This window comes from Aliikangiella sp. G2MR2-5 (genome assembly GCF_015687155.1).
In the GTDB taxonomy this organism is placed as follows: Bacteria; Pseudomonadota; Gammaproteobacteria; order Enterobacterales; family Kangiellaceae; genus Aliikangiella.
Genome location: NZ_JADPQF010000001.1, coordinates 1 through 57,671, shown reverse-complemented (window position 1 = coordinate 57,671; position 57,671 = coordinate 1). Strand labels below are relative to the sequence as shown.

Genomic DNA, 57,671 nt, shown 5'->3' with positions numbered 1-57,671 from the left:
AATGATGCATCACTTTCATCCGCTTCAGCGATAAAATAGCGGCTTTTTCCTAATCTTGCATTTGCACCCAGTCGATTTAGTAATCCGCCAATTACAAAAGTTGGATCTAACCCGGCATCAGCAAACATTGTGGCAAGCAAGCTAGTAGTCGTTGTTTTTCCGTGCGTTCCAGCCACAGCTACACCGTGACGAAAACGCATCAATTCGGCTAACATTTCAGCCCTTGGTACAATCGGAATACGCCTATCTTTTGCCGCCTCAATTTCTGGATTGTCATGTGGTATTGCAGTACTAACAACAATTACATCTGCGCCTAATATATTATTTGCGTTGTGGCTATGAAAAATTTCTGCGCCTAATGATTCAAGTCGGCGAGTAACCTGATTATTTGCAGGATCAGACCCAGAAATTGAATATCCCTGATTTATAAGAACCTCCGCGATACCGCACATTCCAGCCCCACCAATACCAATGAAGTGGATATTACGAATACGGCGCATTTCAGGAATATCCATAACCAGATTGTTAGGAATAGTTTTGTCAAATTTCATCATGCCGCTTTTTTCCTAAATTTTTCACAATAATCTGCAATATTTTCCGCCGCATCGAGCTTAGCTTTTCTAGCCGCACACTGAGCTATCTGATTCATTTCATGTCGAGAATCTATTAGCCGTTTTAAACGTTCAATAATTACTTCTCCTTTTAGTGCACTTTCATCAAAGCAAATTGCAGCATTATCCTTTTCAAGCCATTGAGCATTCTTTGTTTGGTGATCATCTACTGCATACGGGTATGGAATAAAAATAGCGCATTTTCCTGCAGCAGCGATTTCCGCAACTGTCGATGCTCCTGCCCGACATATAACAATATCTGCTCGAGCAAATGAAGACGCCATATCGTCGATAAACTCAGTTAACTTCAGCTTACTATTTTGTAACTCAAAGAACTGAGCTTTCTCGTAAAACTGTTGCGTTTCTTCCAATCTACCTTTTCCGGTTTGATGTTCAATATTCAGCGCTTTACTTTTTGACAATTCAGCGAAAATACCAGGTAAATATTTATTCAAAGCCAGGGCTCCACGACTTCCCCCTATAACCAGAACATTAGTAGCACCTTGACTATTTGATTCTTTTTCAGAAATAGGATGTGCACTTAAAGTTAATATTTCCTGTCGAATAGGATTGCCTACAAAGCTCACTTTATCTGTATTTTTAAAAGTACCCGAAAATCCTTCAAATATTCTCTCAGCAAATATTCCTAAAACCCTATTTGTCATTCCCGCAATCGCATTTTGCTCATGTATCACTAGCGGTGTTGATAACAGTTGAGTAGCGAGACCTCCCGGACCAGCAACAAAGCCTCCAAACCCTAGGACAACATTGGGTTGACGTTTTTTAATAATTTGGCGAGCTTCTAATACTGCTTTTGCCAATGAAAAAGGAAACTTGATCCAGTCCAAAATTCCCTTTCCTCTAACCCCCTTTACACCGATCAAATCAATCGGAATCTGAGTATTAGATACAAGCAGCTCTTCCATTCCCCCAACAGAACCAATCCAGCTTACTTGCCAACCATTTTTTTGAAGAGCCTTAGCGACTGCAATACCAGGAAAAATATGACCACCAGTTCCACCGGCCATTATTACAGCTCTACTCTGAATGGCAGGAGTAGTCACTTCATTCATGACTTAACTCCTTCTTCAATTTCAGCTTCGCTTAACTCCATCATTCCCTTTTCAATCAGCCTTGTTTCATAATCGATCCGCAAAACAATTGCCACAGCAACTCCGCAGATAATCAAGCTATTGTTGCCATAACTAATAAAAGGTAATGTCAGTCCTTTAGTCGGTAACGCTCCACTTGTTACTCCCATATTGATCAAAGCTTGAAACGTAATCCAAAAACCTACTCCGTATGCCAAATAACCCGCAAACGGACGTTGTTGCATAAGGGCAGCTCGACCAATTTTCATAGTGCGGGAGAAAAACACAAAGAAAAGTCCCATCACACAAAAAACGCCGATTAAACCAAACTCTTCTGCAAGAACTGCGAAAATAAAATCAGTATGCGCTTCCGGCAAGTAAGATAGCTTTTGTAATCCATTTCCAAGGCCTTCACCTGTGATACTTCCTCGCCCAAAGGCAATCAGAGATTGAGTCAATTGATAACCGCTACCAAATGGATCTGACCAAGGATCAAGGAAAGCTGTAAGTCGCTTAATTCTGTATGGCTGACTAAACGCTATTATTCCCAGTATCCCCGCGACCGCGCCAGTTAATCCAATAAACTGCCAAAGTCTAGCGCCGCCTAAAAACAGCATTGCAAGAGAGGTTGCAAGTATGACAACAGATGCGCCAAAGTCAGGTTCTAATAGCAGCAACCCTGTAATCAATGCGAGTACAATTAAAGGCTTAATAAATCCTTTGATCTGCGTTTGGAGTTCATCTGTTCTCCTCACTAGATATCCTGCAATATATACAACAACGAAAAGCTTTATGGCTTCAGAAACCTGAAAAGTGAATGGGCCAAGAGCCAACCACCTTTTACTTCCATTTACGGTTCGTCCCACAAAGAGAACCATCACCAACAATAGAATTCCCAATACCAGCAGGTAAGGTCCATATTTTTGCCAGCGAATAATCGGCTGACTCATAACCAACATCACTGCAACTAGCGTTACGCTCAGAAAAATCATATGCCGAATAACAAAAAAATCTGTTCTTCCATTCAGACTATTTTGCGCATGGTAGAGCGAACTAGAAGTAACCATTATCATACCGACAGCAATTAACAGCAGAATGGCGGCGACCAAAATTTTGTCATACCATTCATCATACTCTTGCGGCAGGTTTAGCGTCTGACTCATTGACTCGCCTCCACCGCATTTACAAATTCTTCACCGCGGGCTTCGAAATTCGGATACATATCCAAACTTGCACATGCTGGAGACAAAAGAACTAGCCCCTTTTTATCATCACCGCAGTTGGCTGAAATATAACCTTGAGCTTTTTCTACAGCTAGCCTCATAGAGTCAACAAAAGTGACAATATCCGCAGAAACCAGATCGGCTATTAGTTCCCTGTCTTTTCCAAGTGCCAATACATGGTCGACCTTCATCTTCAAAGGCTTTCTAAGAGGAGAAAGATCAGCACCTTTGGCGACTCCACCGGCAATAAGAACAACGCACTGATAAAAATCTCTATCAATACTGTTAAGAGCAGCCTCTGTTGAACCGACATTTGTCGCTTTAGAATCATTAATCCAGTCCACTTTGGGCGTACGCTTGATCAATTCAAAGCGATGCTTTAATCCTCGGTAAGATTTGAGAGCAGTAATGATTTCTGGCGTAATCGCGATATTTAGTTCATTCAATATCGCCAGGCTAGCCAACGCATTCGCCCAGTTATGTCGACCAGTTACATTCAACTCATTCACATTAATGATCTTCGTGTTTTCACAAACGAGAAAGTCATTTTTATCTAAATGATATTTACATTCTTGATTTTCCAGACTAAAACCAACGAAGTCTTTTTCACTCTTAGGTATCGTTAATGGATCGTCCAGATTTACCAATTTACTTCTGGCACCTTCATAGATTGATAATTTGGAACTAGCGTATTCATCGAAGTTGCCATACCGATCCATATGATCTTCCGTAATATTGAGAATGGTTGCTACCTCAGCATTAAGAGAAGAAGTGGAATCAAGTTGAAAACTAGATAATTCAAGTACGTAAATTTCCGCCTCATCCTGAGGCAAATAATCAAGAACTGGTTTTCCAAAGTTACCACCTATTGCAGCCTCTTTTCCTGCAGCTTTAAGTAGTTGAAACGTTAAATCTGTTACCGTACTTTTTCCATTTGACCCCGTAATGGCAATGATTTTTGCACTAGAACTTCTCGCGAAGAGTTCAATATCGCCGACAATTTCCACACCGGCTTCAACCGCATTTTTTATCCATGATATTCTTGGATCAACTCCAGGACTCAAGATAATTTTTTCAGCAATGTTGAGCGTATCTTGCTCGATATCTCCCAAATAAACTTGTTTACAACAATCCATTGCTAAAAGCTCGTCAGTACCATCAGGTGCTTGACGCGTATCTACAACAAAGAATGGTTGTCCTATTCGCTGCAAATAACGAGCAGCAGAGAGTCCGGTCTTACCAAGACCGAATACACAAATAATTTTCTCTTGCTGCATAATCATTTAACAATAAATCCTGCTAATAATATTTTCTTTACTCTTTCCAACAACCTAATTTTGGGAATAGCTTCTTATTTTCAATCATCGTATTTTTAATGTCGCCAAACCAACTAACACTAATACAACTGAAATAATCCAAAATCGAACAATGACTCTCGGCTCTGGCCATCCTTTTAGTTCATAGTGATGATGAAGCGGCGCCATATTAAATATTCTTCTCCCGGTCAATTTAAAGCTTGCTACTTGCAGAATCACAGATATCGTTTCCATTACGAAAATTCCCCCCATGATAAATAGAACTAGCTCCTGCCGGACTATCACTGCGACTGTACCGAGCGCGGCTCCCAGCCCTAAAGAACCTACATCTCCCATAAATACCTGCGCGGGATATGTGTTAAACCATAGAAAACCTAATCCGGCCCCACATAAGGCGCCGCAAAATATGATTAACTCACCACTTCCGGGTATGTAAGGAATAGACAAGTAATTGGAAAAATTTATATTCCCAGTAACATAAGCAAAAATGCCTAACGCGCCAGCTACCAGAACACTCGGCAATATCGCCAATCCATCTAAACCATCTGTTAAATTGACAGCGTTGCTGGTTCCAACAATGACAAAATAAGCAAGCAAGATATACATCGCTCCCAAATTAATTGCCACATTTTTGAAGAATGGAATAATAAGTATTGTTTCCGCTTCCAATTGCGCACTTTGGTACAAATAAATCGCCGCAACTATTCCGACTACTGATTGCCAGAAATATTTCCAACGAGATGCAAGACCTTTAGGATCCTTGTAGACTAACTTTCGATAATCATCGATAAACCCTACCAGGCCAAACCCTAGAGTTGTTAACAGGACAACCCAAACATAGCGATTTTCAAGATCTCCCCACAATAATGTTGAAACTGAAATTGCTATCAATATTAAGGCTCCCCCCATTGTGGGTGTCCCAGCTTTACTCAAATGAGTTTGAGGACCATCATCTCGAACGGTTTGACCAATTTGTTTTCCACTTAACTTTCGGATCATAAATGGTCCTAGCAAAAGAGAAATCATGAGCGCGGTTAGCACGCCTAAAATACCTCTTAATGTCAGATAACCAAAAAGATTAAATCCCGAATAGTACTGCTGCAAATACTCTGAAAGCCAAAGCAACATTTTATTGTTCCCCCTGTGAGGAAGCGATCACGCCAGTCTGTTTATCAGAGTCATCCATTAAGGCAGATATCACATTCTCCATATGCGCGCTACGTGACCCTTTTACCAGAATGGTCACATTTTCTTTCGCTTCTTTTTTTAGTTCTTCTATTAATTTTATCTGGTGCGAAAAGTGTTGACCTTCCCCACTAAATGCAGATTGTGAAAATCGAGTGAGTACTCCACAGCTATATAAAACATCTATACCTTGTTCTTTTGCAAACAGTCCAATTTCTTCATGATAGTCTCTACCAAGCTCACCAAGTTCGGCCATATCACCGATAACCAATACACGGCGACCTTTAAATGCGGACAAAAACTTAATTGCTGCCTTCATTGAGTCAAGATTTGCATTGTAAGTGTCATCGATGATACGGCAGCCATTTTCCAAATACTCAGTCATCAAACGACCGGAAACCACCGGAGATTGCGCAAGTCCAATAGCAATATCTTTGAGTGAGCCACCCAACGCCAGTACACAACTTGCTGCAGCCAATGCATTAAGAACATTATGCTCGCCAGCGAGAGACAAGGTGACTTGTTGAGTTTCACCTCGATATCCCAATTCAAACTGCGCACATTGCTCTTCATTCATGACTATGTTGCTAGCCGTAACATCAGCCTCTTTTTCTCGCGAGTATGTAATGACATTGGAATAAATATTTTTTAACCAGTATTCGGCAAAATCGTCATCAAGGTTAACTACAGCAAAACCTTCTGGAGATAATTCACCGTAGATTTCTCCCTTGGCCCTGGCAACACCATAAAGGTCACCAAATCCCTCCAGATGCGCGGCAGCAACATTATTTATCATCGCTACATGTGGTTGCGCTATTGATGCGGTATAGGCAATTTCACCCGCATGATTTGCACCTAATTCAATAACCCCGAAATCATGAGTCTCATCCATCTCGAGCAAAGTAATAGGCGCGCCAATTTCATTATTAAAGTTTCCTCTTGTCGCCAGAACCTTACCCTTTTTTTGTAGGATAGAAGCGATCATTTCCTTTACTGTTGTTTTACCACTGCTTCCGGTAACGGAAATTATTTTTGCGCCAAGTTTCTCTCGATTGAATTTGGCAATTGCTCCCAAGGCTCGCCTGCTGTCTTTCACTATTATCTGTGGAATATCCAGCATCGATTCTTGCTCAACGACAATGCCTTCGACTCCCTGCTCAACAACCTGAGGCAGAAAGTTATGTGCGTCAAAGTGCGGTCCTTTTAGCGCGACAAACAATCCGCCATCACAAGAAGCTCGGCTATCGGTTACTACTCGCTCTACCATTGCGTCACCTTTGATCAAAGAGCCGCCAATAGCGTTAGATATTTCAGAAAGAGAAGACCGGATCATGAACGCATCTCCTCAATTGCTTTCGTAGCAATGTCCAGATCACTTAAATGAAATTTTTCTTTACCAATAATTTGGTAATCTTCATGACCTTTTCCGGCAATGAGCACGGCATCACCAACCTGAGCTTTTGCCAGTGTTTCTCTTATTGCGGTTTCTCTGTCCGCAATAAAAACAGCTTTCTCGGGCTTTCTAAAACCAGTAAAAATATCGTTCTTAATTTGCTCAACACTTTCTGTACGAGGATTGTCATTAGTAACAACAACACGATTAGCAAGCTTTTCAGCAATACGTGCCATTAGAGGTCTTTTACCGGAATCTCTATCGCCACCGCACCCAAATACACACCAAATTAATCCTACACAATGCTCTCTAATTGCCAATAGTGTTTGTTCCAGTGCATCTGGCGTATGCGCATAATCGACTATTGCTAACGGCGTATCTTCACCGCCAATTTTGTCCATTCTTCCAGGTGCAGATCTGACTCTCTTCAGCGCACTTAGAACAGGATACACATCCTTTAAAATACTTCCCAAAGTCGCAATCACCATGAGTAAGTTAGATAAATTGAATGCACCAATCAGAGGTGATTCCAACTCTCCACTTCCCCATGGGGTATATATTTTGGCCTGAATTCCAGCTAGCGAAAAGTCGACATTTTCCGCCCAGATCCAACGGTTAAGATTTGACCCCGAAGTGGGCAACTTAGTTGTTGTTAACCACTTTGTTGCAACGATACTTTCGTCTTTAGCCAACTTACGTCCAAATTTATCATCCATATTTATTACAGCATTTTCCAAATCTGGCAGGAGAAAAAGTTTTCGTTTGGCTTCACCATAACTTTCCATTGTTCCATGATAATCCAGGTGATCTCGAGTCAGGTTAGTAAATACAGCTGTTCTTAACTTAACAGCTTGAGCTCTTCCTTGATCAATTCCATGCGACGAAATTTCCATTGATGCAAACTGGGCTCCAGCATCTAGCGCTTCAGCTAATACTCTCTGCATCGTAATCGGATCCGTGGTCGTTGTTTCTGTCGACTGTAGTTGATTGGTCTGTCCAACCCCCAAGGTTCCAAGTAAATAACACTCAAAATGCAGTTGTTGGAGGGTTTTGGCAATAAGATAGCTACAACTGGTTTTTCCGTTAGTACCGGTCACCCCGATTACTTTGAGTGAATATGACGGGTTATGATAGTAATTTGCAGCCAGTTTGCTTAATTGTCCTTTCAGATTATTTATCCAGACTATTTTTTCTAAATAGTCTTCACTGGCTAACGCCAGTTTTTCGCAAAACTCCAAATTATCCTGGCTTTCAGCAATGACTAGAGTCGCCCCCTGCTGGAATGCCTTCTCAATGAACTGTCGCCCGTCAGTTGCAAATCCTTTAACAGCAATAAAAGTATCACCGTTGGTAATCTTTCTACTATCAAGTTTCATTTCGCCAACAGGTTGTGAAAGATATTCCTCGTTGAAATCAGTATCAACCAGATCCACAAGTATGTCTTTTAAGATTGGATTAACCATTGGCCTTCTCCAATCGAACTTGCTTCTTTACTTCGCGGTTAGCAATAACTTCCGTTCGGTCTGGCTTCACGTTAAGAAGTCTTAAAGACTCTGCAGCAACTCTTGCAAAAACAGGTGCAGCTACCTGGCCACCGTAGTAATCCTCACTTTGAGGTTCATCAACGAAAATTACCATTGCAATTTTGGGATCGCTAACTGGAGCGATTCCTGCAAAAAATACAGTATATTGATCCCCGTAACCGCCATTCTCTGCCTTACGGGCAGTGCCTGTTTTACCGGCAATTCGATAGCCGTCGACCTGGGCTCGTTTACCACTCCCTTCTTCACTGACCACTGTTTCCATCATATTTATAACTTGTTGACTGACTCTGCTAGAGAGCACTTTCTCACCCTGTGGAGTTGAATTCTGTTTCACAAGCGTCAGCGGACGCTTTATTCCTTTAGCACCCAAAACGGCGTATGCCTGAGCAAGTTGCACAGGGGTTACTCTGAATCCATATCCATAAGCCAGTACAGCTTTTTCAACATCACTCCAATTGTCGCGAATGTTAAACAGCCCTGAACTTTCTCCTGGAAAGCCACTTCCAGTATCTGTACCAAAACCAACCTGATGAAAGCTGTATAAAAATTCCTCGTCACTCATCATATGGGCTAACTTTGCAACGCCCACATTACTCGACTTTTGTAAGATTCCAGTTACATCCAGAGAACGGTGGTAAGCAATATCTTTCACCCAGTGTCCATTATATTTAATTCTTCTGGTATCAATTACCGTGTCCGGTTTAACAACCCCCGCTTCCAGAGCACTCGCCACGGTAAATGGTTTTGCTGTAGAACCTGGTTCGAAGCTATCAACAAAGGCCGAATTTCTGGTGACGTTAGGCTTACGCGAATCAAACCTGTTCGGGTTGTACGCTGGTTGACTGATCAAAGCCAGGACCTCACCAGTGTTAACATCAAGCATGACCAATGAGCCCGACTTGGCACGATGTTTCAATACTGCTGTTTTAAGTGCTTTGTATGCGAGAGCCTGAATTCGACTATCAATACTGAGTTGCAGATCCTCTCCTTTTTCTGCCTCTTCAATCACTTCCTGTTTTTCAATGACGCGCCTTTGCAAATCCAACCTGACTTTCTCTTTCCCGTTCTTCCCGCTTAAGTAGTCATCATAGGCTCGCTCCAATCCTTCTCTGCCTTTGTCATCGATATCGGTAAAACCAACCAGATGCGCAGTAATCTCGGCAGAAGGGTAATATCTGCGAAATTCATCTCGCAGATAAACGCCAGGCAAGTCCAGAGTTTTGACAACAGCAGAAGTACTTGGATCCAGATGTCGGGCTACCCAGACAAATTGTCTTCCTTTTCTTTTTACAATCCACTGTTTAAACTCTTTAGCTGACTTCTTAGCTATCAGAGCCAACTTGTTCCAGTCATTTTCAGCCAGAGTTGGCGATCTTTTCATTACCTCGGTAACATCCATCCATACCGACTTCACCGGAACACTCACCGCTAATTCCACACCATTTCTATCGAGAATTCGCCCGCGATGAGTAACAATACTTTTGTCGCGAACACTGCGAGAATCAGACTTACCAATGAGTACTTCTGCTTTATCTACCTGCAAATAGGCCGCACGCACAAAGACAGCGATGAATCCCAGAGAAAGCAATGACATCAAGACAAAAAACCGTCCTGTACCGGTTGGCACACGATTTGGTTTTCTGGCCTGATTTGATTGCCGAGCTTTACTCATAATGAAATCACCTTTTCATCCTGTATTGTGACTTCCTTCATCCCCAATGTTGTTTTTGCTTTAGTTGAAATTCGGGCCGCTTCAGATAGCGCAGTAAGCTCAAGACGCAAGGAGTCCCACTGAATTTGAAGATCTCTTTGCTCCTGCTTCTCTGCTTGTAACATTGCGGTAAGCCGCCTGGAGTCATGACTGGTATGTGCTAATTGCATACCGGAAGCAACCACCAAAATAGCTAGCAAAGTCACGTAAAAATGACGGACAAAAATATCCTGCACCAACGCCTTCAATAATGAAGGTGCCTGGCTTCCGGATTTTTTATCTTTCTTTGCTGTCATTATTTGTTTACTTCCTTTTCATTTTTTCTAGACAAGAGAAAATCAAATTCTTCAAATTTTTTCGGCTATTCTTAAAACCGCACTTCTCGACCTTGGATTGAGCTCAACTTCTGTCTTGCTAGCTTTAATCGCTTTTCCAATACTCTTTAATTCTCGGTTAAGCTCACTATCCATTACCGGCAACCCTTTTGGGAAAGCGTCACCTTTGGATTTCTGTCTGATAAATCGCTTCACTCTTCTATCTTCAAGTGAGTGAAAACTTATTATCGAGAGCCTTCCTCCTTTGGCTAAGACTCTCGGCGCGACCTCTAATGTTCTATCCAGCTCGCCAAGTTCATCATTGATGTATATTCGAATCGCTTGAAAGCTCCTTGTCGCCGGATGCTTAAATTTATCCTTTACAGGGCAAGCATCATCAATAATTTTTGCTAGCTGCAAAGTTGAAGTAATTACTTCTTCTTGGCGCTTTTCTACGATTGCTCTGGCGATCCGGGTAGCAAACTTCTCTTCACCAAACTCTTTCAATACTCGACGGATGTCCTCTACTTCGGCCACTGCTAACCAATCTGCAGCAGATTGTCCTTTTGAAGTATCCATCCTCATATCTAGCGGTCCTTCCTTAATAAAACTAAACCCTCTTTCCGCTTGATCCAGTTGGGGCGAAGAAACTCCTAAGTCAAGTAGTATCCCATCGACCAAACCTATCAAACCTTTCTGTGCTAAGAGCGGTTCAATTGTGGCAAAGTTCTGGTGAAAAAATTCAAACCTTTCATCACCTGCCAATTCGTCCTTTAGCTGCTTTGCAGACTCTGCAGCCTGGGGATCTCTATCGATAGCAATTAATCGCCCATCTTTCCCCAGCTTTTCCAATATCAGTCGACTGTGGCCTCCGCGGCCAAAAGTCCCGTCGACATAGACTCCATCCGGCTTAATATTTAAGCCATCCACTGCCTCGTGGAGTAAGACAGTAATATGTTCTTTTTGTGTTTGCATAGCCTAGTAGTAGAGATCAGGTAGTTCGTCAGAATCCAGTTCGTCGCTCGAAAGCACTTCCAGATCCTCTTCAGTCAATCGATTCCATTCTGCTTCATTCCAGAGCTGAAACGTTTTACCCTGGCCTATAAGCATGACTTCTTTATTTAAATTGGCTCTTTCCCTTAGTACACCTGGGATAAGCAGGCGACCACTGGCATCCATATCAACTTCCGTTGCATGAGCCAACATAATACGCTTTAAGCGTCTGTGGAGAGGTTTTGAGTTGGAGAGAGATTGTAGATCGGCTTCAGTTGATTCCCAGTGTTCCAATGTAAAAATCAACAGACAGTTATCGTAAGGGTCGCAAGTGATTATCATGTGCGATTCACAAGACTCAACGATGCCGCCGCGATACTTTGCTGGTATCGCTATACGACCTTTTGAGTCTAGATTGATTGAATTGGCTCCACGAAACACTTTATATTTATCCTGCAATGACGATCTGATGATCAGTCAGATCGGGTTGTGTGCTTACCAAGTATCCACAAATTACCTCTGTTGGACTTGATAGACCACAAGATTGCACAAAACTACACTTTTCTCCACTTCTATGCACTATAGGTAGTGAAACCTGCTTTTGTCAAGGAAAATTAAGTGCGAAAAAGCAGAAATAATGCTTATTTCACAAAGACTTAGAGTAGTTTAAAAGCACCTGGTTTTAGTCGCTATTTGAATAAGTCATTATTTCAGGAAGTTATATACCAAACTTAAAGTAATACTTTAAGTTGTGTCGAATTGTGGTAACTCCAAACCCATTTTTGAGCGAAATCGAGTGCTGAAGCACAAAATAGGCCTCCTGCGCTCGAACAAGCAGGGATTCTGGACCCGGAATTTGAAGAACTTGTACAAGAAATATTTAAATACGAGGCTTCATGAAGGAATAGAGTGCAAAACAACGATATATAAAAATCTCTGGAAAAGATTACAAGCGAGCCTCTCCTCTAACAGGGAGCAAACTTTATCTAACCTCATAGTTGGCTAAACAACAACCAGCTTACTGTCTGAGTATAGCTTGCGCACTATCGGGAAAAGAGAGAATGAAGCAGGCACCTTTATTTTCTCCTTTGCTTTCCATTTGCAGGTTTCCGCCCATTTCGGTCATAAAATTTGCGCTACTATGCAGACCAAAACCATGCCCATCTTTCTTGGTTGTGTAGCCATAACTGAATATTTTCTTCTGCTCTTCCGCCTTCACTCCACACCCGGAGTCTTTAACACTCAGGATAATACAGCCATCCTGAGTATCGTGCCAAAGCCTAATAGTTAATGTTCTGGGCATTTCAGGTGGATTGCTTTTCATCGCGTAGATAGCATTGGTAATCAGGTTAACGAGAACTTGCATGACCTTATTTTTATCAAGCATCAACACGCCTTCATATTCGAGCTGTTTACTCACCTGTATTTTGTGTTTGGCAATTCCACCGGCATTTATAGCCAACACATCATCAATCACTTTTCCAAGCTCAATTTCTGCTCTATGCCCAATAGAAGCACTTGCATAACTTTGCTGTGCGGCTATGGCATTAGCAATCACATCCAGCTTTTCCTGCATCCTTACAAGATGCTGAATGACAAACTCCCTTTCTTCAATCAGCGAATCCCCGAGTTGAATAAAGTACTCCAATAGCATTGGCCCTTTAGGATTATTAAGGATAAAGTCTTCCAGGTTGGCAAGATGTTGTTTTAACAGATCGTTAGCGTCATTTAACTTTGTAAGACTCATAGACGAAACGCCCTGACTAACCATTGTCGCAGATGTAACTACGCTATTCAGAACATTCCCAACATTATGCAGGGTTCCAGTCGCCATCTCGGCCATCCCTGCTTGATGTGCATTGTCGAGTGCTTCTTTCTGGGCAGCTTCTAGCATTGCAGTTCTTTCTCTAACTTTGTTCTCGAGTTCGTCGGTATATTCCTTTATCACTTTACGCATTGACTCAAAATTTTCGGCCAGCAAACCTATTTCATCACTCGAAGAAATTTCAATTTTAGTTTGATAGTTTCCTCCGGCAATTATTTTTGCTGCATTAGTTAGTTCCTCTAACGGGGACGTGATACTCAATGCCTGAGCCATGCTCTTTCTCATGCCTACAAACAAAACACCTAATCCCACCATTAGAAGAGCGATGAATCCCGTATAAATGCGATAGAGAAATTTATTGCGTTCATTATCAATTTCAGAAAGCGTGCTTTTAGAGTCAAACCCAAACCGAATAGTACCAAGTCGACCAAACTCATTTTTAACCGGTGACGCAAATTCTACAAGTTGAAGTCCTGCCACATCAAATAGATGGTACTCTGCTTTAGTTTGTTTTACGGACCACTTTCGCAATTCAATTTTTTTAAGCTCAAGAGCATAGGTATCGATACTGCCTTCGTGCTTCTCAACAAAATCAACCCAGACATCACCATCTACACTGATAAACTCTCCATAAATAATTTCGGAATCTTGCATTACGGTGCTAGTCACAAGTTCACTGACGGCTGTAAACGCATTGTCCTCTGCCATCCCTTTGGTCGCAATCGCGTTATTGCGAATGAGAGTCATGCCTTTTCGTAGTTGGTTTTGCTCTATTCGAAGTTGAATTTTCTCGAAAGCTTTTTCGATGCTCAGATAAAAGAGAACGGCTGTGCTTAATAGTAAAACAAAGACAATTCCTGCGATCAACTTCGTATTTAGTGAAACCAGCTTATCCTTGATACTAATAAATTTTTCTTGTTTTTTCTCTACCATTACAACTCCTTGCAACCTTTGGCTACTCAAATAGTTGCAAAAGAATATTGATTACATGTTCACGCTTAAATGGTTTCGAAATAAAGGCATTCATACCGGAATCCAGGCATCGTTGACGGTTTTCATTGAATGCATCAGCGGTGATAGCAATGATAGGAACATCTTCCTTTAGCTCGCTTCTAATATATCGGGTTGCTTCAAACCCATCCATATTGGGCATATGACAATCCATAAATACAACGTCGAATGACCTTTGCCCAAGCATATCGACAGCTTCTCTGCCATCTTCAACGCAGACAACATTCATATCAAGTTTTGATAAAATAGCTGACAATATTTTTTGATTAACCAGGTTGTCTTCGGCAACAAGAACATTTAGTTTTTTACCAGCCAGAAAAGAAACAGCATTATCTTCTTCTGTTACTACCGCATCCTGTGGCAATTGAGTTTCACCATCATAATCCAATAGCGAAATTAATGCGTTATGAAGCCGCCTTCTCTTAACCGGTGTTTTAATGGTCGTCACATATCCTAAACTAACAAACTCATCATGATGAACAGATTCAAGAATAGAAACCAAGGCAACATCAAACTGACTGCTAATTCCTAACCGTTGCTTAAGTAGTTCTACTTTCAGGTTTAAAGCACTTTGACGTCCACGATCATTATCGATCATGAGAATATCGTAGTGAGGTAAAGAAGGCTTGGTATTTGCAATAGCGTCTTCATTATTCAAGTCAAAATGATAAAAGTCGATCTTCTTACAGGGTTGTAGATACTCTTCGAGCACCAGTCGATTAATCGGACTACTATTGACCACCAGTACGCAAGCATTGGCAAGCTTTTCTTTGATATCCGAATCATTGACTAACTCGGTATTCTCAACTTTTAAGGGTAATTGCAAGGTAAAACTGGTGCCTCTTCCTTCGGAGCTGGTCACACCTAAATCCCCTCCCATTAATACAGCCAGTTCTTTGGAAATAGATAAACCTAATCCAGTCCCTCCATAGCGACGAGAAGTAGACGCTTCACTTTGCGAAAAAGGAGTAAAGAGTGTTTTCAGGTAGCTTTCATTTATACCGATACCTGTATCTTCAACGGTAATAGATAGAGATTTTTTTTGCTCGTCAAACTCCACAGTCTCACAGCGTACAATAACGGTTACTTCTCCATGCTCAGTAAACTTTACTGCGTTGCTCAATAAATTTAGAATAATTTGTCTAAGACGTTCAGGGTCAGCTTTAATAAACTCTGGCACCCCTTCTTTGATTAGAGAGGCGATTCCTATTCCTTTATTTTGTGCCGAAAAAGCAAGTAACTCTACGGCATCTTCAACGCTCTTAAATAAATTAAAACGCAAATCCTCCAACTCTATCTTTCCCGCTTCAATTTTTGAATAGTCAAGCACATCATTGATGATACCAATCAGGGACTCACTAGAATTAATTATGGTTTTAGCCATATCTTGCTGGCTACTATCTAAAGTCGTTTCCAACAGCAACTCTGCCATTCCCATTATTCCATTTAATGGAGTTCTAATTTCATGGCTCATTGTGGATAAAAATCGAGCCTTCGCTTCAGTTGATGCTTCTGCTTTAGCTTTCAGAAACTCGAGTCGCTTTACAACTTTTCGAAGTTCACGGGTCCTCTGCAAAACCAAAGACTCAAGATTAGCAGTATGCTCTTTATTACTAACTGCCAACTTCCATTTTTTAGTTAATGTCAAAGCCATTTGTTTTATTTCAGTCAAGTCAAAAGGCTTTTTTAGAAAAAGTAAGTTGTCTGCGTCTCCAAGTTCACGCTGAATATCTTCCCAGTTATAGTCAGAAAAAGCGGTACAGATTACAACTTCCACTTCAGGGTTTTGCTTCCAGATTTCCTTAATGGTCTGAATACCATCCATCCCCGGCGGCATTCGCACATCCATAAAAATCATGGCATAAGGATTCCCTTCTTTTTGGGCATTTACAACCTGTTGAATTGCTTCTTCGCCCTGATAGGCATCATCGATTTGATAGGTGGGCTGGGAATGAGTTGTCTGAGTTAAATCATCTCCAAAAAGTTGTCTTTCCAAAGATGAGCTAACCTTTGACTCTGGAACTCCTTTTAACAGACTGCGAATATCCTCATGAATCGCTGAATTGTCGTCAGCAATTAAAATGCGAGGAGTATCTTGCTGATTTGAAGTCACATATCTCACCGTGTTGAATTAACTATAAGAAATTATAGTCAATTCACTATAATTCCCCTAAATATTCTTGGATACTTAAAACTAAAAACCAATTGCACAATTGCTCCTGTCAAAACTTCGATTACCTCACATTTAATAGTACGCATTTAAAAAATCAAATTAAGGTAAAGTAAATTGTTCCTCAAGATGTGTTTTTAGCTTTCTTTTTTGACGAATCAACTTCCGTAGAAAGACAAACAAAGTAAGACAATTTTACTCCTGTTCCGATACAACGCAGACATAAAAAGCTAAACATGGTAATACCTAAAGCTTATTAAAACGTCGATTTATAGCTCTCAAACTATTAATTCCTTTGCTTTCCTAAACGGATATCAGCACGATTTTTTTACAACTTGCACCAGAACTTTTGCCAATCAGCAACCAGCGGTATTTGAAACGTTGATTATTCCGGCAAATAGTCTATTAGTTACATAGGTAAAAAGTTAAGGAAGAGTCATGTTTAAAATGAATAGAGAAAATTACTTACGCCTATCCAAAACTAATTGGAGCAAAACTTTGGCCGGCATAACGCTTTTAACAACATGCTATGCAGTCAGTGCTGAAGAAGACGACATGGGTAGCATTTCGTTAGAAGATCTTCTTAATCTGGAGGTTGTCACCGCATCAAAATCAGCCGAAAAACTATCTGATGCTCCGGCGACAATTTACGCATTTAGTAAAGCTCAGATTGAAAAGCGCGGATATCGCAGTCTGGATCAGCTCCTAGAAGATGTACCGGAAATCGAAATACAAAGACGAGCAGTCGCGGAATATAATAACTATTATTCTCTTCGTGGAATTGCAGGTAACGACAAGCTGGTAATTTTGCTAGACGGTTATCGCATTAACAGTCCGACAGGATCGCCACATGCTATCGCGAGTAACTACAGTTTGATAGATGCAGAAAGAGTAGAGGTCATTCTGGGCCCTGCATCTGCACTCTATGGCGCAGACGCACTTGCAGGAATAATTAATATTATTACCAGAAACCCCAACGCAGAAAAGCAAACAAACCTGTTCGTATCATCTGGAAGCTTTAATACCACTGAAGTATCGGTAAAGAGCCGTTACGTCAGTGAGAATTTAAATCTGCTTTTCTCAGCTCAAATGTACGAAAGCGATGAGGATGACATGCCGAAGGCATACCCTGAAGACTTCGCCTGGTACAACGAACAGTATTTAGTTAATGGAATAGTTCAGGCTTCACCATTTGCTCCCCCAGAGGTTACAGTCGATGTTCCAATCGAGCCTTACAGCACTCCAACTAAATCACACTTTATTCATTTTGCCGGCTCAATTGGAGAAGTCGATTTCGGTTTTGCAGAAATTATGGAGTCTCATAGTTCTTCTATCGGAATGAGACCTGAATTTAACCTGTATATAGAAGATGCAATATTTAAAACCCGAATTGAAAATATGTTTGTAGAACACAACTATACTTCAAAGGATGAAAAGCATAGCTATAAAACATCAATGTCTCACTCCACCTATGAGCTTACTCCTGAATCGGTCTTTCGCAATACTTTTACCGGCTATTCGGAAGGATACAAATATGCAAAAGGCTCAACCACGAAATTTGAAGAACAGATTACCTATACCATGGATGAAAGCAATCAATTTATAGGTGGTATTTCAGTAGAAAATATAACAGCACTCCCCAAGACAGGAGATCTACCTTTTGCCTTTAATCCCGATGTACCTGCTGCCTCTCAGGGATTTTACTACATAGGCACTGATATTACTGATGTGAACGGAAATGACCTCACTATTTCTCAGGCATTTTTTGACATAAGTTATCAGAACTATGCCGGATATTTTCAATGGCAGAAACGCTTCAATGAGTCGCTTTCGCTAACAGCAGGTATTCGATATGACTCCAATACCCGATACGGCTCTACGACAAATCCAAGAGCGGGCCTGGTCTACAAAGCGACCGACGACTTAACAATTAAGTTTCTATATAACTCAGGATTCCTTGCGCCTTCGCCTTATGTTACCTTTCAGCACTACGGAGCTTTCATACCTACCACAAATACCGGAGGCGATGTAACTGGTTTATTTGGTCCTTTCTGGCATCTTCCGAATCCACAGTTAAAACCCGAGGAACTAGAGTCAAAGGAAATCAATATGACTTGGAATATCAGCGACTCATTAAGGTTATCATTTGATTATTATGATAACTCTCTGGATCAACAGATCGTTCCTGTGGTTTTTGTTGATTCGTTGCCCGGTATATTCGATGGTACATTTCAAGGTGTCCCTATTGGTGCAGCGGAGATCCCAATAAACAATGCAACAACTGATTCAAATGGCGGAACTGTTAAATTTGACCACCTGACTCACTGGGGAGAGTTTCAGGTGACTAGTTTTGTTGCGCTAAGCTTTTCTGATGGCGATATCAATGGTTCAGAAGAACTCACTTACATGGCTGACAATACAGCCAAAGCGGGTATCGAAGTTAGTGACGATAGCTGGGCTTTCTACCTCAATGCAATCAATCGAGGTGATACTCGTCAACAGAGAATTGTGAATGGAGAAAATCTGATAAGTGAAGGATACACTCTCTTTAATCTGTTTGGTCAGTACACTCACAATTGGAGCGAAGGCATCACCGCTGAGTACGAACTCAAGGTGACTAACTTGCTTGATGAACATTACTATAATGCTACCTTTGCTCAAGGAGAGGGCTTTTATGCTTCTCCTCAAAACACCAGGAAAATAGAATTAGGGATAAACATTCGATTCTAATCAAATACTTGGATGAAATTATCACTTATTTCATTCGCGTTGATTTGAATTTCATTAGTATCATGAAAAATAAAAGGCACTGTTGTTCAGTGCCTTTTTATTATAGGGATTACCATTTCTCAAAGAAAATAAAGTAGGGATAACTCAATTTTCAATTGAGTCCAATTACGTGAGTAAAATGCTTGCTCAACCAGTTCCATTCTTCTTGAGACACTATGATAACCCCATTAGCTTTTCATTACATTTGGAAGATAAATGATTCCGGCAGTCGAATTACTGTTTGAAAAGCCCTGAAATCGGCGCCTTGATTGTTATCAATCAGTTCAATGCGTATATCACCACCATTTTGTTCGAGAAACTTCTTTACCGCATCCATTCCAACGCCTCTTCCCGAAACCGCTGTCACTTTTTCCGCGGTAGAAAAGCCGGAGGCAAATATCAGATTGGCAACCTCTTCATCTGAGGGTTGTTCTTCTGCAGAATATATCCCTTTCTCAATGGCCTTTTCTTTCAACCGCGAGATAGCCAGCCCTCTCCCGTCATCATTGACCTGTAGCTTTGCTGCACCATTATCATCTTCACAAGCGAGAGAAATCTTTCCGGGAATGTTTTTACCTTTCTCCTGCCGTTCTTCATCTTTTTCTATTCCATGATCAATAGCATTTCTAAAAACGTGCATAAAAATGTTATTCATCATCGAGTGATGTTCTTTCTTCACCAATATTCTGCCATCGGCAATACTGATATCGGGTCGACTTTTTCCAAGCTCGTCAGCCAATGAGTTGACCGAATCAACTACACTGACAATGACCTCCGAAACACATTTCCCCTCAGCTGATAGCAACAGCTTCTGCGTTTCGTCAATAACATCTTTGACCTCTCCAGGAAGCTCGATGTTTTTCACCGCTCTTATTTTGTCGAGCATACGCTTGACTACTTTTGGATCGAGAGTACTACTACCTCCTTCTAAATCGTATTCCAGCTTATCAACTGCGATATTGCGATAAACTTCTATATCGGATTCCGCCTTTGCTAACTCTTCCAGTAGTATTTCGGGAGCCCAGACTTTCTCTTCATTTTTACGTAACTCATCATAAGTACTCTCAACTTCATGAACCGAGTCGGTAATATGATTTAGCCCAAAAGTTCTAGCATTTCCCTTCACCGTATGCATATTTCTAAATAGAGTCGCTATCAAATCCAGGTCTTTTTTCGTCGTACTTTCAATTAACTCTTTACACTCCTGAATAAACTCAGCAGAACTTCTAAAAAATTCTGCCATTTTCTCTTCACCAACATGGAGAATTTGTCCGATTATCTCCAGCTCTTTCTTCTGCGCTTCGGCTTCTTTCTGAAGTGCTTTAACTTCTGTGACGTCACGGACCGTCACCATAATCTTGTCAATTTCTCCGTCAAGAACAATAGGATCCCAGTCCAGCTCCAGTATCTTGCTTCTATCATTTTCAACCGAATAAACGATTTCAGTAGCGAGCAGATGGGAATTGAAATCAAACATCATTTCATCAGAACCAACAAGCGCGTCAACTGCAGTCTGGATCTGGTTGCGCTGGTCGCTGCCAATGTTGGCATTACTAAACAACAAATCCATAAAGTTGCGGTTAGCCACTTTATTGGTTTCAAGGATTTCTTCTAAATACGCGGCATATTCATGATGCACCATTCCCCCTTCCATGACTGTAAATAGACCCTGGTGCATATTGGTCAGCATATTGGAAATATCGTTGGTCTTTTCTCTTAACTCAGAAGTTCGCTCTTCAACTTTTTGTTCTAAAGTTCTATTTTGCTCTTCAATAACTTCTCGCATTCGAATATTTTTTATTGTAATGACCAGTAAACGTGCTATGGATGAAACGAACTCCTTATCACTCTCTTCGAAGCTTACAGCATCTACTTCGCCCGAAAGATTCATTACACCAATTAAAATATCTTTGTCCAACAGCGGAACACATAGAAGCGCTTTGGGAGACCGATTACTACTGCCGCTTTCAAAGGAGGAATCTTCAGCAGTATTGGGTACAAAAATCACTTCTTTGTCTTTTGCAGCTCTTCCCAACACGCCTTCTCCGGTCGCAAATTTTTTGGCGCTTGAACTGTCAGTAACTAGCTTCGGTGGAAAAAACGCTTTTACTTCCAGTTCATCGCTATCATTCATCAAATACACTGACCCATGATTAACTTGAATTTGCTCATGCATTGTTTTAAGTACAACTTCCAATGCTTTTGACTGGTCGAGAAGCGTCGCCAATATTTCACCTGTAGTATTCAACTTTGCGAGATCCGACATTTTCTTCTTAATAGTCGCTCTCATCTGGTCGAAGTTTTCGGCTAGAACCCCCACTTCATCGTTGGATTGGACGGTTACTTCATTATCATAATTTCCACCAGCAATCGTTCCCGCAGCAGACTGCAGCGAAACTAAAGGCCGAGTAATGGTTTTGGCAACCTTTCTAATCGATAGCAGCCCTGCGGATATTGTCAGAATCACAGCGCCTAATAAAATAAGTAGAGTATTTCTTAATGCAATTCTTGAACTCTCTGTCGCTCTTTCCAGCGACTTTCTCATAGAGTTTGTTGACATACCATAGCGAATGAAACCTAAAATTTCGTCATCGACAATGACAGGTGAAGCAAACTCGTATATCTGATCTCCATTTTGAGAAAATATTTTGTAATCTAATGACTCTATTTGTGAGGCCCATTGACTAGCCTCATCTTCCAAAGACTCACCGGGAGCAACATCACCTTCCTGATTGTCGGCTGACGCAGAGACCCAGGGCATCATGTCGGGGTCCATAAAAATGCCATAGTCGATATCTTCGTCATCTCGAACTGTACTTGAGACCAGCTTTTGAACAGCGGTAAATGCATTATCTTCCACCATTCCTTTTAACGCCTGGCTATTATTGTTGGCAAGCGTTTTTCCTTTTGCAATCAATGAATTACGAATACTTTCTTCTGACTTTTTAAGGTTTTCTCTGGAGTCCACTGTATTCATGTAAGCGACTACAGCAATCATGATAATAAAGCTGACAACCAATATACCGGTCACAGATTGAATCAGTTTTCTACGGATACTTTTGAATTTCAAAATAATTCCTCTTATCCAAAAATCAATGAAATCTACTATTTACAGCAGAAATTGCAGCAGAATTACTAAGAAGTGTAGACAATTATCTCTGGTTTAGAAAACTTTGAATAAGAGTAAATATGAGGTGTGTTTAAAGATGATTATCTTATATTACGAATATTACTGAGAAAGAAATCGACTATCCCTTCTATTTGTCAGACTCTGGGGGTTTGCTTTGAAAGCATGCTAGACACATTAACTGATAGCATTGTTGACTGGAAGTAAATCGATATAAATAAATCAGGAAAACTAGCCGTTTATCAAAAAACTGTCTATCTTAATTGAATAGTACTTTGACTCAGCAATATTCCTCTAGGAATACCGGTTAAACTGGCAAGAAACAGCAACGACTGAAACACGAGGTCGTAATCTTGGTAAAAGCCAGATTTAACTACACTGTAAGTATCTAAATAATATGTCGTAGCGAGTCGTTACGAGAGGAAAATAAAATGGTTAAACGTATTTTATTTACTATGTTGTGCTTAAGCTTATCGTTTCCATTATGCTCACAATCACTCTATGTTTTTGTTCCTACGGAAACAAGAGCCAACGTCATGCAGGAAAAAATTAATAGCTTTTGTCCAGGCGTAGAAGTCACAGCATTTGGGAGAGCGAAAGATTTTCATAAGCAGATCGAGCAAGCCCCCCCTAATGCGATATTGTCCTTACTTCCGGTTCTAGAAAGAACTTCTGACTATATTACTGCATTAAAAGGACTAAAAAATGGACTTGAAACAGAAAACTATGTTTTGGTATCAGTAGATAGTCCGTTGAAAATGAGTGAAATAGGACAAAAGAAAATTGGCGTTGTTGACCTACTAGGAAGAAAGCCAATGACCAGTTTTGTCGAGCAGCTTTTTAAAACACCTGTCAAGTTAAAAAGGGTAACCAAAGTGGAAGACCTACTGCCCTTAATAACATTCGGTTCAGTTGATGGAATCTTTGTTTCAAGCAGCTTATTTAATCAACTCAAAGCAAAGTCCAACTTGAATCTGGTGGCAACGAATCTTGATATTAAGATTGGACTTGCTTCTGCAGCACATAATGATGCACAGGTTAAGGACAAACTTAAAAGCTGTATCCTCGCTTTCGACCAAGGACTCAATTCAATTTTAGGAGTGGACCAATGGCGAACTCTGTAAATATTAAACAAGCCCTCATGCAAAAGTTTTTGTTCAGCATCCTGATTTGTTACCTGTCAATAGGAACAGTCCTTGCAGAAAACATACTTGTAGTTAGAGGAAAAAGCTCTGCTTTTGAAGAAGTAACAAAAGGCATGAGCGATGATCTCGAAGGTGAATTTGAAATAAGTCAACTGATTATCGACAATGCTAGTTCGCCCAATGAAATTAAGAAATCCTTTGATAAGTCTCCTCCAAGCCTTGTTGTACTTATGGGCAATAAAGCAGTTAATCTATATGGAAAATTTCAGGCAGAGAGCAAAAACAAGTCCTTTCCGCCTGCGATTGCAGTGGCAGCGTTATTTATCGATAAGTTTATAAGTAATATCGAAAACGCAACAGCAATAAGATATGAAATTCCGGCCGTTACCAGTGCTGTAGCTATGCGGAGCATTCTCGGAAAACCTATAAATAAAATAGGTGTTATATACCGAGAATGGATGACCGATATAATCAATGAAAACAAGAGATTTTGTGAAGCAGAAGGTATTGAACTCGTCGGAATCAAGTTACCAAATAAAGTTAGCGATACGGATAAAGAAGTTAAAAATGCACTTGCACAGCTATCAAAGCAGGTGGACGCGATCTGGATCCTTAACGATAACAACCTGCTAACACGGGATGCACTTGCTAAAGCCTGGCTGCCTTCCCGAACAAAATCAAAACTTCCTGCAATTGTCGGGGTGAAAATTTTTCTACAAAAAATTCCATTGGGTTCATTTGCCATTGTTCCTGATGACTATGGAATGGGAGCACAGTTAGCAGGAATTATTTTTGAAGTACAGGACAATGACTGGGAGTTGGATTCGGGCAATATAATGCAACCCTATTCTGTGAAGAAATTTGTAAATCTCTCTACGCTAAAAAATAAGGGAATTGCTTACATTGAGAACCAGCTTAGACAAGTGGATGAAATAGTGAAGTAGTGTTTATTTCCATATTGCTACAAAAGTAAGGAGTGGCGAGTAAGCTTATATCAGGAATATCTTATGAAACTTGATACTAAAATTATAATTTCGTTTTTGTGTGGCGCAATTCTCTCTGTCGGAATAGGTCAGCTAAACCAGAAAAATACTCCACTAATTCCGACAGTTTATGCAGCTGAAACCGGCCAGGAAATAACTACAGATCTCAAGAACTGCGAAGTTTTCTTTAGCGATAATAGAGATCTGTTCGAGGAAGAAATTAATAAACGACTAAAAGGCATCAAATTGCTACAGTCCAATGTTCTTTGGTCTGAAACAACTAAACAAATTGGGTTCTATGCACTGATTTGCTACTAAAGAATAGCTACCAACTCAGGTAGGAAAAAATAAAGGGAGCTCCGAGAGCTCCCTTTAGCTTGTTTTAGAGGTCAGCCGATAAGCCGGATTCTGTCTTGAACAGTCATTCATCTAGGTGTCACGTCACCATAACACTCATGCGACCTACCCGGTTCCAGCGCGAGCCACGCCTTAAGAGTCAGACAAGCTGCTCTGAAGGAACCCTATTTGGTCTTGCTTCGGGTGGGGTTTACCCTGCCACTGATGTTACCACCAGCGCGGTGCGCTCTTACCGACACCTTTTCACCCTTACCGAGTAGAACTCGGCGGTATATTTTCTGCGGCACTTTCCGTAGGCTTTCGCCCCCCAGGCGTTACCTGGCACCCTGCTCTGTAAAGTCCGGACTTTCCTCCCCCTGAGGCAAAAAATGCTTCAGGCAGCGACTGTTTAGCCGACCGACGGCGAGTGTAACAGGAACTTCTGGCAGATTCGAGTAAAAAGAACGGCACCAACCTTAGTTTTTCTGAACAGAAAGCTCTACTCTGCCAGAAGCGGCCAGGAAAAGCAGCACCAATATCCACCAACTCAAACTACCACCGCCGCTACTAGACTGTGGTGGAGCGACTACTTTAACAGTTATATTTTCCTGAGTTGCCCCACCGCGGATGTCCGTTACGGTTATAGTAAAAGCCAGTTCGTCTTCAATTGCGGGAGCGGTAAAGGTTGAATTGGCCTGATTTGCATTATTAAGGCTTACCGGGCTCCCTGCTGTTTGTTCCCATAGATAGCTAAGCGAATCGCCTTCAGCATCTGTGGCAGTTACTGACAGACTTACCTGCTGGCCCGCGTTGACTTCAAAGTCGTCAGCTAGCGAGACTTGAGGTGGAGTATTGGATTCCTCATCCAACAGTGTAACTTCAACGCTAGTATTGGTTCCCATAACGGCACCAGTTGCATTTGACAAACTTAAGATGAAAGTCTCATCAGCTTCACTGATTTCATCATCGTTTAATATGATTGTGACTGTTTTATCAGTCGAATCTCCATCAGCCCACTCTAGCGTTCCTGAGCCAGCTTCATAGTCCTCACCGGCAGTAGCACTACCGTCAACTAACTGGTAGTCAATGCTAACAGCCCCTTCACTTCCTCCACTTCGCTCAACTTGTAAAGAGAGAGAGCCTGCCCCTTCAAGGACCGAAACCTGATTATTGGCAAGTGACAGTGCTCCACCGTTAGGAACGCCGTTGACAACAACTTTCAGATAGCTAGGGCTCGTCAGAGTCATTCCGTTAGTTGGATTATACAAACGCATATAAAAAGTTTCTGTATGCTGCGAGGAAGAATTATCCGTCGGTATTGTTAGACTGAAATTTTTGCTCCCAGCTTCGTTTCCGGTCCAGCTAATAGTATGAGCCTCCAGCACAAAGTCTTCGCCGGCTGTAGCGCTGCCAGAAAGCATTTCAATCCCCACACTTGAAGAAGTGGCACTGACAGAAGCATTTACCCGATTAACAGTCACATCAACCGTTTCGCCACGATTAACTTCTATTGATGGCGAAGTAAAGCTAACGCTTCCCTGAACATCATTTTGAGTATTGTCTCGTAATACATAGAGTCCACTATTTATATCACTCACTAAAATAAGTCCGGAAGGCAAGAAAGGATAAACTCCCCAGGCGCCATTAAATGACGCGTTATTGCTACTGGGGAAGGTATCAAAATAACCTACTTCCTGAGGGTTTTGAGGATTTTCGATATCCAATACAGTCAACCCTCTTTCATAGTTGGACATATAATAACGATTTCCTCGGACAAATCCATTATGGTCGATGGCTCTAGTAGGTCCAGTCCATTGCCCGACCTTAACCGGACTGGTCAGATTACTGATATCGAAAATTCTCACTGTTGAGTTAAGACCACCTCGATACTCATCAAATTCGTCATGTAAAAGTACATAGTTTTTATCTTCCGTTACCCACCCGGAATGAACATATTGATTTACTTTGTCTACGTCATCGTATTCAGCGGTAGAAAGATGTCTGGTATCGGTCGGATCGGTGATATCCCATAAGACCATCTCTTTTTCATTAAAATCAACAAAGACTGTACAGCTGACACCTCCATTAACACAACCATTGGTGGCTCTTGAATCAGAAATTAAAACTGAGGCTCCATCATGTGTATATCCATTAAAGCTAGACTGGTTATTTTTAACCGTGATCGTTTCCGGGTTTTCAAGACTGTAAGAATGGAAAGAGCCGGAATAGGGTCCGGCCCCTATTAATTGGAGAACAGGATCTACACCTTCAAGCTTGATATTTAAAGAGTAGTCGACATTACTAATGTAAACATTGTGGGCATTAGTTACACTTTGATTTCTCTCTACCAGAGAAACACTATTAGGTAGATCATTCAGATCAATGATGGTAACTCCGTCGCCGGCACCATCAATAGTTACGTAGGCGTAAGCCTTCCACTTGAAGCTAATCGTGTCAAAATATTGATAGACTTTGATGTCTCTCCAGGTAGCAGCAGATCCGCTGACAACGCCTACTTCAACAGGATTTTCCGGAGTTGCCAAGCTGACGACAGCCGCTCCCCTTTGCAGTCCAATAATGGCATATTCAATACCAGTATTAAGATCAACATGCCCCCAAATATCATTACCCGCATTTTGAGTTCCACTAAATGCACTTAGCGGAAGGTGAGCAACCAGATCGATATTGTTGCAAGGAAAGCTTCCTGCCATTCCTGATGAGCAAGCCACTAAACTTTGCGCTTGTTCCAGAGCTTCTACGGCCAGAAGCTTTTGCTTCATTTTGCCAGATAACGCCAAACCTTTTCCATCACGAACAACCTGAAAACCTTTTTCAATAAGCGCAGATTGCATTTCTTGCGGGACACCAGCGATAAAAGTTGGATTGAGCTTGGGACTCTGATTTTGAAAATGGTCAAATCGATTGAAGCCAGCTAAGATGGGTACAATTTCACTCTTTAAATAAAAAAGCTCTTCAGCAGACTGTATTTGGTAATGTCCGCTTGCAACAAGAACTTTATCTCCCTTATTCGCTCTCTGTACAGCATAAACAATCGTTTTACAGGGTCTAAGTGCATTGTCACAGTACCCTTGATCAGTCCCCTCTTGAGAAACAAAACGAGCTTTGTCATGTTCTGTATGAGCAAGTAGATTCTGCGAACCTAGCAATAAACTAGATAATAATAACAAGAGCTTCACTGAATACTTTTCTAAATTTCGGTAAAATTGCCACTTACCGTTGAAATAAAAAAAGTCCTGCTTTTTTTCTATATTAAAAATTGTCATTTTTATCAATTATCGCTTACTTTACCTGGTCATAATTAATTAATAGCACTAGTTATTAAGTCAAAAAAGTTGAATATTCACTTTTTATAAGAATTCAATAGTTTATCCTGTTATATATGTTATTTTTGTGAATTAACACCAGACAAAATTCCGAATTATCAAAGGTGACATTTGAAGTAAATGCTTGTATAAGCAGCTTTAAAACTCCTGATTTTTATAAACAGAATGACTTAATGACTATTTTAAGATATATCATTTTATATTTGGTTTGCCTCACTCTCTTTTCGTGTTCAGAAGAAAAGCAACCGTTTGTTATAAAATTCTCCCCCACTATCGATAGAGCAGAACTAAACTGCAATCAGTCCTTTTCCAAAAATAATCGTCATTGGCAACTGAGCCAACTTCAGTTTTATATCTATGATTTAAAGATAAAAGGTAGTTCTCGCTGGTTCAGATTAACCAATGCAAAAGATGGCAACCAGAATGCAAATGCTGATATTTTCCTTATTGGTGAAGTTTGCGGGCAAGAAGCAAACTGGCAAATTTTGGTTAAAAATGAGGATTTACCTGAGACAGAAGAACTCGATGAAATAGAATTTAAGGTCGGCGTTCCTTTTGACCGAAATCATTTGAATCCAATAACCCAGCCTTATCCTTTGAATCAGCCAGATATGTTCTGGACATGGCAAATGGGCTACAAATTTTTTCGAATAGAGTTAAAAAGCAAGCAAACGATTGATTCCGACGAAAAGAATTTAATAGAAGATACCAATCATTTTTGGATGTTCCATCTCGGATCAACTGGTTGTCAATCACCATCACCAGTCAGGGCCCCCGGCAAGGAATGCAAACATCCTAACCAGGTTCAGGTACAACTCCAAAACTTTAACATCAACCAAGCGATAACTTTGGATATTGGTCAATTAATCGATGACATCAATATTGTAGATTATCCGGGTTGTCAAAGCTCTCCAGACGATCCTTTGTGCGAACAACTTTTAAATAATGTTGGCGTCAATGGAAAGCAGCAGGTTTTTATGCAGGTGTCCAGATGAGCGGGAAGTACTTTATTTCAGCCATCATTATTTTAAGCTTTCAGTTTTTCCTTTACGGATGTGAGCCTAAAGTTGAAAAAACAGAATTCAACTGGCAATTAAGGGATGGTTTTCCACGCCCTCAAACGCCAGTGAGCAACCCTATGACAAATGCAAAAGTCGAGCTGGGAAGGAAAATTTTTTATGACAAAAACCTGTCATTCAACCAAACTCAATCTTGCGCAACTTGTCACCAACAAATATTTGCTTTTGCGGAAAATCTGCAAACCTCTGTCGGTAGTAGTGGAGAGAAAATCCGAAGGAACTCACCAGCACTAGTCAATATTGCTTATAACAAAACGTTAACCTGGGCGCACAGCGGACTCGACACGATAGAACGACAACTATTAATCCCGATGTTTGGCGAAAATCCTGTGGAACTCGGTATTTCTGGTCATGAAGAAATAGTACTTTCTCGTTTCAAAAGCGATGAATATCAAAAGCTTTTTGAATCAGCTTTTCCAGAGGAAGACATCAGTTTTGAGCTGATAGTGAAGTCATTAGCTAGCTTTGTTAGAAGTCTGGTCTCTTTGGATTCGCCGTTTGACCATTATGCTTATGATGGAGATGACAGCGCATTGAGTGAGTCTGCTTTAAGAGGAATGAACCTGTTTTTTTCAGAAAAACTAGAATGCCACCACTGTCATGGAGGCTTTAATTTCACTCAATCTACTTTCCACGAAAAACAAATACTGGATAGAAAGCCTTTTCACAATACAGGCCTCTACAATGTCTCTGTCAAGGGGGACTACCCTGCCGTCGACAACGGCCTCTACGAAATCACACTAAATGATTCAGACAAGGGCAAGTTTAGAGCACCAACCTTGAGAAATATAGAAGTCACAGCACCTTATATGCATGATGGTAGTATCGCAACCTTAGAGCAAGTTATCGATTTTTATGCCGCCGGTGGCCGCAATATAGATTCAGGAAATTATCAGGGCGATGGTAGAAACAATCCGTTAAAAAGCCCATTTATTAAAGGCTTTGAGATTAGCGAGCAAGAAAAGAGTGATCTGATTAATTTTCTAAAATCACTCACTGACCAAAATTTTCTCACTAATAAAAAATACTCAGAGCCGGTTAAGGATTCCAGTTAATTCGACCTGACCCGATAGACTTCGTCAGCAGAAATTAGTCCCTGTCGTGCAAGCTCCAGAGCCCTTTTTCCAAGAAGAATCATTCCTTCATTCATCGAAATATCTTCGAGTTCAAGCGCACTTTTATTGTCACTAATAGCTTGTTTTATAGCAGAGGACATAACGAGCATTTCATACACCGCCATTCTTCCTGAAACTCCGGTCCCGTGACAAGACTTACACCCTTTGCCTTCAAAAAATGTTTCATCCTGACCTGCCCCGATAACTTCAAGTATCGCAGATTTAACTACAGCCTCCTGCTTACAGTGAGTACATATTTTTCTAACCAGCCGCTGAGCAATAACCCCTACGAGCGCGTCCTTTAACAAGTAGGAATGTACACCTATTTCTAGTAACCTCGTAATTGTACTCGCCGCACTATTTGTGTGTAAAGTACTGAGCACCAGATGTCCGGTTAGTGCGCTTTCAACTGCAATTTTAGCTGTTTCACTATCGCGAATTTCTCCAATCATGATAATATCGGGATCGTGTCTTAAAATATTTCGAAGCGCTCTTGCGAAGGTATAGCCGGTCTTGTGGTTAACCGGTATTTGAGTCACTCCATCAATTTGATATTCAACCGGCTCTTCTACCGTAATTATATGTGGCCCCTGATTAATTAGCTCGGTTAGTGCCGCATACAAGGTTGTTGACTTACCCGATCCTGTAGGGCCGGTAACTAATACCATACCATAGCTAGCATGAAGCATATGTTGTAATTGTTCTGTATCTTTATCATTGAAACCGAGCTGATCCAGAGAAAGCAATCCCTTACCACTATCGAGCACTCGAATCACTGCACTTTCACCAAAAATTGTTGGCATAATGGAGATCCGCATATCAATATTGCTATCACCATATCTCAGCTCAATTCTGCCATCCTGAGGTAGTCGGTGTTCCGAGATATCCATCCTTCCCAAAATTTTTATTCTACTGATTAGCGCTTGATGTAAGGAAAGGTTTATCTGCCGAATGGGGACCAGATTTCCGTCCAGTCTGAGCAATAGATCCAGATGATCTTTTCTTGGGTGCAAGTGAATATCAGAAGCACCTCGACTGATTGCTTCAACAATAATTGACTGCATTAGTCGTATGACACCTTTTTGCTTACCCAAATTTTCAATTTCATTACTTGTGAGCTCTGGTTGATTCAAAGCTCCTTTTTCTTCAAGTTCTATTAGCGCGTCATTTTCATTTTTTGAGTATATCCACTTGCTTAAACTACGATCGATTTTACGTTGGGGTGCTCGAACTGGCTCAATGGTCTTGCCGGAAACAAAGCTGAGAATTTGTAAAGCGTCCATATCTGTGGGATCCGCAATTGCCACAACCAGGTTGTTATCTCTGACATAAAGAGGCACTGCATGATATTTCTGTAAAATTTCTGGCGAAAAGGTGTGCAATAATTCTTCATCCAGTTGAACTTTCGCGAGGTCAAATGAAATAGGAGTAATCTCATCCTCTTTTTCCACCTCTTCGGGTTGCGAAAAACGAGGAATCGACAATTCTCTTAACTTGTGACTCTCGATATGGATGTCGGGAATTAAAATATAATAAATTTGTCCTTGGTGACACCGATATACATGCCATAGCCCTTTGGTCAATTTACATTGAACACACTTGCCCTCTCGAATATTTCCATCTGTGTAGTTAAATGTAAATTGATAATAGTGAGACTTTCTTGCTTGTTTGTCTGACTCTTTCAGATACTCGTCTAATGTAGCAAAAAGGGGATCTCTAACAATCAGAAACCTTATCTCTTCAAATGGGATTGTTTCTCCGCAACAGAGTCGAAAGCAGTTACTTTCATAGTCAATCCTTTTTAGCTCATTTTCTTCAATATGGTTGTCCATATAGCAGAAAATGCTCTGCCCGTTCAGATCTTGCTCAACAGGCTCCAGTTTTCTTGAGGTCTTCATAAACACACCTACGACTCCCCCTTCTACGACTATTCTCCTTAAGTATAATCTCAATAAGAGAATACGCTCAAAAAATTAATAGTTAGTCAAACTTGCGATATAAACCAGAGCTTTGAGAACAGATGTTCGATTCCGAACAGCCGCACGGCTCGAGATGAAACCAGGTGTTCACAAATGAACAGCGAAACTTTCTCTGACTAGTCAGACAATCATAACTGCTTGTATTTATTAGATTTATATTAAATTAAAAAGTTGGCACTTATTCTGCTAGTAGTGCTACAAATAATTCGTTCAGCGTTCCGGAGTGAGAGATTGGACAGACCAATTCCCCAAAATGAAACCCAAAGATTGCAAATCATAGGCCGCTTAAAACTGATTGCAGCTGTGATTATGATTGTGCTGCTATTCATTTATCTGCGCTGGCTAATTACTCCATCGGTTGAGCGCTCGCAAATTAGAACAGCAACCGTACAACAGGGAAATATTAAAGCCAGTATTAGAGCCAGTGGCGTGTTAGTTCCCAGGTCCGTTGAAACCATCAACAGCTTATTGGAAAGCCGGATCCTCAAATTATCTGCTCAGGCAGGTCAATATGTGGAGAAAGGCGATTTGATTATGGAACTGGATACACGTCAAGTAAACGCTTCTGTGATTAAACTCCAGGAAAAGCTTGCGTTAAAAGATCAGCTTATTCAATCTGCATCTTTGAGACTGAGCAAAGATCTGAATGATATCAATAGTCGCCTGGCACTTTTAGAAGTCGATCTGGAAAGTAGAAAAGCCAGAGAATCCAGACTTCATCTACTGCGTAATAATGGCGCTACTGCGGAGCAAGATTTACTGGAGGCAAAACTTAATGTAAAGCGAACAGAGATAGAAATCACTCAGCTAAATCAGTCGAAAAGTGACCTACGCCAATCAAGCCAGGCAGAAATAGCAGCGCTCGAACTGGAGAAATCCATATTACACAAAGAGCTTGAAGAAAAACAACACCTACTCGACTCAGCAATTGTTCGTGCCCCCAGAGCTGGTGTGCTCAGCTGGCTTAAAAATGAAGAAGGCGCAAGTGTCAATAAAACTGAGCCACTAGCAAGAATTGCTGATACCAATCACTTCAAAGTTAAAGCGACGCTATCCGATTTCTATGCATCGCAATTGGTGTCGGGAATGACCGCAGATATATACTACAAAGAACAACGTCTTACAGGAAGACTTGCCACACTATCCCCCACCATCGAAAACGGGGTCATGTCACTCATCATAGACCTGGAAGATATCTCTGACTTACCGCTAAAAAATAATCTTCGCGTAGATGTCAGATTAATTACCGAGCAACTCAGCAATGTTCACACCATTGCTAAGGGACCATTTATAAACGGGAGCGGAAAGCATGATGTTTTCGTGATCAAGGATACTACCGCTTATAAAAAATCGGTACTTTTTGGCGCTTCAGATAGACAGCAATACCAAGTCATTGACGGACTATCTCCGGGAGATGAAATAATCATTTCCGATATATCTGATTATATTCATCTCGATAAAATCCAGGTCAACTAAAAAATTTGCACTTTTAAAACAAGGAAACTCTTATGATCAAAGTTACCAACTTAAGAAAAACCTATCGAACAGACCAGATAGAAACTATCGCGTTAAACGACATCAATCTAAAAATAGACAAAGGTAGCTTTGTTTCTATCATGGGCCCATCTGGCTGTGGAAAAAGCACATTGCTGAATATGATAGGTTTGTTAGACAAACCGTGCGACGGTCAGATAGAAATCAACGGAAGTTCAATTTCTTCGTACAAGGACAAATCAATCGCCAAGCTGCGCAATGAAAAAATCGGATTCATCTTTCAGAGTTTTCATCTGGTTCAAGACTTAAGAGTGATTGATAACGTAGAGTTACCTCTTTTGTACAGAAATATTTCGGCAAAAGAGAGAAGAAAACTCGCCGAAAGAGCAATAGAAAAAGTGGGATTAAAAGCCCGAACCAATCACTATCCTTCTCAGTTATCGGGTGGACAACAACAGCGAGTTGCAATAGCCCGAGCGATCGTTGGTGAGCCAGAACTAATTCTCGCTGACGAGCCTACAGGAAATCTCGATAGCCATATGGGTGACGAAATTATGAAGCTACTGGAAACCTTAAACCAACAGGACAATACAACGATTGTGATGGTAACACATGACGACGCCATGGCCAGTAGAACAGAAAAAACTATCCGTGTATTTGACGGCCAGCTCGTTCAATAAGGAGATTTAAATGCTTAAAAACTATATTATGGTCGCGTGGAAAGTTTTTTTGAGACGAAAATTTTTTACATTTGTCAATCTCTTTGGTATCAGTATTACGCTTACAGTCGTTATGCTAGCCCTGACTTTACTCAATGGATATATCTATCCTAGCGGTCCAGAAAAAAATGCCTCTAACTTTGTTACTTTTGAAAGGCTGACTCTAACCAATGATGATCACTCTAATACTAATTCAGGAAGACCTGGTTTTAGATTTCTGAATAATAATATCAACCTGCTCAAACTTCCGGAGTTAGTCTCTTACGCTACAGTTGTTCAACACACCAATACTTTTAAAGAGAATAAAAAATTCAGCTATAAAACTCGTTATACTGACGCAAACTACTGGAAAGTACTCGATTTCAACTTTATTCAGGGACGACCTTTTAATGATGAGGAAATAGAACGCGGAGATATGGCTGTCGTCATAGATCTGAATACAGCTCTTTCTCACTTTAAAGATGCAGCCTCGGCGCTAGGAAAAAATCTAATGCTGGGAGAACAACAGTTTACGATTATTGGAATAGTCGATAATGTTTCAGCAATTGAAAACATTGCCTTTGCAAATGCCTGGCTTCCATACACTACGATGACTTCAACCGCTTATCAATTACATGAAATGGATAATTGGCTTGCAATTCTTTATCACTCAGATTCCAATAAAATTACAGCAATACAACAAGAGTTTGTCGATCAGCTTAAAAATAACCTGCAAATTTCCAGGAGACACGATTACAGCGAAGCCTATGCAGGCGCTTATACTAAGCTCGAAGCTGTAGCAAGTGATATGTTTGCAGGTACTTACGAGTACGAATACAAAAGTGGTGTTGGAATATTAATTACTTTGTTAACAGTCTTTACCCTGGTATTTATGACGCTGCCCAGCATTAACATGATTAACATTAATATCAGTAGAATTTACGAAAGAGCTTCAGAAATAGGCGTCAGAAAAGCTTTTGGTGCTTCTTCGAATCAGCTCATTTCTCAGTTTGTTATTGAAAATATGTTACTAACTTTAATCGGCGGACTGGTCGCCATGACGCTAACCTATTTAATTATTCAGGCAATTGAACTCAGTGGAATATTACCTTTTTTGGATATTGCATTTAATTTTCGTTTCTTCGCCTGGGGGTTATTAGCAATAGTAGTGATGAGTTTACTTTCTGGAACTTATCCGGCAATTAAAATGTCACGACTTAATCCTGCACTTTCATTAAAAGGAGGTAATTAGAATGCTGGGCCATATATTTAAGATGTTGTGGAATCGAAAAAGCAAAAACGCGCTAATAACTATCGAAGTAGCGATATCCTTCATAGTAGTTTTTGCCCTTGCAGCAATCAGTATTCGCTATACCTGGCTTTATCATCAGCCTCTCGGCTATCAGTACGAAGATATCTGGTGGATAAGAATTGACAACCCTGAAGAATGGAACCAGGAAAAGGACAGGCCAACCATCCAGCAAATGGTGACGGCTCTTGAACAGTTGCCGGAAGTAGACAGTGTTCATGTGATATCTCTGCCGGTATTTACTTTTTGGTCCTGGAAAACTAACTATAAAGTTGATGATAAAGAGCTCTTCTTTAATAAAAACAGAATGGACGACAGATCAGCCCAGGCGATGGGTATGACAATCAGTGAAGGGCGCTGGTTTGGTAATCAAGATGCTGGACAATCCTATACTGCGGTAGTTGTTAACCAGCTGTTTGCGGATGAGTTTTACCCAGGAGAGTCTATTATCGGAAAAAATGTCGCCAGTACTGAGCAACAGGAACAGCCAGCAAAAGAAATGCGAGTTGTTGGTGTGATCAAAGACTTTAAACAGTTCGGCGAGTTATCAGAACCCGTTCCCTACCTTATTGAACGATTCGATTTGGCTCAGGATTCAGGAAAGGGAAACGAAAGACTACATCTTAAACTCAATCAGAAAGTTACTCCGGAATTCGAAGCAAAGATAATCAGTCTGCTCAGAAATATTAACCCTCAATGGGACTACTTTGCCAGAAGCCTGGAGCAAAGCAGGCACTCACAATTGATGGAAACAATAATACCGATAGCAATTTTTGCAGTAATAGCATTTTTTCTGATAATCATGGTTGGCATGGGACTTCTTGGCGTTTTGTGGCAGAATGTATCTCGCCGTACTCAGGAAATTGGACTTAGGCGAGCATTAGGAGCGACAGCGTCCATGATTCATAGACAGGTTATCGGAGAACTGGCTGTAATCTGTAGTTTGGGGATAACTATTGCCTTGCTGTTATTGATCCAACTCCCCTTATTAGGTGTATTACCTGAACTTAACTGGACTCTGTTTACAACTGCCGCCATCGTTTCAGTATTTTTTATGCTTTTACTTTCATTCGTGTGTGCCTACTACCCGGGAAAGGTTGCAACTACCTATACTCCAGCTATGGCCCTACACTATGAATAGGAAATTTACTTGGCCGGACAAAATTGTTTAACAAGTAAAGTTACCCCCTGAACATCAGGATATTTAAATTGAGAAGTCAAACAAATTTTAAAATACTTTTAGTTGACGATGATATCTCTGTAACGACATCTATCGCACTATTACTAAAACAAAATGGTTTTGGTGCGATTACAGCTTCCAGACCAGAGGAAGCACTGGCTCAACTAGCCAGTCATTCTGTTGACCTGATTATTCAGGACATGAATTTTTCTCGCAATACCAGTGGTGAAGAAGGTATGGAACTTCTGGAGAAAATTCAAACTAGCTTCCCTGGTATTCCGGTTGTCTTAATGACGGCCTGGGGGTCAATTGAGCTTGCAGTCAACGGAATTAAAGCCGGAGCAGCCGACTTTGTGACCAAACCATGGGACAATCAACAACTGCTCCGAATCATTAACACCTGTCTCGACTTACAACGTCCTCAACAAAGTGTCGCCAATAGAAGCGAACTGGACGCACAAAATCAATTTTCAGATATTGTCGGTGAAGACCCACAAATAGTTGAAATACTCTCTACTATCGGTAGAGTAGCTAAAACAGATGCCTCTGTTCTCATTTTAGGCGAAAGCGGCACAGGAAAAGAAGTTATTGCCAATGCCATTCACCAAAACTCTAAGCGCTCCCACAAATCGATGGTGAAAGTCAATTTGGGCGGGATGAGCACTAGCTTGTTTGAAAGTGAAATGTTTGGTCATGTGAAGGGCGCATTTACCGACGCCTTTCAGGATCGCCAGGGCCGTTTTGAACTGGCTGATGGTGGAACTATTTTTCTGGATGAAATAGGAGACCTTGATCCTGCTTCTCAGGTCAAGTTGCTCAGAGTTCTGCAAGATCAATCTTTTCAACCTTTAGGCTCCTCTAAAACCAAAAAAGTAAATGTTAGAGTGGTAGCAGCTACCAATCGAGATCTCTACGAAATGGTTAAAGATGGTAGTTTCCGCGAAGACCTCCTTTATCGACTGAATCTGATAACTCTAAATTTACCCCCATTAAGAAAACGGCGCGGCGATATTCCACTATTAGCCCGGAAACACCTTAAAAATATTGAAAAGAATTATCATATGGAAGAACTGGAAATTGATGAACAGGCAGAAAGGTGGCTCATGGGACAAAGCTGGTCGGGTAACGTCAGAGAACTTAATCAGTCTATCGAAAGAGCGGTTCTGATGTCTGGAAAACAAGCTCTGGATATTGCTGCATTTCAAAATCAACTGGAAAATCAAGTGAACACAAATCAAAGTGAAGAAGCAATACATGAAACACTTACGTCCTCATTTGTGTCAGAAAATCTTACTCTGGAAGATATGGAAAAACTAATGATTGAGAAAGCACTCGAAGCTTATCAACAAAATGTTTCTCACGTTGCTAAAGCACTTGGACTAAGCCGAGCAGCATTATATAGACGCTTTGAAAAATACGGAATAAAACCTTGAGCTTAAAAACAAAACTCTATCTTCTTGGTTCTCTTCTTCATACTTTCTTTCTGCTAGTAACGCTGTATTTTCATAAAGAACTGGGAGGTATGCTCCTTGTTGCGGAACTGGTGCTCATTTCCAGTCTGCTTGTATATTTCTGGTTGGTTCGACGTGGTGTTGAGCCTATAGAGTATTCGGAAACTTTTAGTAACTTGCTAAAGGAGGAAGAGTTCACCAGTCGCTTTACAAAAACTGGTCAGAAAGATCTGAATAAATTGCTAACTCAGTACAATGCGATGTTGAGCCGTCTTTATCAGGAACGACTAGAAGTTGGAGAGAGGCGAAGCGTATTCGAACAACTGATGAAGGAATCACCGATAGGGGTGGTCTTACTAGATTTCGAAAATAATATCAGCCAGGTCAATCCTGCTGCCGAATACCTATTTGCTATCAGGGAAAACGAAATTATTGGCTCAAAACTGGCTCTTCTAAGCGGTCAAAGAATAGGCGTGTTGAACAATGTACCTGCTGAATCACAAAAACTGCTTTCGACAGAGAACGGCCACCAGCTAAAAATTAGTCACCACTGCTTCCTGGATCGCGGCTTTACTCGTTCTTTTTATATGGTTCAGGAAATGACCAGTGAAATAGCACAATCACAAAAGCGAGCTTATGATAAATTGATCCGTCTGATGTCCCATGAGGTTAACAACACGATAGCCATCACAAATTCTCTGTTAGAAAGCTGTATAAACTATCAATCCCAGCTCGATGCAGACAGCCAGGAGGACTTTAGTAACGCGCTAAACGTTGTCATTGATAGAAGCAAAAGTTTAAATCATTTTATGCAAGCGTATGCCAATGTAGTCAAGCTTCCTAAACCAATTAAATCCAGGTTCAATCTGACCAAACTTTTAAAAAACCTGACAACCTTATTTTATGCACAGGCGAAACAGCAAAATGTCACTATACAATTTTCAGATGAAAATGACTATTTCGTGAAAGCAGATCCAAACCTGATCGAGCAGGCTTTAGTTAATATTTTGAAAAACGCTTTAGAGTCGATTGGTTCTAATGGTTTGATCGAAGTATCATTACAAATGAATAGCGAATCGCTAGAACTGACTATTAAGGATGATGGCGAAGGTATTAGTGAACAAACCAAAGAACAATTGTTTACGCCATTTTTCACAACAAAAACAAGTGGTCAAGGAGTGGGCCTTATGCTGATTAACGAAATATTCACATCTCATGACTACTCTTATAGCTTGACTAACAACAAGGTTAGCAAAGGTGCCTGTTTTAAAGTCCAGATAGCTATCTAACTATTTTTCAAAGTTTAATCTAAAAATGTCGGCATTTAGCTCGGAATCTTTGACCAGGAAGAAACCATTTCCCCAGATGGCAAAGGGCATTTCTCGTTCCAGGAGAGCAAGACGTTTCTTCTCCCCTGTTGTAATAGAATAACTCGTCAAATAAATAGACTCTTCCTCAGAATATTTGTTTTTGTTTGCAGAACTATCTTTATCTGCAGATCGCTCTGTATTCGTTGAGCTGACCTGTTCGAAATAATAAATAATATCGTCGACAACTTGAAAAAGAAAACGACGACGATAGTCGACAGGATTTTTTATGGAAATGTCCAAGCGTTGTTGATCGACATAAAAATTTCCCTGATGGTCAATTTTCAGTACTTTATTCTTCCAAAAATCTCGAGTGTCGGCTTTATTCTTTTGCAGGGAGAAATAGTGATATTCATAAGCCCACTTTGGGTCTTGCTGATGCAGTTTATGAGTCAGTAAATCATACTGATAAACACTCCATCGACCTTCGTTTTTTAAACTAAAACTTAAAGTATTTTCCGTGCCCCATGAAAGCCCCCTGATCCCTTGTAATGGAAGTTCAACCGCATGGTTTTCGCCGCTGAGGGTATTTACAACTCGTATACTGTTAATAGTCAATGCGGCTATTTTTTGATCATCAGGGGACCATTGAAGTGAAAAATAATGATCACTTTTGGAAAAGTCGGTTAACTTACGTTCTTCTCCTGAACTCAGCTTATGCAACCATACCTGGCCCTTGCCGCTTTGGCTGGATACATAGGCGAGGTATTGCTGATCATTCGATATCGACGGTGCATAGTCCGCCACCATTGACTGAATAAATTTCTTTTGTATCGCCCCGTCAAATGACTGGTAATCAATATCAAAATTGTCCATTCCACCGGAATAAACAAAACCAGTTTCGTCGGCGACACGTTTCAACTTGTAAATTCGATGTAAACCGCTGTAGATAGTTCGCAGGTTCTTTCCATCGAGGTCCATTTCCCAAAGAGAGAAAGACGGAAGCGAGCTTGCCATTACAATGCTCTCCCCTGTGTGTCCCCACACAGGGCAACAAATGTAACCCTCCATACGAAAACTAAAGTTTAATTCATTTTTATCCAAGTCAACGGTATAAAAAGACAGCTGCTGTGTCTCATCCGGCGAAGCTACGAGTAATTTGTTTTCCTTTGGATGCAAATCAAAATAGACATTTCCCGCCAAAAACAACGGCGGTTGTTCAGGCCTGATAATTTTCCCCGTATCCAGGTTTTTTATATAAATCTGATAAGCATCTTTACCGTGCTCACGTTCACTATAAATAATCTCGTGTCCATTATGAGCAAATGCAAAGCTACCGTAACTGCGAGTCGAACATTCATGTACTGTCTTTTTGCTTTTAATCGAGAGTTTATCGACTTTGTCAAATTCGATAATACGCAGCTCGCAAGTCTCGGGAGTCGTATAGAGATATAAAAACTGGCTGCCATCACCGGACCAGTCTCCATTGCCGGCATTCCCTTTAAGATCGCTGAGCAATCGCTTTTCGTTGGTTTTCAGGTCTTTGATATAAAGGCTAAGATAATCGTCTTTGTAAGCGGCATAGGTCAAATAACGTCCATCAGGGGAAACCGCAGGCAAGAACTCCTCTCCTCTATCCCGGGTCAATGCCTTAATTGATTTAAATTTAGTCTGATATTTTTGATTTTCGCCCGGCCAAAATTTAAACAACATAAAAGCAGCCAGAGAAACACCCAATAGTCCGATAATCATTCGGTTAAATAGGACAGGAGTTTTCTGATCATGTGAAGCGACTTTTTCCTGAGACTCATAGGGAGTATCCGCTGGCTCTTGCGCCACCACTGGCGCAATAAAACGATAACCCTTACGTGGCAGAGTCACGATAAACTCGCTTTGTTTGGCAGAATCATTTAGCGACTTGCGCAGCTTGGCGATAATGCGGTTGATTGCATTATCAGTTACCACGCTTCCCTGCCATACTTCAGCGACCAGTTCATCACGAGTAATCAATTGATTCGGCTTGCGACAAAAAAACGCCAGGACTTCCGCCTGTCTCGGTTCTAACGGGAACTCCCCTTGCTCAGAAATTAATAATTGCTGATCTTCGCAAAAGGTAAACTGTCTAATTGTCCACTTCATGGTGCAGGGCTGTCAGGGCCTAAAGAATTTCCTGTCGATTGGTCGCTAATAATACAGCTTTTTGGCCATTAGTCACCTTTAGTCACTAAAAGTCACTTCAATTTCATTACTCTGCAGGCCTTGTTACATAAGCTACCGAGGAATCAGGCGGCTACCCCGCAACACAACTTGATAAAACTTCAGGAGATGGACTTGAACCAACCAATGAACCAACAAATGAATCAACTAAGCAATTGGAAAAACTTGATTCTGAGCTTACTGGTTATGATAGCAACCTGCTATTCAGCCTTTACTTCGGCGACGTCCGCTACAGACACAGAAAAAGTACCGGAAAATCATATACGCATTCCTCAAAGACTTCCTGATTTGAATGCCAACACGGTTGAGGATGATCTGGCTCGGGAATACCTGCAGCTTGCCAAAACAATTTTTCACCCCCGTATAAGTAACCTGAACAATTCGAAACGCTTTCGTTTTTATTTATGGTTTGGCAAATATGAAAAAGCCATAGAGTCTCTCGAACTAGCCAGACAGGACGAAGCAGCCAAGTTTCCAGTCACTTCTCCCGGACTATTTATCGGTCAGGAAATATACGCCGAGTCCAAACTTGTCACAGCAGAAAGCAGCTTTCAGGAAGGCTACGCGCAAGCTTTCAAAGGCAAGTTTGACACTTTGAATGATAAATCAGCACATGATGCGAGCGATTTTGTCACTTACAGTCTTGACTCGGGCAAAAGCTATCTGGAGTTCCTCCATGGCCGGGTCGCCGGAAAAGAGATTAATCTAAATCAGCCGGATGAGACGCTGCTAGCTCAGCTTAACAAGTTTTTTGTCGAATATATCGACTATCAGGTTTACAAAGAATCCTTGGCGCTGGCCAGAAAGCTGATTGAGGATGACCGCAACAAGCGATACCAGATAAATAAAAAGGTGATTATTAAAACCACTGACGGTGCAGAGCTATCTGCCATGATCGTTCGCAGTCGTTCACTTACCCAAAAACGACCGGCGATACTTACCGCGACTATCTACTCTGACGAAGAAAATAACTTGCAGCGGGCAATAGAAGCCGCCGCCCGAGGTTACGTCGGCGTTGTTTCAGATACTAGAGGCAAACGACTGAGTAAAAGCGCCATAGTCCCTTATGAAAAAGAAGTAGAAGATATTTACACCGTCATTGAATGGTTGAGCCAGCATCCGTGGACTGACGGCCGCGTCGCCATGTACGGCGGAAGCTATCTGGGATATACCCAGTGGGCTGCGACTAAAAAACTCCATCCGGCACTAAAAACTATCGTACCCGCCGTTGCAGCTATGGCCGGTTTGGGTCTCCCTATGGAAAACAACATTTTCCTAAATGCCAACTATGCCTGGACAGACTTTGTAACCAACAAGAAAGTAAATGATCCCGGCGCCTACTCCCGTAAAAACTGGAATCAGGTAAATGATGAATGGTATCAAAGTGGACGCTCTTATCGAGAGTTTGACCAAATCGCCGGCAAACCTAATCCCTGGTTACAAAAATGGCTGGACCATCCAGGGTTTGACGACTACTGGCAGTCGATGATTCCATTTGAAAAGGAATACGCAAAAATTAATATTCCTGTGTTAACACTGACCGGCTACTACGATGATGGACAGATCTCGGCAATGCACTACCTTAAAGAGCATTATCGATACAATCCGAATGCAGAACACTACTTGCTAATTGGCCCCTACGATCACTTCAGCTCGCAAATATTGAGAAACACTCATTTAAGAAATTACAAACTGGATCCCGTAGCCCTGATTGATATGCGAGAAATAACTTTCCAATGGTTTGACTATGTCCTCAATGGCGCCCCCAAACCGGCATTACTGAAAGATAAAATCAACTATCAACTCATGACAGACAATTCCTGGCGTCACACTTCATCTTTTGATGAATTGCAGGCTGCTCCTTATCGCTACTATTTGCACAGAGGAGAAAACAAGACAAATACAGAAAATGCCATTGACGAAAATAAACTCAGCTTAAGCAAGTCTTCATCATTGGATGCTTTGATTCAGACGATTGATTTAGCAGATAGAAGTAAGTCGTACAACAATCACTACTATCCTTACCCAATTGTACAAAAGAAGGTCAAAATCGATAGCGGATTTGCCTTTGTTACCGACGAATTCACTCAAGATATGGAACTCAGTGGTAGTATGTCGGGCGAGCTAAAAGTCAGAATCAATAAGAAAGACCTGGACGTTGGGTTGGTATTATTTGAAATCAAAGAAAATGGAGATTTTCATCATCTGAGTTATTTTCTTGGTCGAGCCAGTTACGCCAAAGATATGAACCGTAGACATCTGCTTAAGCCCGGTGAAATTGAAAGTATTCCATTCGAGCGGGTGAGAATGGTAAGTAAAAAAATAAGTAAAGGGAGTCGTCTGATGCTTTTGCTTAACGTCAACATGAATTCATTTGCTCAGGTCAACTATGGAACCAGCAAAGATGTCAGTGAGGAATCGATTGCCGATGCGGGGGAGCCGCTTAAAGTTGAGTGGTTGAACTCCAGCTATGTTGATTTACCGCTTAAGGTTTATCATCGGACAGGTAAATGACTAATTTCTAAACAATTGGAAAACTAGTCACTCTTAATCTTGATTAAATGAAACCAGTCCTTACAGAGTGGTTTCATTTGCATGCAAAATCGGCGATTAATAAAGTATTTGAAAAAAAATCGTCACGAATATAACAATGACTATCCAGATTTTCAGGTTTGAAAACCAGTTAACGTATAACGAGAGGTTTGCCTTTTTTTCTATTTCTAATCGTTCATCAACAGTAAATTTCTGACCGCATGAGCTACATGTGTCAATATCGAAAAAGTCGTTATCCCAAGACTTTATCGGATATTTCAAATAAATTTTTGAATGACAATAAGGACACTCGGAAACTCTCATATCTGTATACCAAAAAGTCATGATTCAACCTTTTTTACCGGCATTTTTTACAAACGTACTTCTTCTGCATATCCTTTACTGATTTTGTCACCAGTCGGGCTAACACCTTGAGATCAATATCATCCAGTTTATTGATATATAAACAGGACTTGCCGGTTTTAAACTTGCCTAGCTTATCCATCAATGGCTGATAGTTAGAAAAGCCCGGCATGATGTACACAGCCAAATTCTGTTTTCGCGGAGAAAAGCCCGTTACCAACCAGTCACCCTCACGGCCGCTCTCATACACATAGTGATAGCTGCCATAGCCGATAATAGTTCCCGTCAAATAAGGAGGGTAGCCACTCGCGCTTTCCATTAATTTAAGCAAAGTGTAGGCATCCTCTTTCCTTCTTTGGTTTTCAACCTTGGCTAAAAATGATTCGATCGCCTTATCCATGCTCCCTCCGCCTTTTAGACTAAATTATTGAAAAACATTAATCCCTGTTCTGTTCCAGTAAATACTGGTATATCTGATTCTTTTTATCACCAAAAACTTCGGCTGTGATTTTGGCCGCTTTCTTTCCCGGCAAATGTTCACTGAGTTTAATTGCCAAGTTTTTACTTTCTTCAGAAAGTACCTCTTTTTGCCTTTCCGCTCCTTTAATCAATACGACAAACTCGCCGCGACTTTGGTTAGAGTCAGAGTCCAGAATTTCAATCAGAGAATTGACACTCCCACCTAATACCGTTTCAAAGGTCTTGGTCAATTCTCGAGCAATCACGACTTCCCGCTCGGCCCCCATAGCCACTGCAATATCTTCAAGGCAGGCCCGAATGCGGTGAGAAGATTCATAAAATATCTGAGTAGCGGATTCAGTAGATAACTCTTTCAGCCGTTTTAACCGTGCCCCCTGCTTGGATGGCAGGAAACCTTCAAAATAGAAACGATCGCTGGGCAAGCCACTTACCGAGAGCGCCGCCACAAATGCGCAGGCCCCAGGAACTGGTACAACTCTGAAACCAAGTTTACGTAACTCATGAACTACCGGGTACCCCGGATCACTGATTAACGGGGTTCCGGCATCCGAAACCAGCGCAATCGACTCTCCTTTATCCAAACACTGAACTATATAATCCAGCTTTTGTCTCTCATTATGTTCATGTAGTGAAAAACATGGCGTATTTACGCCAATGTGGGATAATAAGCTGCGTGTGCGACGAGTGTCTTCAGCGGCAATTCGCTCGACATTGGCTAATGTGTGACGCATTCGATCACTCACGTCATCAAGATTTCCAATCGGCGTGGCAACAACATACAATACGCCTTGAGTCTTATCGCCATTGGCGACAACAGGATCAGAAGTATGGCTGGGTGACTGGCCGGACTCGTGTTCAGAATGTAAATTCGTCATAAAAACCGTTCATAGCTAAAAAATCAGCGAAATTTCGCCAAATAAGCGAAGTTTATCAGATGAAAAATGCGCTGATTCGGAGATATTACTGGATCATGAAGAAATTTATTGGTCAAAGCAACAAATTCATACTCGCAAGCTTGCTAGCAGTAGCTATCGCAGGTTGTGGCCCTAAATCCACTTCCTCTCGCCATACTCCCACAAGTAAAGGGTATGATCTGGAATATCTACTGAAACAGGCTAAACAAGCAGAGCCCACTCGCAAAGCCGGACTTTTAGTCGAAGTCGCAGGGTTGCTGGTACTGGAAGCCCGTTATGAAAAAGCTCAGGAAATTTTGATTCGGGTCGATCAACAATATTTGACTCCGCTGCAACAGGACGACTTTAACCTTTATTATGGTGAAACACTATTAGGACTGGCAGCCGCCGAATCATCATTAAAGCGTTTGAATAGTGTCACTAATCCGGGAGCAAAGCCTATCGAGTGGCAACTTAGATATTCACAGAGTCTTTCCGATAGCTACCTGGCAAACGGGAACGCCTTTGAAGCCGCTAAAATCAGGATTGAGTTAGAGGATTTGATCGACAATCCAGAGCTATTGCAAAGCAATAATGAAAAAATCTGGCAAGCCCTCAATACCATCGAAGTCGACTTTCTGAACAGTCTGAAGTCAGATTTCAATACTCAGCGGCTAAATGGTTGGCTTGAAATCGTTTACATCAACAAAAAGTGGGGACACGATCCGCAGCAATTGCTTGGCCAGATGGAGCAATGGAAAAAGCGTTATCCGCTTCATCCGTCACAGGTCCATCAACCAGAAACTTTACAGCGTGCCGCTTCTGCGACTCTGTTTAAGCCCAAACAAATTGCGGTGCTACTCCCTTTATCTGCCAAAAATGGTGCGGTTGGCGAGATCATACGAGATGGTATTCTTGCCGCTCATTACCAGCAGGCTGATGCAGCTAGCGCCCCCAGGATTAGCTTTTATGACACCGCCAAGGATCTTTCTGCACTCACGCCTTACCAGAAAGCATTAAATGATGGCGCCGACTTCATTCTTGGGCCACTAACCAAAGAAGCCGTTTCTGTTATTCTTGAACAGGAATCGATCCCGGTTCCCATGCTAGCGCTAAATCGCTTGCAGGATACAGGCTTCCAGCAAGCAAACATCTTTCAATTCGGACTACCGGTAGAAGATGAAGCTGTACAAGCGGCCCACAGAGCATTTGAAAAGGGCTATCGCAAAGCCATTGCATTCTTACCTGAAAACAGCGTCGGAGAACGAGCGGAAAAAGCATTTCGAGAATATTTTGAGCAGCTAGGCGGCGAACTGATCGAAGTGAAAACTTACAATGAGCACAAAAAACTCAAAGCCGATGTTCAAAACCTGCTCGGTGTAGATAAAAGCATGGATCGTAAACGTGCCGTCCAACAATTGTTAGGTCGTAATCTGGAATTTGAAATGAGACGTCGCCAGGATGCCGAGTTCATCTTCCTGGTCGCTTCGCCAAGCATGGGAAGAAGTATTAAGCCTTTTATTAACTTCTACTACGCGCATGATCTTCCGGTAATAGCGACTTCTATGGTTTATTCAGGAAAGAAAGACCCGCAAGATGATATAGACCTCAATGGGATCGAGTTCCCTGATATTCCTCTGATTATCAGCGAACAGGAAGACTATCTGATTACACGAAATACTTTAAAAGATATTCAGCCTGAAGCTCTGGACTCACGAGGCAGATTCTTCGCACTTGGTTACGATGCCTATAAAATTCTGGCGCAACTTGCAGTATTAAGAGCTTTCCCTGATTATCACTGGCAAGGTCTGGGTGGCGAACTGGGAGTTGACGAAAACGGACTGGTTCATCGCTATTTAACCTGGGCCAGATTCAACCGTGGGGTTCCCAATGTCACGAAAGAGCAACCGGTAAAATTACAAAAGCAGCCGCTACCGACTTCATCGGATAGTACAGGAGAGTCAGCGCCTTCTCACTAATGCCCAGGTGACCAGAACCAATAACTTTTCAAGGAAGCGCTTATTAACTGGTTAAAACAACTGAATAAAAGAGAGTTTGGAAGCAAACTCGAAAGTTTTGCAGAGCAAACGCTAAAAAAGCAGGGTCTCAGCATTATTGAGCGAAACTTTTTGTGCAAGCTGGGGGAAATAGACCTGATTGCCAAAGATGGAGAAACGCTGACATTTGTTGAGGTTCGATACCGTAAACAGGCTTCTTTTGGTGGTGCTCTGGCAAGTGTAGACAGAGTCAAACAAAAAAAACTGATTAACACCGCTCAATTCTATTTGCAGCAAAAAAAATTAGTGAATCGAGTGAGCTGCCGCTTTGATGTTTTCGCCATCGAAGGTCCGCTTGATAAACTTCAGTTTGACTGGATCAAAAACGCATTTGGAGAGTAGAGATAAAGTTAGCTCTCCGTTAATTAGAGTAAATAAGATTTTATATGATTGAACGAATTCGGAATACTTTCACCGAAAGTATTCAAACCAAAATTGCGGCGGCTGATGCATTGCCTGAAAGAATCGCTAACGCTGGTGAATTACTGGTAAACACTTTGCTAAATGGCGGCAAAGTTCTCGCATGTGGCAACGGAGGTTCTGCTACCGAGGCACAACACTTTTGCTCTGAAATGTTAAATCGTTTTGAGCGTGAGCGTCCTGCACTGCCGGCCATTCCACTCACAACAGATTGTAGTACTATCACGGCGATTGGTAACGATTACAATTTCAACGAAATTTTCGCCAAGCAGGTAAAAGCGCTGGGTCAGCCGGGTGATATTTTGTTGGCCTTTTCAACCAGCGGAAATTCACAAAACGTTATCGAAGCAATGCGTGCTGCATTAGCAAAAGACATGCTGATCATAAGCTGTACCGGAAAAGATGGTGGCGAAATGGCCGGACTAATGGGCTCTAACGATGTTGAGATCCGTGTCCCGTCAAATTCTACCGCACGAATTCAGGAAGTGCATTTAGTGGTGGTACATAGTTTATGTGATTTGGTCGACAACGCTTTATTCGGGGAAATTAACTAATGCGTAATTTAACGATTATTGTCCTGCTTTCAACACTTTTTCTTTCGGGTTGTGAGTCATTGATAGTTGCTGGAGCTGCGGGAGGAGCTGTCGCCTCGCAAGATAGACGAACCGTTCCGACTCAACTCGAAGATCAAAACATAGAATTCAAATCTTTTGGTGCAATTTTTGAAAATGATGAATTATGGGACGACACAAATATCGATGTTGTTAGCTACAACAACACGGTACTCATGGTCGGTCAGGCACCTACAGCAGAGCTGAAAGCCAAGGCTGAAAAGGAAATTAAAAAAATAGAAAAAGTAAAAAAGGTACTTAACCAACTGAGAATCGCAGCGCCTATTTCATTTTTTGCCAGTCGCAATGATGAAATAATTACTACCAAGGTAAAATCTTCAATGTTGTTTACCAGCGACTTTCCTTCTTCGAAAATCAAAGTCGTAACCGAAAATAGCGAGGTGTTTTTGATGGGGCTGGTAACTCAGGATGAAGCAAGTAAAGCTGTCGAAATTGCGCGTAACGTTGGCGGAGTGACCCGAGTGATTAAGGCTTTTGAATATATTCAGGAAGAGAAAACCAATTAACTCATTCTGCCTATACTGGACTAGAAAAGGCTACAAAGTAATAATGTAGCCTTTTTTCAGGCTTGATATTTCTTCAAGACTATCTATCGAATCGCCGTCAAGCTCCCACCTATAGATAGCCAATTCCCATAATAACATCCATAGCATTATTCCCTGCCTGCATAGAAAATGGAATCGTTACTGCAACCTTTGACAAGCCTGCACTTTCAAATGCATCTTTGACTTGTTGTTTTGAAAAACCACTACCTTCCTCTCCCTCTTCCTTATACCAGTCCCATTGGACCAGGTAGCCGCTACCCTTCAGAAGGTGAGTTAATAAAGTTAGCGTTTTTTCATATTCAGGTACAAATGCCAATGCAGATGAACAAACAATGAGATCAAATTTTTGCTGAAGAAGATGGTTCTTACTGATCAGCTCAGAAGTTAATTCCTCAGCGATGGTGTCGACATTTTTAATCTTCTTATTCCTGAGCACTTCAATCATCTTGGTTGAAGGATCTAGCGCAACAATAAAGTTAGCCTGGTGAGCCAATTTTTCGCTAAGCAAGCCGGTTCCACATCCAAAGTCCAGTATTCTCAAATTGTCGATACTCAAAGCGGTTGTCAGGGCATCAAAGGCTTTTTCCGAATATCGATTAACATCGTCATTGGTATCCCATTCCTCTGCATAATCGTCCCAGTCATTACTACTCATAATTAATAAACACCATCTCTCTATTGAGTAACCTGATAGTTACCACTCTGAAAACCAGCCTTATACCTTGTTGCCTGCATTCGGCTCTTCAATTTTGTCGATATCGACAAGATTCCACGGCATATCTTTATGCCGGTAGATTCGTTTGTTTAATTTCGGGTATTCACCAACATCATGACTAGAACGTTGTCCCACCACAATGCATCTTAAGAGCTGATCACCATTATTGTAAAGTGAATGGGCTTCACCGCCAGCTCTATAACCAATGAAATCGCCTGCTTTGGCTGACAATTTCTGGTCTCCAATCGATGCCTGGCAGGTACCTTCGAGAATATAGATACATTCATCCTCATGAAAGTGTCTATGAAATTCGGTAGATTCAAAACCAGGTTCCACTTCAATAATATGAAACCCAAAACCGGTCAATCCTGTCAGATCACCAAGTGATTTATTAATTCTTCTCGCATTGTCATTCAAGAAGTGAGTTTTGGACACTCCTTCATATGCTTCAATCTCTTCTCTGGTGATTAGATATTTTTCCACAGAATGCTCCACTCGATGTCCTGTTATTGAACTGCCATCCCAGGCAATGTCATTTAGATTTGTTTGCCGCAAAAGACAGTGACCAGCGGTGAAAACCCGGATAGCCCAGTAAAAATAGACAGTAGAACTTGTCGTCACGTTACAAGTTCCATTTCTTTTACAACTGAAGAGGGGCAAATAAAAACCATATTTCCCCTTTTAGTAAAATTTATCCTATAAAAAACTTATCCTTTAAAGAACCTGTTTCTTTTTCGCAGCTTTGTAAAACGGCAACACTTTCTGGCCCAGTTTCTCTAATGCCTTCTGACGATTTTGCGGAGAAGGATGAGTACTCAAGAATTCAAAGGTCTGCCCGCCTCCCTGTTTTGCCATCTTCTGCCACAAAGTTACCGCAGCCTTGGGGTGGAACCCTGCTTTAGCGGCAAGCTCAATTCCCACCTCATCCGCTTCAGACTCTGAAGCTCGGCTATTGGGAAGCGTCAAAGCGACTTGCGCAGCTGAAGCAGCCAAAGTCATTGTTCGACCCGATGCATCAGTTGCCTTTTGCAACATTTGTAAAGCCATATTATTAGCCATAGCTACAGACATTCGTTCCGCAGAATGATTGGCAAGCGCATGAGAAATTTCATGGCCCATAACCTGCGCGATTTCGCCATCAGTGGCATTGAGTTTATTGATTAATCCGGTATAGATAGCCATTTTTCCACCAGCCATACACCAGGCGTTAACGACTTCAGGATCATCGATAACTTTCACTTGCCAATTCCAGCCTCGGGTTTCCGGTCGCAATAAAATGGCCTGCTCAATCAGTTTTTTAGTGATTCGCTCGACTCGTTTAGTCAACTTCGGATTATTGTTAACCTTTCCAGCATCAGCCAGGGGTTTAATTGTCTCCGTATAGGCCAGCTTTGATGCTTCAATTGCTTGCCGCTCCGAAACCAGTGTTAACTGTTTCCGCCCTGCTATGTTGGTTGTACATGCCGATAACATCAGGCTAACAAGAACTGTTGAGATAATTGTTTTGCTACAAAGTTTAACTGTTTGTTGTAGATTTTTTCTGGATGTCATAATAGAACTGTTTGGTGGCGTTAATATCTGGGTTATTATCTTATCGCTTCTTAAGTTAAATTACCAAGCATGAAGAAAATTTACCAAAGCTGACGATAGATAGCAGGAAAAAGCCGTTATTATTAATATTGTCATTACTAGTCTTGTCAATCCGCTGGTTCAAATTCTATTCGATTGAAGATTATTCCTTTGTCACATAGAATCAATCGATTCAGCGCTAATACCATAATATATGGTATTAGCAATACTCTACCCCTGGATTGATAAAAGCAAAATTGGAACAGGTGGATAACGGCAGCTTACTCAGAGAAATAGTAAAATGAATGAAAATCAATTGATAAACTGGTTGAATAGCAGGCTGGCAAACAACCCGCTACTTTCAGTTTTAGCGCTAAGAAATCTGGTATTAGCAGTTGATAGCGAAACAACTCAGCTCATACTGAATGTACACGATGATGCTGTTGATATTGCCACGCGCTCGGTTGACAGCAAGTATGACTGCTTGATTAAAATATTTCCTGAGTCTTTCTCTGAGAAAACTGTAAAATATGAACTCAGCTATACACTCAACAGCTCTCTCCCGATGAGTACGGCCAGAATAATTGAGCAACTTATTAACCCTCAGGATTTAACCACTGCAGACTTACGGGAAAACTATTTCTATTCATTTTTGTTCGCGGATACAGCCAAAGAAGTTATCTACGAAAATAATGCGATCTCATTACTGCGCTACCGCTGTGCTTTTAAAGGATATGATGTGTATATTACTTCAGGCTTTTCCGATGAAAGTGCCAGCAGCTTTGCACCATATGATACCGAGGCAATGGGGTTGAGCGGATGTGGAAAAGAGTTTTTCTTCTTATCCAAGGGTGAAGATAAAATAACAGAAGTACTTCTGATATTTTTCAAAAAATTCATCGATGAACTCTATATCTTTATGAGAGGAAGAAGCGTGGAATGGGATTATTTTGAAACCGGCTTCGGCGGCTTTCTGGTTTATAAGAATCTCGACTTTGGTAGTTCAATATCCTTGAGTTCTGGCAAAGTTTATTTCGATATGTTTATGCCTCTGTTATTAGAAGAAGTTCAGACTATAAATCATTTGAAGACAAACTTTGAAGACAATAGAGCCAAGATAATGAATATGGTTGAGCAGATAGTAGAGAAGTCAGAGTTTGGTTACAGGGAAAGTGAACAGGTAGCTCAATAGGTGCTCAATAATGCTCTTCCCACAGACTTGTTAGAGAGACTTATTGGGGAGACTTATTGGAGAGATTTCTTGAAAGGCTGCTTCTGATAGGCGATCTGACAAGCAAGCTGATAAGCGAATCGAAACCATTAAGGACGAACCTAATAAGGTCACCCATTTTGATTGTTGTAAATATATCGATGAAACGAAAGCAAAGAGGGAGCGCAGCCGCATTAATTCCTGAAAGAAATAATGGACTCTGAGCATATTCTTTATTTGCATATATGAATTCAGCAATTGAAATATCTCATTCTTCTTGCCAGAATCACCGAGCGAGATATTTTTGAAGCTGCAAGGAAACTTAAAGTGCAGGCAAAATTATCATAATAAGAAAGATATAGCGAATAAGGAGATAGCTATGTTGAAATATCTAAGCATTACTTTTGTTCTATTATTCTCAATTTCCGCTCAAGCTCACCATCCTGAAATTTCTGCTGATGCAGTTTGCGATGAAACAACCGGTGAGGTAAACATCAACTATGAATCCTGGACCTGGGACTCTTGCGATTATTATGGTGGATGTGGAAACACTCGCATTGACATCTTGCTCAACGGCGTTGTAATAGAGTCAAATAGTTTTAGCGAACCTGATTACCGCTTCAGTGGGTCCTATCCTGCTCCGGTAGGCGCACAGCCAGGAGATTCTGTTAGTGTCACTGCACTTGCGGTAGATGCCTGGAGCAATGGTACTGAAGGCGGACAGTCAAGGTCGACTAGCGTGACTATTCCTGATACTTGCACGAATACATCAGGGACCGGACGCTTCACTGGCGGCGGGCATCAAATTCGGGTTGATGCGGTGCGTATTACCCGTGGATTTACTTTACACTGCGACTTACTTCTTTCAAACAATCTTGAAATCAACTGGAAGGGCAACCATTTTCATATGAAAGAACATATGGAAACCGTGGCTTGTACGGATGACCCAGATATTATTCAAGCGCCACCAGAAGCTCCTGTGGATACTATTGTTGGCGTGGGCCAAGGGCACTATAACAACGAGCCCGGCTATACCATCGAGTTCACTCTAGTGGATGCAGGCGAGCCAGGCGGAGATGATCAAGCTGCATTTAAACTCTATGAAACAGCTAATCCTGCCAATGTCATTATGGAAGTTCCTCTACAATCTATCACTGGCGGTAATATCCAGGCACACGCCGATCAACCTCACAAGTAGCCTTTTAACGAGCACCCTTTCCGGGTGCTCACTTCTAACTATAAAAGACCCAAAAAACGGGATGGTTAAGCATCTCTTAACTTCACTCGTCACTACAACACTACGAACTGATAAACCTCATAATCCAGCAAAGAGCTCTGCCATAAACTAATATTTAATTAGAGTTAGCGAAGGCAGGAGAGCCAATATGGCACAACTCACATTCTATGGTGCTGTTGAAGGGGTGACAGGTTCGATGTATTTGCTGGAAACCGATAAAAGTCGAGTTCTCCTCGACTGCGGACTATTCCAGGGAAGGCAGGAAATAGAAGATGCCAACTCACGTCCCTTTCCATTTCAAGTTGATCAAATTGATGCTGTAGTTCTATCTCACGCTCACCTCGATCACTCAGGTAGACTACCTTTCCTCATTTCTGAAGGCTATAGTCGGGAAATCATCATGACTTCGGCAACCTGCGATCTGATCGAAGTTCTACTTAACGATGCAGCGTCTTTACAGCAACGAGATGCTGAATGGGAAAATAAACGAAATAAACGGGCCGGAAAACCTCTGATCACTCCATTGTTTACGTTACATGATGTCGAGAAAACTCTTAACCATTGTCGTGGAGTGCCTTATCATCAAATTAACCGGATTACCGAAGATGTCACAATTAAATTTCTGGATGCCGGGCATATTCTCGGTTCTTCTATTGTAGAAATTTCGGTTGATGAAGAAAACAAAACCAAAAAGATGGTCTTTTCCGGAGATCTGGGAAATTCTCAAGCAGCTTTGCTAAAAGACCCTGAAGTCGTCAACTCCGCAGATGTACTTTTACTTGAATCAACCTATGGAGATCGAGAACATCGTTCCATTTCCGACACGCTAGAAGAGTTTGAGGAAATTATTGTTAGCGCCTCTCAAAACGGAGGCAATATTCTTATTCCTTCTTTCGCTGTCGGTCGTACTCAGGAAATAATCTTCAGGTTGGGTGAGTTGTATCAACAGGGAAAACTCAATCGACAGGTTGTTTATCTGGATAGCCCGATGGCAATTGCGGTTACAGAAATCTATCATCGCTATCAGAATGTCTACAATCGCGAAGATACCAATACGATGGAAAATGGTACCAGAGGCGGACGAGAAGCGGAGAAGCGATTTCATGACAATAGTTTGCACCGATTTCTACCGATACTGCGCTATACAACTTCGACAGCAGAGTCGATCGCGTTGAACCGCCTGGAAAGTGGCGGAATAATAATCGCTGGAAGTGGCATGTGTAATGGTGGACGAATTCGTCATCATTTAAAACACAATTTGTGGCGCAGTAAATCGCATGTCGTTTTTGTCGGCTTCCAGGCAGAAGGAACACCTGGACGAGCATTGGTTGATGGTGCAAAAGTATTTAAAATCGGCGGCGAACGCATCGCAGTTAAAGCAGAAATTCACACCATGGGTGGATTTTCCGCACATGCGAGCCAACGCCAGTTAATCGAATGGCTGTCTTCCCTAGAGCCATCAAAAACTCGCTTGTATTTGGTTCACGGAGAAGAAAATGCTAAAAAAGCACTACAAGTTGCAGTTAATGAACGAGGATGGTCGGCACAGATACCCTCGCTTGGTGAAGTCATTACTTTTTGAAACGCGTTCAATTGGACTACATTTCAAATGTAGAAAGCGTGGTGAAGAAACAATGTCAGATAAATCAAAAATAGAAAAACTGAAAACAAGAATTGCTGAGTTGGAAAAAGAGTTAAATGGTCTGAGGAGCACCGAGAAAATTTTCAACGCCATTATGGACAATGCTCCAGCATTGATTTCTGCCAAAGACACTCAGGGCAATATCATTCTCACAAACCAGCAATTTGGCTCTCTTGCAGGTCCTGCACCTGAGGATTACATCGGAAAAAATGTCTATGATCTATTTCCTAAAGAAATTGCTGATGAGCTGTGGAAAAATGATTGCCTTGCAAGGGATAGTAATTCGTCTATTGAGGCAGAAGAAAACGTCGAACATAAAGATGGCAGTATGCATACCTATTTCACCGTTAAATTCCCACTCAAACGTGATGAAGATATTTTTGCTACATGTGCGTTTTCTATCGACATAACCAATCTTAAGCGAGCACAAGAAGAGCGAGATCGAGACTCTCTAACCGGGTTGTACAACCGCAGGCTATTTTATAAATCAATAATCGATGAACAAAAGCGAGCAAGTCGGAGCAATGCTTATCTCGCACTACTAATGCTCGATCTGGATCATTTTAAAGAGCTAAACGACAACTTAGGCCATTTATATGGAGACGAAGTACTAGTGGCTTTGGCCAAACTGCTGCACACGCGCTTTAGAAGACTAGGCGATTATGTTTTTCGTATTGGCGGTGAAGAGTTTGTTGCACTGCTAACATGTCAGAATGCTGAAGAAGCGGTGGCTATTGCTGAATCTATCCGAACAGACGTTCTTGATCTTGATTATGTTCACCCTAACAATGAAGGTACAGGCAAACTAAGCATATCTATCGGCCTTAAAATTGTAGCACCAAATGAGCCGATTGATCACGAAGAGATCTTCAGGCAAGCCGACCAGGCGCTATATCAGGCAAAAACTCATGGTCGTAACCAGGTTGTTAGTGCAAGCCTCTGGGATGGTACTCAAGAAGGGCAACAGCAAGAGAAGCAACTCTCTTAAACAAAAACAGGAAGACAGCTACTAAACAACAATTCAAAATAAATCAGACAAACAATTCAGACAGCCACTATATCGATATTCACTAATGTCAACAATAGACAAATTCTCACACTCACTTCCAAACTTTACTGCTTTTATTCTAATTACCGTCTGGCACAATAAAAATCTATCCTATAGAGCCCATACCAAGTTCAAGAATGAACCATGGCCATTAAACGAAGTGATTTAATCGATAATGAAACCCCGGGGTTTTATCATCTGATTTCGCGTTGCAAATAACAAGCACAACAAGGGGTCAGGCACTTTTTACTACTAACAAGGGGTCAGGCACATTTTACAATAAACAATTCTTTTTCCAACATAACAATCTCCTTTTTCCACTGACCTGCTTCAATCTCTTTTCGCACTCTTGTTATTGGCGTCGAGACACTACCTGGGTGGTTTAAGTTAAAATATCCTGCAACCTGT

43 protein-coding genes and 1 other RNA gene (1 of these 44 running past the window's edge) are annotated in these 57,671 nt (G+C 41.3%); 21 read left to right on the top strand and 23 right to left on the bottom strand.

Going from position 1 to position 57,671, the window contains the following annotated elements:
* The 13 genes from murC to IYN84_RS00160 all read right to left on the bottom strand — a co-directional run.
* A protein-coding gene (gene murC / locus IYN84_RS00220; protein WP_196137166.1) for a UDP-N-acetylmuramate--L-alanine ligase crosses the window boundary here: on the bottom strand, positions 1–554 show its 5' portion. Its footprint begins 910 nt before the window's first position; only the first 554 of its 1,464 coding nucleotides appear in the window; the start codon lies at positions 552–554; its stop codon lies beyond the left edge, outside the window.
* Complete coding sequence (murG, locus tag IYN84_RS00215; RefSeq protein ID WP_196137165.1) at positions 551–1,684, bottom strand: undecaprenyldiphospho-muramoylpentapeptide beta-N-acetylglucosaminyltransferase; 1,134 nt, start codon at positions 1,682–1,684, stop codon at positions 551–553. The genes murC and murG overlap by 4 nt, the downstream gene beginning before the upstream one ends.
* Complete coding sequence (ftsW, locus tag IYN84_RS00210) at positions 1,681–2,865, bottom strand: putative lipid II flippase FtsW (protein WP_196137164.1); 1,185 nt, start codon at positions 2,863–2,865, stop codon at positions 1,681–1,683. The genes murG and ftsW overlap by 4 nt, the downstream gene beginning before the upstream one ends.
* Positions 2,862–4,208, bottom strand: coding sequence for a UDP-N-acetylmuramoyl-L-alanine--D-glutamate ligase (gene murD / locus IYN84_RS00205; RefSeq protein ID WP_196137163.1), 1,347 nt, complete (start codon positions 4,206–4,208; stop codon positions 2,862–2,864). The genes ftsW and murD overlap by 4 nt, the downstream gene beginning before the upstream one ends.
* Positions 4,209–4,286: 78 nt before the next feature.
* On the bottom strand, positions 4,287–5,369 hold the full coding sequence (mraY, locus tag IYN84_RS00200; RefSeq protein ID WP_196137162.1) for a phospho-N-acetylmuramoyl-pentapeptide-transferase: 1,083 nt from the start codon (positions 5,367–5,369) through the stop codon (positions 4,287–4,289).
* A gap of 1 nt (position 5,370) precedes the next feature.
* A complete protein-coding gene (murF, locus tag IYN84_RS00195) occupies positions 5,371–6,759 on the bottom strand; it encodes a UDP-N-acetylmuramoyl-tripeptide--D-alanyl-D-alanine ligase (protein WP_196137161.1) in 1,389 nt (462 codons plus the stop codon).
* Positions 6,756–8,282: a UDP-N-acetylmuramoyl-L-alanyl-D-glutamate--2,6-diaminopimelate ligase gene (locus tag IYN84_RS00190; protein WP_196137160.1), complete on the bottom strand. Its 1,527-nt coding sequence runs from the start codon at positions 8,280–8,282 to the stop codon at positions 6,756–6,758. The genes murF and IYN84_RS00190 overlap by 4 nt, the downstream gene beginning before the upstream one ends.
* Positions 8,275–10,035, bottom strand: a complete 1,761-nt coding sequence (locus IYN84_RS00185; protein WP_196137159.1) for a penicillin-binding protein 2 — start codon at positions 10,033–10,035, stop codon at positions 8,275–8,277. The genes IYN84_RS00190 and IYN84_RS00185 overlap by 8 nt, the downstream gene beginning before the upstream one ends.
* Positions 10,032–10,370, bottom strand: coding sequence for a cell division protein FtsL (gene ftsL / locus IYN84_RS00180; protein WP_196137158.1), 339 nt, complete (start codon positions 10,368–10,370; stop codon positions 10,032–10,034). The genes IYN84_RS00185 and ftsL overlap by 4 nt, the downstream gene beginning before the upstream one ends.
* Before the next feature lie 51 nt (positions 10,371–10,421).
* Complete coding sequence (gene rsmH, locus IYN84_RS00175) at positions 10,422–11,363, bottom strand: 16S rRNA (cytosine(1402)-N(4))-methyltransferase RsmH (RefSeq protein ID WP_196137157.1); 942 nt, start codon at positions 11,361–11,363, stop codon at positions 10,422–10,424.
* Between the two features lie 3 nt (positions 11,364–11,366).
* Positions 11,367–11,822 carry a division/cell wall cluster transcriptional repressor MraZ gene (gene mraZ / locus IYN84_RS00170; protein WP_196137156.1) on the bottom strand — a complete coding sequence of 152 codons (456 nt, stop codon included), beginning with the start codon at positions 11,820–11,822 and terminating at the stop codon, positions 11,367–11,369.
* Positions 11,823–12,399: 577 nt separating this feature from the next.
* Positions 12,400–14,139, bottom strand: a complete 1,740-nt coding sequence (locus tag IYN84_RS00165; protein WP_196137155.1) for an ATP-binding protein — start codon at positions 14,137–14,139, stop codon at positions 12,400–12,402.
* Between the two features lie 22 nt (positions 14,140–14,161).
* Positions 14,162–16,330: a response regulator gene (locus IYN84_RS00160; protein ID WP_196137154.1), complete on the bottom strand. Its 2,169-nt coding sequence runs from the start codon at positions 16,328–16,330 to the stop codon at positions 14,162–14,164.
* Between the two features lie 495 nt (positions 16,331–16,825).
* On the opposite strand from IYN84_RS00160, the gene IYN84_RS00155 reads away from it, so the two are divergent.
* Positions 16,826–19,117, top strand: coding sequence for a TonB-dependent siderophore receptor (locus IYN84_RS00155; RefSeq protein WP_196137153.1), 2,292 nt, complete (start codon positions 16,826–16,828; stop codon positions 19,115–19,117).
* Between the two features lie 238 nt (positions 19,118–19,355).
* Here IYN84_RS00155 and IYN84_RS00150 read toward each other — a convergent pair whose 3' ends face one another.
* Positions 19,356–22,226: a GAF domain-containing protein gene (locus tag IYN84_RS00150; protein ID WP_196137152.1), complete on the bottom strand. Its 2,871-nt coding sequence runs from the start codon at positions 22,224–22,226 to the stop codon at positions 19,356–19,358.
* A 488-nt stretch (positions 22,227–22,714) separates the two neighbouring features.
* Here IYN84_RS00150 and IYN84_RS00145 point away from each other — a divergent pair, with 488 nt between their 5' ends.
* The 3 genes from IYN84_RS00145 (at position 22,715) to IYN84_RS00135 (ending at position 24,729) form a co-directional block, all read left to right on the top strand.
* The gene (locus IYN84_RS00145) at positions 22,715–23,407 is read left to right on the top strand and encodes a hypothetical protein (RefSeq protein WP_196137151.1); all 693 of its coding nucleotides are present in this window, start codon (positions 22,715–22,717) and stop codon (positions 23,405–23,407) included.
* On the top strand, positions 23,392–24,372 hold the full coding sequence (locus IYN84_RS00140; RefSeq protein ID WP_196137150.1) for a hypothetical protein: 981 nt from the start codon (positions 23,392–23,394) through the stop codon (positions 24,370–24,372). Before IYN84_RS00145 ends, IYN84_RS00140 begins: the two co-directional genes overlap by 16 nt.
* A gap of 63 nt (positions 24,373–24,435) precedes the next feature.
* A complete protein-coding gene (locus IYN84_RS00135) occupies positions 24,436–24,729 on the top strand; it encodes a hypothetical protein (protein ID WP_196137149.1) in 294 nt (97 codons plus the stop codon).
* Positions 24,730–24,792: 63 nt separating this feature from the next.
* Here IYN84_RS00135 and rnpB read toward each other — a convergent pair.
* Together rnpB and IYN84_RS00125 are read right to left on the bottom strand one after the other, a co-directional pair.
* Positions 24,793–25,168, bottom strand: an RNA gene (rnpB, locus tag IYN84_RS00130) — RNase P RNA component class A.
* A 55-nt stretch (positions 25,169–25,223) separates the two neighbouring features.
* Positions 25,224–28,031 carry a choice-of-anchor B family protein gene (locus tag IYN84_RS00125; protein ID WP_196137148.1) on the bottom strand — a complete coding sequence of 936 codons (2,808 nt, stop codon included), beginning with the start codon at positions 28,029–28,031 and terminating at the stop codon, positions 25,224–25,226.
* A gap of 233 nt (positions 28,032–28,264) precedes the next feature.
* On the opposite strand from IYN84_RS00125, the gene IYN84_RS00120 reads away from it, so the two are divergent.
* Both IYN84_RS00120 and IYN84_RS00115 read left to right on the top strand, forming a co-directional pair.
* Positions 28,265–29,086, top strand: coding sequence for an MbnP family copper-binding protein (locus IYN84_RS00120; protein ID WP_196137147.1), 822 nt, complete (start codon positions 28,265–28,267; stop codon positions 29,084–29,086).
* A complete protein-coding gene (locus IYN84_RS00115) occupies positions 29,083–30,225 on the top strand; it encodes an MbnH family di-heme enzyme (protein WP_196137146.1) in 1,143 nt (380 codons plus the stop codon). Before IYN84_RS00120 ends, IYN84_RS00115 begins: the two co-directional genes overlap by 4 nt.
* On the opposite strand, the gene IYN84_RS00110 is transcribed toward IYN84_RS00115, so the two are convergent.
* The gene (locus tag IYN84_RS00110) at positions 30,222–32,183 is read right to left on the bottom strand and encodes a GspE/PulE family protein (protein WP_196137145.1); all 1,962 of its coding nucleotides are present in this window, start codon (positions 32,181–32,183) and stop codon (positions 30,222–30,224) included. The genes IYN84_RS00115 and IYN84_RS00110 overlap by 4 nt on opposite strands.
* 312 nt (positions 32,184–32,495) lie before the next feature.
* Between IYN84_RS00110 and IYN84_RS00105 the strand changes: the two genes are divergently transcribed.
* The 6 genes from IYN84_RS00105 to IYN84_RS00080 all read left to right on the top strand — a co-directional run bounded on the left by IYN84_RS00105 (position 32,496) and on the right by IYN84_RS00080 (position 39,685).
* Positions 32,496–33,740, top strand: a complete 1,245-nt coding sequence (locus IYN84_RS00105; protein ID WP_196137144.1) for an efflux RND transporter periplasmic adaptor subunit — start codon at positions 32,496–32,498, stop codon at positions 33,738–33,740.
* Positions 33,741–33,772: 32 nt separating this feature from the next.
* Complete coding sequence (locus IYN84_RS00100) at positions 33,773–34,438, top strand: ABC transporter ATP-binding protein (protein WP_196137143.1); 666 nt, start codon at positions 33,773–33,775, stop codon at positions 34,436–34,438.
* Between the two features lie 10 nt (positions 34,439–34,448).
* Positions 34,449–35,708 (top strand): ABC transporter permease, encoded by a 1,260-nt coding sequence (locus IYN84_RS00095; protein ID WP_196137142.1) that lies wholly within the window; start codon positions 34,449–34,451, stop codon positions 35,706–35,708.
* 1 nt (position 35,709) lies between these two features.
* Positions 35,710–36,906, top strand: coding sequence for an FtsX-like permease family protein (locus tag IYN84_RS00090; RefSeq protein WP_196137141.1), 1,197 nt, complete (start codon positions 35,710–35,712; stop codon positions 36,904–36,906).
* A gap of 68 nt (positions 36,907–36,974) precedes the next feature.
* Positions 36,975–38,378 carry a sigma-54 dependent transcriptional regulator gene (locus tag IYN84_RS00085; protein WP_196137140.1) on the top strand — a complete coding sequence of 468 codons (1,404 nt, stop codon included), beginning with the start codon at positions 36,975–36,977 and terminating at the stop codon, positions 38,376–38,378.
* Entirely contained in the window at positions 38,375–39,685 is a 1,311-nt protein-coding gene (locus IYN84_RS00080; protein ID WP_196137139.1) for a PAS domain-containing sensor histidine kinase, read from the top strand. The genes IYN84_RS00085 and IYN84_RS00080 overlap by 4 nt, the downstream gene beginning before the upstream one ends.
* Here the strand turns inward: IYN84_RS00080 and IYN84_RS00075 are convergent, their stop codons facing one another.
* The gene (locus IYN84_RS00075) at positions 39,686–41,842 is read right to left on the bottom strand and encodes a winged helix-turn-helix domain-containing protein (protein WP_196137138.1); all 2,157 of its coding nucleotides are present in this window, start codon (positions 41,840–41,842) and stop codon (positions 39,686–39,688) included.
* A gap of 192 nt (positions 41,843–42,034) precedes the next feature.
* On the opposite strand from IYN84_RS00075, the gene IYN84_RS00070 reads away from it, so the two are divergent.
* The gene (locus IYN84_RS00070) at positions 42,035–44,434 is read left to right on the top strand and encodes a CocE/NonD family hydrolase (protein ID WP_196137137.1); all 2,400 of its coding nucleotides are present in this window, start codon (positions 42,035–42,037) and stop codon (positions 44,432–44,434) included.
* 376 nt (positions 44,435–44,810) lie between these two features.
* Here the strand turns inward: IYN84_RS00070 and IYN84_RS00065 are convergent, their stop codons facing one another.
* Both IYN84_RS00065 and rsmI read right to left on the bottom strand, forming a co-directional pair.
* Complete coding sequence (locus IYN84_RS00065; protein ID WP_196137136.1) at positions 44,811–45,215, bottom strand: DUF1801 domain-containing protein; 405 nt, start codon at positions 45,213–45,215, stop codon at positions 44,811–44,813.
* 37 nt (positions 45,216–45,252) lie between these two features.
* Positions 45,253–46,170, bottom strand: a complete 918-nt coding sequence (rsmI, locus tag IYN84_RS00060; RefSeq protein ID WP_196137135.1) for a 16S rRNA (cytidine(1402)-2'-O)-methyltransferase — start codon at positions 46,168–46,170, stop codon at positions 45,253–45,255.
* Positions 46,171–46,265: 95 nt separating this feature from the next.
* Here rsmI and IYN84_RS00055 point away from each other — a divergent pair, with 95 nt between their 5' ends.
* From IYN84_RS00055 to IYN84_RS00040, 4 genes are read left to right on the top strand one after another with little or no spacing between them, the layout of a single operon-like run.
* Entirely contained in the window at positions 46,266–48,167 is a 1,902-nt protein-coding gene (locus IYN84_RS00055; RefSeq protein ID WP_196137134.1) for a penicillin-binding protein activator, read from the top strand.
* A 42-nt stretch (positions 48,168–48,209) separates the two neighbouring features.
* On the top strand, positions 48,210–48,587 hold the full coding sequence (locus tag IYN84_RS00050; RefSeq protein ID WP_371734813.1) for a YraN family protein: 378 nt from the start codon (positions 48,210–48,212) through the stop codon (positions 48,585–48,587).
* 44 nt (positions 48,588–48,631) lie between these two features.
* Complete coding sequence (locus IYN84_RS00045; protein WP_196137133.1) at positions 48,632–49,219, top strand: phosphoheptose isomerase; 588 nt, start codon at positions 48,632–48,634, stop codon at positions 49,217–49,219.
* Positions 49,219–49,803: a BON domain-containing protein gene (locus IYN84_RS00040; protein WP_196137132.1), complete on the top strand. Its 585-nt coding sequence runs from the start codon at positions 49,219–49,221 to the stop codon at positions 49,801–49,803. The genes IYN84_RS00045 and IYN84_RS00040 overlap by 1 nt, the downstream gene beginning before the upstream one ends.
* 109 nt (positions 49,804–49,912) lie before the next feature.
* On the opposite strand, the gene IYN84_RS00035 is transcribed toward IYN84_RS00040, so the two are convergent.
* From IYN84_RS00035 to IYN84_RS00025, 3 genes are all read right to left on the bottom strand, one after another.
* Entirely contained in the window at positions 49,913–50,497 is a 585-nt protein-coding gene (locus tag IYN84_RS00035) for a class I SAM-dependent methyltransferase (RefSeq protein ID WP_196137131.1), read from the bottom strand.
* 60 nt (positions 50,498–50,557) lie between these two features.
* Entirely contained in the window at positions 50,558–51,178 is a 621-nt protein-coding gene (locus tag IYN84_RS00030) for a cupin domain-containing protein (protein ID WP_371734716.1), read from the bottom strand.
* A 93-nt stretch (positions 51,179–51,271) separates the two neighbouring features.
* Positions 51,272–52,108, bottom strand: a complete 837-nt coding sequence (locus IYN84_RS00025; RefSeq protein ID WP_196137130.1) for a M48 family metallopeptidase — start codon at positions 52,106–52,108, stop codon at positions 51,272–51,274.
* Between the two features lie 319 nt (positions 52,109–52,427).
* Between IYN84_RS00025 and IYN84_RS00020 the strand changes: the two genes are divergently transcribed.
* The 4 genes from IYN84_RS00020 (at position 52,428) to IYN84_RS00005 (ending at position 57,203) form a co-directional block, all read left to right on the top strand.
* Positions 52,428–53,318, top strand: a complete 891-nt coding sequence (locus IYN84_RS00020; RefSeq protein ID WP_196137129.1) for a suppressor of fused domain protein — start codon at positions 52,428–52,430, stop codon at positions 53,316–53,318.
* A 397-nt stretch (positions 53,319–53,715) separates the two neighbouring features.
* Entirely contained in the window at positions 53,716–54,534 is an 819-nt protein-coding gene (locus IYN84_RS00015; RefSeq protein WP_196137128.1) for a hypothetical protein, read from the top strand.
* Between the two features lie 187 nt (positions 54,535–54,721).
* Positions 54,722–56,155 (top strand): MBL fold metallo-hydrolase RNA specificity domain-containing protein, encoded by a 1,434-nt coding sequence (locus IYN84_RS00010; protein WP_196137127.1) that lies wholly within the window; start codon positions 54,722–54,724, stop codon positions 56,153–56,155.
* Positions 56,156–56,207: 52 nt separating this feature from the next.
* A complete protein-coding gene (locus IYN84_RS00005) occupies positions 56,208–57,203 on the top strand; it encodes a sensor domain-containing diguanylate cyclase (protein ID WP_196137126.1) in 996 nt (331 codons plus the stop codon).
* The last annotated feature ends 468 nt before the right edge of the window (positions 57,204–57,671 follow it).

What these genes read in the sequence shown, in the direction of transcription:
- IYN84_RS00100 (WP_196137143.1), top strand. Translation starts at nt 33,773, where the DNA reads ATGATCAAAGTTACCAACTTAAGAAAAACCTATCGAACAGACCAGATA.
- IYN84_RS00090 (WP_196137141.1), top strand. Translation starts at nt 35,710, where the DNA reads ATGCTGGGCCATATATTTAAGATGTTGTGGAATCGAAAAAGCAAAAAC.
- IYN84_RS00015 (WP_196137128.1), top strand. Translation starts at nt 53,716, where the DNA reads ATGTTGAAATATCTAAGCATTACTTTTGTTCTATTATTCTCAATTTCC.
- IYN84_RS00045 (WP_196137133.1), top strand. Translation starts at nt 48,632, where the DNA reads ATGATTGAACGAATTCGGAATACTTTCACCGAAAGTATTCAAACCAAA.
- IYN84_RS00075 (WP_196137138.1), bottom strand. Translation starts at nt 41,842, where the DNA reads ATGAAGTGGACAATTAGACAGTTTACCTTTTGCGAAGATCAGCAATTA.
- IYN84_RS00035 (WP_196137131.1), bottom strand. Translation starts at nt 50,497, where the DNA reads ATGAGTAGTAATGACTGGGACGATTATGCAGAGGAATGGGATACCAAT.
- IYN84_RS00005 (WP_196137126.1), top strand. Translation starts at nt 56,208, where the DNA reads ATGTCAGATAAATCAAAAATAGAAAAACTGAAAACAAGAATTGCTGAG.
- IYN84_RS00140 (WP_196137150.1), top strand. Translation starts at nt 23,392, where the DNA reads ATGGCGAACTCTGTAAATATTAAACAAGCCCTCATGCAAAAGTTTTTG.
- IYN84_RS00040 (WP_196137132.1), top strand. Translation starts at nt 49,219, where the DNA reads ATGCGTAATTTAACGATTATTGTCCTGCTTTCAACACTTTTTCTTTCG.
- rsmI (WP_196137135.1), bottom strand. Translation starts at nt 46,170, where the DNA reads ATGACGAATTTACATTCTGAACACGAGTCCGGCCAGTCACCCAGCCAT.
- IYN84_RS00055 (WP_196137134.1), top strand. Translation starts at nt 46,266, where the DNA reads ATGAAGAAATTTATTGGTCAAAGCAACAAATTCATACTCGCAAGCTTG.
- IYN84_RS00145 (WP_196137151.1), top strand. Translation starts at nt 22,715, where the DNA reads ATGGTTAAACGTATTTTATTTACTATGTTGTGCTTAAGCTTATCGTTT.
- murF (WP_196137161.1), bottom strand. Translation starts at nt 6,759, where the DNA reads ATGATCCGGTCTTCTCTTTCTGAAATATCTAACGCTATTGGCGGCTCT.
- IYN84_RS00025 (WP_196137130.1), bottom strand. Translation starts at nt 52,108, where the DNA reads ATGACATCCAGAAAAAATCTACAACAAACAGTTAAACTTTGTAGCAAA.
- IYN84_RS00165 (WP_196137155.1), bottom strand. Translation starts at nt 14,139, where the DNA reads ATGGTAGAGAAAAAACAAGAAAAATTTATTAGTATCAAGGATAAGCTG.
- IYN84_RS00095 (WP_196137142.1), top strand. Translation starts at nt 34,449, where the DNA reads ATGCTTAAAAACTATATTATGGTCGCGTGGAAAGTTTTTTTGAGACGA.
- rsmH (WP_196137157.1), bottom strand. Translation starts at nt 11,363, where the DNA reads ATGCAAACACAAAAAGAACATATTACTGTCTTACTCCACGAGGCAGTG.
- IYN84_RS00155 (WP_196137153.1), top strand. Translation starts at nt 16,826, where the DNA reads ATGTTTAAAATGAATAGAGAAAATTACTTACGCCTATCCAAAACTAAT.
- IYN84_RS00010 (WP_196137127.1), top strand. Translation starts at nt 54,722, where the DNA reads ATGGCACAACTCACATTCTATGGTGCTGTTGAAGGGGTGACAGGTTCG.
- IYN84_RS00135 (WP_196137149.1), top strand. Translation starts at nt 24,436, where the DNA reads ATGAAACTTGATACTAAAATTATAATTTCGTTTTTGTGTGGCGCAATT.
- ftsW (WP_196137164.1), bottom strand. Translation starts at nt 2,865, where the DNA reads ATGAGTCAGACGCTAAACCTGCCGCAAGAGTATGATGAATGGTATGAC.
- IYN84_RS00120 (WP_196137147.1), top strand. Translation starts at nt 28,265, where the DNA reads ATGACTATTTTAAGATATATCATTTTATATTTGGTTTGCCTCACTCTC.
- IYN84_RS00020 (WP_196137129.1), top strand. Translation starts at nt 52,428, where the DNA reads ATGAATGAAAATCAATTGATAAACTGGTTGAATAGCAGGCTGGCAAAC.
- murG (WP_196137165.1), bottom strand. Translation starts at nt 1,684, where the DNA reads ATGAATGAAGTGACTACTCCTGCCATTCAGAGTAGAGCTGTAATAATG.
- ftsL (WP_196137158.1), bottom strand. Translation starts at nt 10,370, where the DNA reads ATGACAGCAAAGAAAGATAAAAAATCCGGAAGCCAGGCACCTTCATTA.
- IYN84_RS00115 (WP_196137146.1), top strand. Translation starts at nt 29,083, where the DNA reads ATGAGCGGGAAGTACTTTATTTCAGCCATCATTATTTTAAGCTTTCAG.
- IYN84_RS00190 (WP_196137160.1), bottom strand. Translation starts at nt 8,282, where the DNA reads ATGGTTAATCCAATCTTAAAAGACATACTTGTGGATCTGGTTGATACT.
- IYN84_RS00125 (WP_196137148.1), bottom strand. Translation starts at nt 28,031, where the DNA reads ATGACAATTTTTAATATAGAAAAAAAGCAGGACTTTTTTTATTTCAAC.
- IYN84_RS00110 (WP_196137145.1), bottom strand. Translation starts at nt 32,183, where the DNA reads ATGAAGACCTCAAGAAAACTGGAGCCTGTTGAGCAAGATCTGAACGGG.
- murD (WP_196137163.1), bottom strand. Translation starts at nt 4,208, where the DNA reads ATGATTATGCAGCAAGAGAAAATTATTTGTGTATTCGGTCTTGGTAAG.
- IYN84_RS00065 (WP_196137136.1), bottom strand. Translation starts at nt 45,215, where the DNA reads ATGGATAAGGCGATCGAATCATTTTTAGCCAAGGTTGAAAACCAAAGA.
- IYN84_RS00185 (WP_196137159.1), bottom strand. Translation starts at nt 10,035, where the DNA reads ATGAGTAAAGCTCGGCAATCAAATCAGGCCAGAAAACCAAATCGTGTG.
- mraY (WP_196137162.1), bottom strand. Translation starts at nt 5,369, where the DNA reads ATGTTGCTTTGGCTTTCAGAGTATTTGCAGCAGTACTATTCGGGATTT.